General features: G+C 69.4%; 60 protein-coding genes (1 of these 60 cut by a window edge). 34 read left to right on the forward strand and 26 right to left on the reverse strand.

Annotated features, from left to right (window positions below; translation table 11 throughout):
- The first annotated feature begins 63 nt into the window (after window positions 1–63).
- Window positions 64–447: a class I SAM-dependent methyltransferase gene (locus tag PV646_RS32970; RefSeq protein WP_500346206.1), complete on the forward strand. Its 384-nt coding sequence runs from the start codon at window positions 64–66 to the stop codon at window positions 445–447.
- 25 nt (window positions 448–472) lie between these two features.
- Here PV646_RS32970 and PV646_RS32975 read toward each other — a convergent pair whose 3' ends face one another.
- The 3 genes from PV646_RS32975 to PV646_RS32985 are packed head-to-tail and all read right to left on the reverse strand — an operon-like array spanning window position 473 to window position 4,025.
- Window positions 473–955, reverse strand: coding sequence for a hypothetical protein (locus PV646_RS32975; RefSeq protein WP_500346207.1), 483 nt, complete (start codon window positions 953–955; stop codon window positions 473–475).
- A gap of 53 nt (window positions 956–1,008) precedes the next feature.
- Window positions 1,009–1,938, reverse strand: coding sequence for a glycoside hydrolase family 6 protein (locus PV646_RS32980; RefSeq protein WP_500346208.1), 930 nt, complete (start codon window positions 1,936–1,938; stop codon window positions 1,009–1,011).
- Between the two features lie 17 nt (window positions 1,939–1,955).
- Window positions 1,956–4,025 (reverse strand): glycoside hydrolase family 9 protein, encoded by a 2,070-nt coding sequence (locus PV646_RS32985; RefSeq protein WP_500346209.1) that lies wholly within the window; start codon window positions 4,023–4,025, stop codon window positions 1,956–1,958.
- 140 nt (window positions 4,026–4,165) lie between these two features.
- Here PV646_RS32985 and PV646_RS32990 point away from each other — a divergent pair, with 140 nt between their 5' ends.
- The 4 genes from PV646_RS32990 to PV646_RS33005 are packed head-to-tail and all read left to right on the forward strand — an operon-like array spanning window position 4,166 to window position 8,101.
- Window positions 4,166–5,404, forward strand: coding sequence for an ABC transporter substrate-binding protein (locus tag PV646_RS32990; RefSeq protein WP_500346210.1), 1,239 nt, complete (start codon window positions 4,166–4,168; stop codon window positions 5,402–5,404).
- Window positions 5,362–6,282, forward strand: a complete 921-nt coding sequence (locus PV646_RS32995; protein WP_500346211.1) for a carbohydrate ABC transporter permease — start codon at window positions 5,362–5,364, stop codon at window positions 6,280–6,282. The genes PV646_RS32990 and PV646_RS32995 overlap by 43 nt, the downstream gene beginning before the upstream one ends.
- A complete protein-coding gene (locus tag PV646_RS33000; protein WP_500346212.1) occupies window positions 6,279–7,085 on the forward strand; it encodes a carbohydrate ABC transporter permease in 807 nt (268 codons plus the stop codon). Before PV646_RS32995 ends, PV646_RS33000 begins: the two co-directional genes overlap by 4 nt.
- A gap of 14 nt (window positions 7,086–7,099) precedes the next feature.
- Window positions 7,100–8,101, forward strand: a complete 1,002-nt coding sequence (locus PV646_RS33005; protein WP_500346213.1) for a LacI family DNA-binding transcriptional regulator — start codon at window positions 7,100–7,102, stop codon at window positions 8,099–8,101.
- Window positions 8,102–8,236: 135 nt separating this feature from the next.
- Here PV646_RS33005 and PV646_RS33010 read toward each other — a convergent pair whose 3' ends face one another.
- The 6 genes from PV646_RS33010 to PV646_RS33035 are packed head-to-tail and all read right to left on the reverse strand — an operon-like array spanning window position 8,237 to window position 15,005.
- Window positions 8,237–9,964, reverse strand: a complete 1,728-nt coding sequence (locus PV646_RS33010) for a DUF2264 domain-containing protein (RefSeq protein ID WP_500346214.1) — start codon at window positions 9,962–9,964, stop codon at window positions 8,237–8,239.
- A gap of 34 nt (window positions 9,965–9,998) precedes the next feature.
- Window positions 9,999–10,931, reverse strand: a complete 933-nt coding sequence (locus tag PV646_RS33015; RefSeq protein ID WP_500346512.1) for a hydroxyacid dehydrogenase — start codon at window positions 10,929–10,931, stop codon at window positions 9,999–10,001.
- Between the two features lie 14 nt (window positions 10,932–10,945).
- A complete protein-coding gene (locus tag PV646_RS33020; protein ID WP_500346215.1) occupies window positions 10,946–11,773 on the reverse strand; it encodes a carbohydrate ABC transporter permease in 828 nt (275 codons plus the stop codon).
- Window positions 11,773–12,618, reverse strand: a complete 846-nt coding sequence (locus PV646_RS33025) for a carbohydrate ABC transporter permease (RefSeq protein WP_500346513.1) — start codon at window positions 12,616–12,618, stop codon at window positions 11,773–11,775. The genes PV646_RS33020 and PV646_RS33025 overlap by 1 nt, the downstream gene beginning before the upstream one ends.
- A 26-nt stretch (window positions 12,619–12,644) precedes the next feature.
- Window positions 12,645–13,943, reverse strand: coding sequence for an ABC transporter substrate-binding protein (locus PV646_RS33030; RefSeq protein ID WP_500346216.1), 1,299 nt, complete (start codon window positions 13,941–13,943; stop codon window positions 12,645–12,647).
- A 33-nt stretch (window positions 13,944–13,976) separates the two neighbouring features.
- The gene (locus tag PV646_RS33035; protein WP_500346217.1) at window positions 13,977–15,005 is read right to left on the reverse strand and encodes a substrate-binding domain-containing protein; all 1,029 of its coding nucleotides are present in this window, start codon (window positions 15,003–15,005) and stop codon (window positions 13,977–13,979) included.
- A 97-nt stretch (window positions 15,006–15,102) separates the two neighbouring features.
- Here PV646_RS33035 and PV646_RS33040 point away from each other — a divergent pair, with 97 nt between their 5' ends.
- Genes PV646_RS33040 through PV646_RS33055 form a run of 4 tightly spaced genes read left to right on the forward strand, consistent with a single transcriptional unit; the run spans window position 15,103 to window position 17,118 of the window.
- Complete coding sequence (locus PV646_RS33040) at window positions 15,103–16,023, forward strand: TIGR01777 family oxidoreductase (protein WP_500346218.1); 921 nt, start codon at window positions 15,103–15,105, stop codon at window positions 16,021–16,023.
- A 1-nt stretch (window position 16,024) separates the two neighbouring features.
- Window positions 16,025–16,276, forward strand: a complete 252-nt coding sequence (locus tag PV646_RS33045) for a hypothetical protein (RefSeq protein WP_500346219.1) — start codon at window positions 16,025–16,027, stop codon at window positions 16,274–16,276.
- The gene (locus PV646_RS33050) at window positions 16,269–16,535 is read left to right on the forward strand and encodes an SH3-like domain-containing protein (RefSeq protein WP_500346220.1); all 267 of its coding nucleotides are present in this window, start codon (window positions 16,269–16,271) and stop codon (window positions 16,533–16,535) included. Before PV646_RS33045 ends, PV646_RS33050 begins: the two co-directional genes overlap by 8 nt.
- Window positions 16,528–17,118, forward strand: coding sequence for a nitrile hydratase subunit alpha (locus PV646_RS33055; protein ID WP_500346221.1), 591 nt, complete (start codon window positions 16,528–16,530; stop codon window positions 17,116–17,118). Before PV646_RS33050 ends, PV646_RS33055 begins: the two co-directional genes overlap by 8 nt.
- Window position 17,119: 1 nt before the next feature.
- On the opposite strand, the gene PV646_RS33060 is transcribed toward PV646_RS33055, so the two are convergent.
- From PV646_RS33060 to PV646_RS33075, 4 genes are all read right to left on the reverse strand, one after another.
- Window positions 17,120–18,349: an MFS transporter gene (locus PV646_RS33060; RefSeq protein ID WP_500346222.1), complete on the reverse strand. Its 1,230-nt coding sequence runs from the start codon at window positions 18,347–18,349 to the stop codon at window positions 17,120–17,122.
- Window positions 18,350–18,408: 59 nt separating this feature from the next.
- A complete protein-coding gene (locus tag PV646_RS33065) occupies window positions 18,409–18,768 on the reverse strand; it encodes a hypothetical protein (protein ID WP_500346223.1) in 360 nt (119 codons plus the stop codon).
- 160 nt (window positions 18,769–18,928) lie between these two features.
- Window positions 18,929–20,587 (reverse strand): peroxidase family protein, encoded by a 1,659-nt coding sequence (locus PV646_RS33070; protein WP_500346224.1) that lies wholly within the window; start codon window positions 20,585–20,587, stop codon window positions 18,929–18,931.
- Between the two features lie 132 nt (window positions 20,588–20,719).
- Window positions 20,720–21,772 (reverse strand): glycosyltransferase, encoded by a 1,053-nt coding sequence (locus PV646_RS33075; protein WP_500346225.1) that lies wholly within the window; start codon window positions 21,770–21,772, stop codon window positions 20,720–20,722.
- 43 nt (window positions 21,773–21,815) lie between these two features.
- Between PV646_RS33075 and PV646_RS33080 the strand changes: the two genes are divergently transcribed.
- The gene (locus PV646_RS33080) at window positions 21,816–22,139 is read left to right on the forward strand and encodes an STAS domain-containing protein (RefSeq protein ID WP_500346226.1); all 324 of its coding nucleotides are present in this window, start codon (window positions 21,816–21,818) and stop codon (window positions 22,137–22,139) included.
- A gap of 41 nt (window positions 22,140–22,180) precedes the next feature.
- Window positions 22,181–22,537 (forward strand): RNA-binding S4 domain-containing protein, encoded by a 357-nt coding sequence (locus PV646_RS33085; RefSeq protein WP_500346227.1) that lies wholly within the window; start codon window positions 22,181–22,183, stop codon window positions 22,535–22,537.
- Here the strand turns inward: PV646_RS33085 and PV646_RS33090 are convergent.
- From PV646_RS33090 to PV646_RS33105, 4 genes are all read right to left on the reverse strand, one after another.
- Window positions 22,526–23,392: an NAD-dependent protein deacetylase gene (locus tag PV646_RS33090; RefSeq protein ID WP_500346228.1), complete on the reverse strand. Its 867-nt coding sequence runs from the start codon at window positions 23,390–23,392 to the stop codon at window positions 22,526–22,528. The genes PV646_RS33085 and PV646_RS33090 overlap by 12 nt on opposite strands.
- A gap of 1 nt (window position 23,393) precedes the next feature.
- Window positions 23,394–25,088 carry a cellulase family glycosylhydrolase gene (locus PV646_RS33095; protein ID WP_500346229.1) on the reverse strand — a complete coding sequence of 565 codons (1,695 nt, stop codon included), beginning with the start codon at window positions 25,086–25,088 and terminating at the stop codon, window positions 23,394–23,396.
- A 149-nt stretch (window positions 25,089–25,237) separates the two neighbouring features.
- Window positions 25,238–26,119 (reverse strand): class A beta-lactamase, encoded by an 882-nt coding sequence (bla, locus tag PV646_RS33100; RefSeq protein ID WP_500346230.1) that lies wholly within the window; start codon window positions 26,117–26,119, stop codon window positions 25,238–25,240.
- Window positions 26,120–26,182: 63 nt separating this feature from the next.
- Window positions 26,183–27,013 carry a phosphatase PAP2 family protein gene (locus tag PV646_RS33105; protein WP_500346231.1) on the reverse strand — a complete coding sequence of 277 codons (831 nt, stop codon included), beginning with the start codon at window positions 27,011–27,013 and terminating at the stop codon, window positions 26,183–26,185.
- Window positions 27,014–27,079: 66 nt separating this feature from the next.
- On the opposite strand from PV646_RS33105, the gene PV646_RS33110 reads away from it, so the two are divergent.
- On the forward strand, window positions 27,080–27,415 hold the full coding sequence (locus PV646_RS33110; RefSeq protein ID WP_500346232.1) for a hypothetical protein: 336 nt from the start codon (window positions 27,080–27,082) through the stop codon (window positions 27,413–27,415).
- Here the strand turns inward: PV646_RS33110 and PV646_RS33115 are convergent.
- The gene (locus tag PV646_RS33115) at window positions 27,388–28,059 is read right to left on the reverse strand and encodes a TetR/AcrR family transcriptional regulator (protein WP_500346233.1); all 672 of its coding nucleotides are present in this window, start codon (window positions 28,057–28,059) and stop codon (window positions 27,388–27,390) included. The two genes, PV646_RS33110 and PV646_RS33115, sit on opposite strands and share 28 nt — an antisense overlap.
- A gap of 79 nt (window positions 28,060–28,138) precedes the next feature.
- Between PV646_RS33115 and PV646_RS33120 the strand changes: the two genes are divergently transcribed.
- The 4 genes from PV646_RS33120 to PV646_RS33135 all read left to right on the forward strand — a co-directional run bounded on the left by PV646_RS33120 (window position 28,139) and on the right by PV646_RS33135 (window position 30,937).
- The gene (locus PV646_RS33120) at window positions 28,139–29,155 is read left to right on the forward strand and encodes an MBL fold metallo-hydrolase (RefSeq protein ID WP_500346234.1); all 1,017 of its coding nucleotides are present in this window, start codon (window positions 28,139–28,141) and stop codon (window positions 29,153–29,155) included.
- Between the two features lie 11 nt (window positions 29,156–29,166).
- Window positions 29,167–29,730, forward strand: coding sequence for an ester cyclase (locus PV646_RS33125; protein WP_500346235.1), 564 nt, complete (start codon window positions 29,167–29,169; stop codon window positions 29,728–29,730).
- A gap of 182 nt (window positions 29,731–29,912) precedes the next feature.
- Complete coding sequence (locus PV646_RS33130) at window positions 29,913–30,212, forward strand: hypothetical protein (protein ID WP_500346236.1); 300 nt, start codon at window positions 29,913–29,915, stop codon at window positions 30,210–30,212.
- Window positions 30,209–30,937, forward strand: coding sequence for a hypothetical protein (locus PV646_RS33135; RefSeq protein ID WP_500346237.1), 729 nt, complete (start codon window positions 30,209–30,211; stop codon window positions 30,935–30,937). The genes PV646_RS33130 and PV646_RS33135 overlap by 4 nt, the downstream gene beginning before the upstream one ends.
- A 123-nt stretch (window positions 30,938–31,060) precedes the next feature.
- On the opposite strand, the gene PV646_RS33140 is transcribed toward PV646_RS33135, so the two are convergent.
- Both PV646_RS33140 and PV646_RS33145 read right to left on the reverse strand, forming a co-directional pair.
- On the reverse strand, window positions 31,061–31,666 hold the full coding sequence (locus tag PV646_RS33140) for a response regulator (protein ID WP_500346238.1): 606 nt from the start codon (window positions 31,664–31,666) through the stop codon (window positions 31,061–31,063).
- Window positions 31,663–32,625, reverse strand: coding sequence for a sensor histidine kinase (locus PV646_RS33145; RefSeq protein ID WP_500346239.1), 963 nt, complete (start codon window positions 32,623–32,625; stop codon window positions 31,663–31,665). Before PV646_RS33145 ends, PV646_RS33140 begins: the two co-directional genes overlap by 4 nt.
- 111 nt (window positions 32,626–32,736) lie before the next feature.
- Here PV646_RS33145 and PV646_RS33150 point away from each other — a divergent pair, with 111 nt between their 5' ends.
- Window positions 32,737–33,225, forward strand: a complete 489-nt coding sequence (locus PV646_RS33150; protein ID WP_500346240.1) for a GlcG/HbpS family heme-binding protein — start codon at window positions 32,737–32,739, stop codon at window positions 33,223–33,225.
- Window positions 33,226–34,178: 953 nt separating this feature from the next.
- On the opposite strand, the gene PV646_RS33155 is transcribed toward PV646_RS33150, so the two are convergent.
- Entirely contained in the window at window positions 34,179–34,577 is a 399-nt protein-coding gene (locus tag PV646_RS33155) for a hypothetical protein (RefSeq protein WP_500346241.1), read from the reverse strand.
- 95 nt (window positions 34,578–34,672) lie between these two features.
- Here PV646_RS33155 and PV646_RS33160 point away from each other — a divergent pair, with 95 nt between their 5' ends.
- Together PV646_RS33160 and PV646_RS33165 are read left to right on the forward strand one after the other, a co-directional pair.
- On the forward strand, window positions 34,673–35,497 hold the full coding sequence (locus tag PV646_RS33160; protein WP_500346242.1) for a class II glutamine amidotransferase: 825 nt from the start codon (window positions 34,673–34,675) through the stop codon (window positions 35,495–35,497).
- Window positions 35,498–35,616: 119 nt separating this feature from the next.
- Window positions 35,617–36,195 carry a DUF4360 domain-containing protein gene (locus PV646_RS33165; protein ID WP_500346243.1) on the forward strand — a complete coding sequence of 193 codons (579 nt, stop codon included), beginning with the start codon at window positions 35,617–35,619 and terminating at the stop codon, window positions 36,193–36,195.
- Here the strand turns inward: PV646_RS33165 and PV646_RS33170 are convergent.
- On the reverse strand, window positions 36,140–37,420 hold the full coding sequence (locus PV646_RS33170; RefSeq protein WP_500346514.1) for a glycosyltransferase 87 family protein: 1,281 nt from the start codon (window positions 37,418–37,420) through the stop codon (window positions 36,140–36,142). The genes PV646_RS33165 and PV646_RS33170 overlap by 56 nt on opposite strands.
- Window positions 37,421–37,524: 104 nt before the next feature.
- Here PV646_RS33170 and PV646_RS33175 point away from each other — a divergent pair, with 104 nt between their 5' ends.
- The 3 genes from PV646_RS33175 to PV646_RS33185 are packed head-to-tail and all read left to right on the forward strand — an operon-like array spanning window position 37,525 to window position 40,173.
- Window positions 37,525–38,565: an acyltransferase family protein gene (locus tag PV646_RS33175; RefSeq protein ID WP_500346244.1), complete on the forward strand. Its 1,041-nt coding sequence runs from the start codon at window positions 37,525–37,527 to the stop codon at window positions 38,563–38,565.
- A 50-nt stretch (window positions 38,566–38,615) separates the two neighbouring features.
- Window positions 38,616–39,152, forward strand: a complete 537-nt coding sequence (locus PV646_RS33180) for an RNA polymerase sigma factor (RefSeq protein WP_500346245.1) — start codon at window positions 38,616–38,618, stop codon at window positions 39,150–39,152.
- Complete coding sequence (locus tag PV646_RS33185) at window positions 39,145–40,173, forward strand: hypothetical protein (RefSeq protein WP_500346246.1); 1,029 nt, start codon at window positions 39,145–39,147, stop codon at window positions 40,171–40,173. Before PV646_RS33180 ends, PV646_RS33185 begins: the two co-directional genes overlap by 8 nt.
- Before the next feature lie 4 nt (window positions 40,174–40,177).
- On the opposite strand, the gene PV646_RS33190 is transcribed toward PV646_RS33185, so the two are convergent.
- Window positions 40,178–40,942 (reverse strand): hypothetical protein, encoded by a 765-nt coding sequence (locus PV646_RS33190; protein ID WP_500346247.1) that lies wholly within the window; start codon window positions 40,940–40,942, stop codon window positions 40,178–40,180.
- Window positions 40,943–41,008: 66 nt separating this feature from the next.
- Here PV646_RS33190 and PV646_RS33195 point away from each other — a divergent pair, with 66 nt between their 5' ends.
- Window positions 41,009–41,443, forward strand: a complete 435-nt coding sequence (locus PV646_RS33195) for a cupin domain-containing protein (RefSeq protein WP_500346248.1) — start codon at window positions 41,009–41,011, stop codon at window positions 41,441–41,443.
- The gene (locus tag PV646_RS33200; RefSeq protein ID WP_500346249.1) at window positions 41,440–41,772 is read left to right on the forward strand and encodes a cupin domain-containing protein; all 333 of its coding nucleotides are present in this window, start codon (window positions 41,440–41,442) and stop codon (window positions 41,770–41,772) included. The genes PV646_RS33195 and PV646_RS33200 overlap by 4 nt, the downstream gene beginning before the upstream one ends.
- A gap of 39 nt (window positions 41,773–41,811) precedes the next feature.
- Here the strand turns inward: PV646_RS33200 and PV646_RS33205 are convergent, their stop codons facing one another.
- The gene (locus tag PV646_RS33205) at window positions 41,812–43,536 is read right to left on the reverse strand and encodes an L-aspartate oxidase (protein ID WP_500346250.1); all 1,725 of its coding nucleotides are present in this window, start codon (window positions 43,534–43,536) and stop codon (window positions 41,812–41,814) included.
- Between the two features lie 109 nt (window positions 43,537–43,645).
- Between PV646_RS33205 and PV646_RS33210 the strand changes: the two genes are divergently transcribed.
- A complete protein-coding gene (locus tag PV646_RS33210; protein ID WP_500346251.1) occupies window positions 43,646–44,242 on the forward strand; it encodes a phosphoribosylanthranilate isomerase in 597 nt (198 codons plus the stop codon).
- Here the strand turns inward: PV646_RS33210 and PV646_RS33215 are convergent.
- Complete coding sequence (locus PV646_RS33215; RefSeq protein WP_500346252.1) at window positions 44,239–44,601, reverse strand: DUF4406 domain-containing protein; 363 nt, start codon at window positions 44,599–44,601, stop codon at window positions 44,239–44,241. The two genes, PV646_RS33210 and PV646_RS33215, sit on opposite strands and share 4 nt — an antisense overlap.
- A 49-nt stretch (window positions 44,602–44,650) precedes the next feature.
- Between PV646_RS33215 and PV646_RS33220 the strand changes: the two genes are divergently transcribed.
- Window positions 44,651–45,400 (forward strand): DeoR/GlpR family DNA-binding transcription regulator, encoded by a 750-nt coding sequence (locus tag PV646_RS33220; protein ID WP_500346253.1) that lies wholly within the window; start codon window positions 44,651–44,653, stop codon window positions 45,398–45,400.
- Here PV646_RS33220 and PV646_RS33225 read toward each other — a convergent pair.
- Window positions 45,390–46,532, reverse strand: a complete 1,143-nt coding sequence (locus tag PV646_RS33225) for a HEAT repeat domain-containing protein (protein ID WP_500346254.1) — start codon at window positions 46,530–46,532, stop codon at window positions 45,390–45,392. The genes PV646_RS33220 and PV646_RS33225 overlap by 11 nt on opposite strands.
- A 97-nt stretch (window positions 46,533–46,629) precedes the next feature.
- Between PV646_RS33225 and PV646_RS33230 the strand changes: the two genes are divergently transcribed.
- From PV646_RS33230 to PV646_RS33265, 8 genes are all read left to right on the forward strand, one after another.
- The gene (locus PV646_RS33230) at window positions 46,630–47,943 is read left to right on the forward strand and encodes a cytochrome P450 (protein WP_500346255.1); all 1,314 of its coding nucleotides are present in this window, start codon (window positions 46,630–46,632) and stop codon (window positions 47,941–47,943) included.
- 2 nt (window positions 47,944–47,945) lie between these two features.
- Window positions 47,946–48,494: a TetR/AcrR family transcriptional regulator gene (locus tag PV646_RS33235; RefSeq protein WP_500346515.1), complete on the forward strand. Its 549-nt coding sequence runs from the start codon at window positions 47,946–47,948 to the stop codon at window positions 48,492–48,494.
- 32 nt (window positions 48,495–48,526) lie between these two features.
- On the forward strand, window positions 48,527–49,657 hold the full coding sequence (locus PV646_RS33240; protein WP_500346256.1) for an aromatic ring-hydroxylating oxygenase subunit alpha: 1,131 nt from the start codon (window positions 48,527–48,529) through the stop codon (window positions 49,655–49,657).
- A gap of 68 nt (window positions 49,658–49,725) precedes the next feature.
- The gene (locus PV646_RS33245) at window positions 49,726–50,772 is read left to right on the forward strand and encodes an alpha/beta hydrolase (RefSeq protein WP_500346257.1); all 1,047 of its coding nucleotides are present in this window, start codon (window positions 49,726–49,728) and stop codon (window positions 50,770–50,772) included.
- 167 nt (window positions 50,773–50,939) lie between these two features.
- Complete coding sequence (locus tag PV646_RS33250) at window positions 50,940–52,634, forward strand: S8 family peptidase (RefSeq protein WP_500346516.1); 1,695 nt, start codon at window positions 50,940–50,942, stop codon at window positions 52,632–52,634.
- A 68-nt stretch (window positions 52,635–52,702) separates the two neighbouring features.
- Complete coding sequence (locus PV646_RS33255; protein ID WP_500346258.1) at window positions 52,703–53,344, forward strand: hypothetical protein; 642 nt, start codon at window positions 52,703–52,705, stop codon at window positions 53,342–53,344.
- A gap of 16 nt (window positions 53,345–53,360) precedes the next feature.
- On the forward strand, window positions 53,361–54,263 hold the full coding sequence (locus tag PV646_RS33260; protein ID WP_500346259.1) for a LysR family transcriptional regulator: 903 nt from the start codon (window positions 53,361–53,363) through the stop codon (window positions 54,261–54,263).
- A 69-nt stretch (window positions 54,264–54,332) separates the two neighbouring features.
- Window positions 54,333–54,958 carry the 5' portion of a YeiH family protein gene (locus PV646_RS33265; protein ID WP_500346260.1) on the forward strand. Its footprint extends 370 nt past the window's final position, so 626 of the gene's 996 nt are visible here — the first part of the coding sequence; its start codon is at window positions 54,333–54,335; its stop codon lies beyond the right edge, outside the window.

Genomic DNA, 54,958 nt, shown 5'->3' on the forward strand with positions numbered 1-54,958 from the left:
GATCCCCGCTGGGCGGGGCTGCGGGAGTGGCCCCGCCCGCCGTGCTGACGCATGATGTGGACCATGAGCGAGCGTCTGCGGGGTGTGGTCGGCCAACTCGCCGTCCGGCCTTCCGACCGCGTGCTGGAGATCGGCTGCGGTCAGGGCGTGGCCGCCACGATGGTGTGCCAGCTGCTGTCCACCGGCACGCTCACCGCGGTCGACCGCTCGGTGAAGATGGTCGAGACCGCGACCCGCCGCAACGCCGTGTACGTGGCGTCGGGCAAGGCGGAGTTCCTCATCGCGTCGCTGGAGGACATGAACCTCGGCGACCGGCGGTTCGACCTGGTGTTCGCGGTGCGGGTCGGGCTGTTCCACCGGGATCCGGACCGGGCCCGGGCACTGGTGGAGCCGTGGCTCGCGCCGGGAGGCCGCGTGCTGTCGTTCTTCGACGTGCCCGTCCGGTGACCCCGGCCGGTGCGCCGCCGGCCCGCTAGATCCGGGCGAGCAGGTCGGTGATCAGCTTCTTCGACGGCTCGACGCCCGCGGGCGACATCACCTCGATCTGCGTCTTGCCCTTGCGCGCGGCCACCGTGTGCTGACCGGTCTCGGCGCCCCCGGACGTGGCCTCGTAGGCCTCGTCGAGGAAGCCCTCGATGGCCTTGGCCTTCTCCGGGCGGCTCTTGGCGAACGTCGCCGCGGTCGCGTTCGTCGTGAACCGCACCTCGACCGGCATGCCCGCGCCCACGTAGTTGCAGGTCGTGACGGCCTTGTCGACGGTCTCCCGCTGGCCCTGCAACCTCAGGTTGAGCGCCTTGCCCACGACGGACGAGTTCGCGTTCGCGCAGTTCGGGCCGTTCCCGGCGGGCTGCTCGACGGTCGTCTGGGTCGCCGGGGCCTGCGTCGGGGCGGCTTCCGGCTCGGAGGTGCAGGCTGCGAGCAGGAACGCGGCGGCGGCGAGAAGGGTGATGCGCACATCCCTTCATCGAGCCTGCCGCCGCCGCGTTACCCCGGGTGGAACTCCTCCGGTCAGGTGCCGTCGATGAGCCGGATGGCGATGGCCGGGCTGAACTGACCGGCGGGCACGGTCGGCGCGATGCCGCACTGGCCGTCGGAGTTGCCCGGCGTCTTCACCCACAGCAGCATCTCCGCGCCGCCGCCGACCTGCGCCGTGACGCCGAGCCTGCGGCCTGCCGGGTTGCACCACTCGCCGCTGCTGCCGTTGGCGTTGCGGCTCGTGTCGATGACGAACCTCGGCCCGCCGCCCAGCGCCGACACGACCGCGTTGCCGTAGCTCGCCGACGCGCTGGTCGTGTAGTAGTTCGACACGTTCACCGAGAAACCGCGCACGTTGCGCACACCCGCCGCGTTCAGGCGCGAGGCCATCGTGGCCGCCGGGACCCAGCCCGCGTTGCCGCCGTCCAGGTACGCGTACGTGTTGGGCGCCTTCTGCTGGAACATCTGCGTGGCGTAGACGAGCATCGCGTTGCGTTCGTTGATCTGCGTCTGCGTCATGCACTCGAAGTCGCCCAGCGCGTCGGGCTCGATCACGACCACCGCCGGTTTCGTGCCGATGCCCGCCGCGAAGCCGGAGATCCACGTCCGGTAGGCCGCCGGGGATCCCGCCCCGCCACCGGAATGCCCGCCGCACGCGTCCCGGCCGGGCAGGTTGTAGGCGACGAGCACCGGCAGCTTGTCGTTGCCGTCCGCGGCACCGGTGTAGTTGGCGACGAGGCTGCCGATGTTCGGGTCGTTGCCGAACCAGCGCGCGATCGGCTTGGACCCGATCGACGCCTGGATCCGCGACGCTCGCGCGTCACCGGGGTTGGCCCGCGCCCACACCGCGGGCGACGAGTTCGGGTTGACGTAGAAACCGCTCGTCAGCTCGATCGGACTCGCCGCGTGTGCGGGCGCGGGTAAGAGGAACAGCAGTGTTGCCACAGCCAGGACCCACCTCATTGTGGATCTCCTTCCTGCTAACGGGAATCTGCGTACGCGGCCACCCATGCCAGTGCGGAGTTCCAGTTGATCGCGACCTCGTTCGTCGACCACGAACCGATGTCGTCGATGTAGCACTTGGCGGGCGAGCAACCGCGCAGGTTCTGCTGCGCCACCGGGTCCTGCAACCCGGTGTTCGGGCCACCGGCGAGCGCGCCGGCGGGCGGGTTCGGCAGCTTGGGGTCGAGCTGGTTGGCCCAGTGGCGGTGGTGCTGGTTGCGCGCGGCCTGCTCGCCGTAGCCGCTGACGAACGACCGGTTCACCGCGTTGCGGCCCAGGAGGTAGTCGAACGACTCCAGAACGGCGTCGCGATACTTCGGGAGCCTCGTCAGGTCATGTGCGCGAGCCATGATCATCGCGGCGTTGGCGGTGGAACTCGTGGAGCCCCAGAGGTAGCCGGGCACCGGATCGGGATAACCCTGTTCCCGCACCGACTTCACGTAGCCGTTCGCGACGGTGATCAGCCGGAGCTTCGCGAGGACGACCTTGTCCAGCGGGAACCGCCAGGGCGTGCGCAGGATCGCGAGGTCCGCGAGCGCGCCGGTGTCCTTCCACGAGAAGCCGTCCTTGGTCAGCTTCGTGGTGATCCGCTTCAGATACTCGCGGTCACCCGTCAGCGCGTACAACTCCGTTGCGGCCCAGGAGAACTCGTCGCTGACGTTCGTGTCGTCGTACGCGCCACCGCCGACGTTGTCCTCGCGCGGTGCGTAGACCGCCGGGTTCTCGTTGGCGGCCTTCCACGCGCGTTCGGCGGCGGTCCGGCACCGGGCCGCGAGGCCGGGGATCACCCGCGCGCACCGGGCACCCGCGGCGGCGAGGTTCAGCGTGGCCGCGGTGGAGACGGCGTGCAGGTAGCGAGGCTGCGGATCGAGGTGCGGCAGCGTCGGCAGCGCGGTCCAGGCCAGGTCGTGGATCTTGTGGTGGACCATGCCGTCCGGCGCCTGCATGCGCATCAGGAACTCGACCTCCCAGCGCGCCTCGTCGAGGACGTCCGGGCGCGGGGACTGTTCGTAGGAGTCCATCAGCTGCCACGCGGCGAGCGCGCCGTTCACCACGTACTTGCCGTGGTCGCCCGCGTCGTACCAGCCGCCGCGCACGTCCAGCGAGTAGTCGCACACGCCCGGCAGACAGGGAACCGACGCGTCACTGAGGTGTCCGGCAGGCCGCGCGTACTTCTCCCCCACGCGTGCGGCGTCGATCTCGATGCCACTCCTGTTGTGGTGGAAGTACTGCAGCGCGTCCTCGCTGAGCTGCGCGTACGGGTTCTTCGCGAGGTCGAACGGCTGCGAGACGTCCTGTCCCACGACGAGCGTGAAACCACTGCCCGCCTTGCGGTAGGTCGTGAAGTCCGCGATGTGCACGCTGTCTCCGGACGACGCGTCCGCGCCGCGCACCTCCGTCCGTCCACTCCGGACCGTGCTGCCGCCGGCGTCCTTCAGTTGCCACGACAGGGGTGTGGCCGACGTGCTGACGACGGTGGACCGCTTCGGCCCGTCGACGTCGTAGGCGTGCTGGTTGACGCGCACCGGTGAGCCGTAGGTCCAGCCGCCGCCGGGCGGGATCGCGCCACCGGTCAGCGACACGTCGTCCAGGCACAGCGTGTACGGCTCGGTCGCGCCGCCCATCTGCAGCGACACCTGCTGGTGGATGTCCGAGACCGTCGAGTTCCCGGTGAACTCGAACGTCTGCGGAGCCGGCGTGAGCGCCGCGGCCTTGTTCAGCGTCGACCCGACGACCGCGCGGACCGTGACGGTCCTGGTGGCGGACGCGGTGAACCGCAGCGTGTAGGGCTGACCGGCCTCCAGCGGGATGTCGTTCTGGCCGATCATCGAGCTCCACGGGTTCACCGTCCCCGCCGGAACGTCGGCGCAGAGCCGTCCGTCCACGACCTTCGACGGCGTGTTCCCGCTGCTCCACCACGGGGTCTTGCCCGCGTCGAAGCCGCCGTTCAGCACGCGTTCGTGACCGGCGGCGAGGGCCGGGGTGGCGAGCGCCAGCGCCAGCACGACCGGCAGGGCGGCGGCGGTGGATCTGAGTCCAACAGACATTGGTGGCCTCTTCACAGATGCGTCATCTCGTGGTTACAGTTTTGGAAGCGCTTCCAATTTCGGCGAACTGTACGCCACATCACAGCACTTCAAAAGACCGTAATCGCTTCCGGAACAACCGCCGGACCTGGAGGTCCCCCTTGTCCAGACTCATCGCACTGGCCGCTGTCTGCGTGCTCGCGGGCTGCGGTGCCCCGGCCGCCACCGACGGCGCCACGACCCTGGTCGTGAAGACCTTCAGCCAGTTCGGCTACAAGGACCTCTACCGCGAGTACGAGGCCGCGCACCCCGGTGTGAAGATCAAGGAGGAGAACATCGGCAAGCTCGGCGACTACTCGCCGAAGCTGCAGCAGTGGATGCAGACCGGCAAGGGCGCGGGCGACGTGGTGGCGCTGGAGGAGGGCATTCTCGTCCAGTTCATGGCGAAGCCCGACCAGTTCGCGGACCTGCGCGAGCACGGCGCGGCCGAACTGGAGCCGAACTTCCTGCCGTGGAAGTGGAAGCAGGCCGTCACGGGCGACGGCAAGATCGTCGGGCTCGGCACGGACGTCGGCGCGCAGGGCATGTGCTACCGCAAGGACCTCTTCGAGGCCGCGGGACTGCCGAGCGACCGCGAGCAGGTCGGCGCGCTGTGGCCCACGTGGGACAAGTACGTCGAGGTCGGGAAGTCTTTCAAGGGCGCCAAGTTCTTCGACTCGGCCGGTGGCGTCTACCAGAACGTGCTGATGCAGCAGGGTGATCACACCTACTACGACACGGCGAACAAGCTGGTGATCGACAGCAACCCGGCCGTGCGCACCGCGTGGGACACGACGATCAAGATGATCGAGGCCGGCCTCTCCGCGAACGTCGACCAGTGGAGTCCGCAGTGGAACGCGGGCTTCAAGAACGGCGCGTTCGCCACGATCCCGTGCCCGTCCTGGATGCTCGGCACGATCGAGAAGCAGTCCGGGCCGGAGCTCGAGGGCAAGTGGGACGTCACCCGCGTGCCCGGTGACGGCGCGGTGCGCGGCGGTTCGTTCCTCGCGGTGCCCAAGCAGAGCAAGCACCAGAAGGAGGCCGCCGAGCTGGCGAAGTTCCTGACCAGCGCGAAGGGGCAGACTGCGGCGTTCAAGTCGAAGAACAACTTCCCGTCGTCGCCGCAGGCCATCGACGACCCGGCGGTGCGCGACTTCACCAACCCGTACTTCAGCGACGCACCGGTGGGCAAGATCTTCGGCGAGAGCGTGAAGGCGCTCAAGCCCGTCTACCTCGGGCCGGACAACATCGCGATCAACGACCGGGTGGCCAACGCGCTGACCGCCGTCGAGCAGGGCAAGCTGACGCCCGCCGACGCGTGGACCAAGGCCGTCGACGACGCCAAGCGGCTGGTCAAGTGAAGTCTCTCGACTCGAAGTGGGCGCCGTACCTGTACGTCGCGCCCTTCTTCGTGATCTTCGCGGCGTTCGGGCTGTTCCCGCTCGTGTACACGGCCTGGGTGTCGTTGCACGAGTGGGACATCGCCGGGCAGGGCGGGTTCGTCGGCCTCGACAACTACACGACGTTGTTCGGCGACCCGGACTTCTGGAACGCCACGTTCAACACGATCGGCATGCTCGTGCTGGCCACGGTGCCGCAGCTGTTCGGCGCGCTGGTGCTGGCGTCGTTGCTCAACCAGAAGCTGCGCGGGCTCACGTTCCTGCGGATGGGCGTGCTGCTCCCGATCGTGACGTCGGTGGCGGCCGTCGGCATCGTGTTCAGCCAGATCTTCGACCGCGACGCGGGCATGGCGAACGGGCTGCTGGGCCTGGTCGGCGTCTCCCCGGTCGACTGGCACGCCGACAAGTGGTCGTCGTGGACGGCGATCGCGACGATGGTGAACTGGCGCTGGACCGGCTACAACGCGCTGATCTACCTCGCCGCGATGCAGGCGGTGCCGAAGGACCTCTACGAGGCGGCCACTGTGGACGGTGCGTCGAAGGTGCGGCAGTTCTTCAGCATCACCGTGCCGAACATCAGGCCGGCGATCCTGTTCACCGTGATCATGTCGACGATCGCGGGCATGCAGCTGTTCACCGAGCCGCTGATCTTCGCGCAGGGCGGGTTCGCGATCTCCGGCGGCAGCCTGCGGCAGTTCCAGACCGTGTCGATGTTCATGTTCGAGAAGGCCTTCCGCGACTTCGACTACGGCTACGGCTCCGCCGTGGCGTGGGTGATCTTCCTGCTGATCACGCTGCTGGCCGTGGTGAACTTCCTGATCACGAGGAGGAGCCGATGATGCTCCGGCTGACGCTGGCCGCGGCGATCGCGCTGTCCGCGTTCCCCCTGTACTGGCTGTTCGTGGTGGCGACACGCGCGAACGACGTCGTCGGCGACTGGCCACCGCCGTTGCTGCCCGGCCCGAACCTGGCGGAGAACGTCGGCAGGCTCTTCGACGCCGACCAGGCGAACTTCCTGCTGGGCATGGGGAACTCCGCGCTGTCGTCCGCCGTGGTGACCGTGTCGGTGGTCTTCTTCAGCACCCTGGCGGGTTTCGCGTTCGCCAAGCTGCGGTTCCGCGGCCGCAACGCGCTGCTGCTGGTCATCCTCGGCACCATGATGATCCCGGTGCAGATGGGCATCATCCCGCTGTACCTGATCATGGTGGAGCTGGGCTGGCAGAACCGCCTCGAGGCGATCGTCGTGCCGTCGCTGGTGTCCGCGTTCGGCGTGTTCATGATGCGCCAGTACGCGGAGAAGGCCGTGCCGGACGAGCTGATCGAGGCGGCGCGGGTGGACGGCTGTTCGACGTTCCGGATCTACTGGACGGTCGTGCTGCCCGCGTTGCGGCCGGGTGCGGCGGTGCTCGGGCTGTTCACGTTCATGGGGACGTGGAACGAGTTCCTGTGGCCGCTCGCGGTGCTCGAAGCGGACAACCCGACCGTGCAGTTCTCGCTGTCGCAGCTGTCGACCACCTACTACACCGACTACACGCTGATGTTCGCCGGCGCGCTGGTGTCGACGGTGCCGCTCCTGGTGGTGTTCGTGCTGTTCGGCAAGCAGATCATCGGCGGCATCATGGACGGCGCGATCAAGGCGTGAGGCAGACTATGGGCATGAACAGCCGGCCGGTGACCGTGGACGACGTGGCGAAACACGCCGGAGTGTCCACCGGCACCGTCTCGCGGGTGATCAACAACGCACCGCACGTGAGCGGCAAGGCCCGTGCCGCGGTCGAGCGCGCGATCGACCAGCTCGGGTACGTCCCGAACAAGACCGCGCAGTCGCTGGCCGGGCAACGCCGCGGGTCCGTCGTGCTGGCCATCTCGAGCGACGACCCCGGCCTGTTCGCGAACCTGTTCTTCGCCCAGGTCGTCACCGGCGTCAACGCGGTGGTCGAGGAGACCGACCTGGAGCTGCACCTGGTGCTCGCCGCGTCCGACCGCGGCCGGGCCCGGCTCTCCCGGATCTTCAAGGCGCGCGCGGCCGACGGCGTGATGCTGCTGGCGTTGAAGGAGAACGACCCGTTGTCCGCGCTGGCCGAGTCGAGCGGCGTGCCCGTGGTGCACGGCGGCCGCTCGCTCGACTCGGAGCCCCGGTACTACGTCGACGCGGACAACCGGGGCGGCGCGCGCGAGGCCGTCGAGTACCTGATCTCGTCGGGACGGCGCCGGATCGCGACGATCACCGGCGGCCAGGACCAGCACGTCGGTGTCGCGCGGTACCTGGGCTACCGCGAGGCCGTCGTGCTGGCCGGGCTAGACGACTCACGGGTCGCGCACGCCGACTTCAGCGAGGCGGGCGGTGCCGCGGCGATGACCTCGCTGCTGGACCGCTTCCCCGACCTGGACGCCGTGTTCGTGGCGTCGGACGCGATGGCGGCCGGGGCGTTGTCCGTGCTGGCCGCGCGGGGGATCCCGGTGCCGTCGGACGTCGCGGTGGTGGGGTTCAACGACATCGTGACGGCGCAGCACACCACCCCGGCGCTGACGACCGTGCGGCAGCCGATCGACGCGCTGGGGCGGGAGATGACGCGGATGCTGCTGCGGCTGATCGACGGGGACACGCCGACGTCGCTGATCCTGCCGACGTCGCTCGTGGTCCGCGAGTCAGCCTGACCGTTCCGGTCGTGCCGGAAGGTCAGGCCGGTCCGCGGTCGGCTGGCGTTCCGGGGTGTCCGGTCCGCGATCAGGCCGGTCCGCGATCAGCCTGGCGTTCCAGGGCGTCCGGTCCGCGATCAGGCCGGTCCGCGGTCAGCCTGACCGTTCCGGAGCGTCCAGCGTCGCCTTCAGGACCTCGTCCACGCGGGCGTCCCAGTCCACCTCGGCGATCGTGCCGCCCAGGACCGCCACCGCCGCGAGCGTGACCGTTCCCTCGACGTCCGCCGTCAGCGTCGGAACGGTCGCGGTCGTGGTGAAGGCGGTGCCCTGCGGCGCCGTCTGCCACGCCACCCCGGTCCAGCCCCGCACGCCCCGCAGCGGCGAGGGCAGGTCCGTGGCCCACCCCGTCAGCTCCGCCACCGTGCCCGGCGGCGCGCCGATCACGCGGTGGATCCGCAGTTCCTGGTCGTCCCACACGGCCGTGACGCTCTCGACCCGCAGCCCCGGCACGGTCGGCTGGTTCGCGTCGAACACCGGCCGGTGCCACGACGCGGCCCAGTTGTCCCGCGCGCCCAGCGGGTGGATCCGCCGGCGCACACTGCGGTCTCCCCGGATCGTGAGGCTGAGGTGGTTGTCGGCGACGTTGTGCTGCGAGGTCGGGCCGCTGGCGGTCGAGTAGGCGAACCGGCTGTAGAGCGGGTCGTCCTCGGTGGCGTACTCGCCCTCGAACGGCCGGACGTGGTCGCTGCCGTGGTTGTGCAGCCTCGTGACGCCGTTGTGCCGCTGGATCAGGAAGCCGGGGCCCGGCAGCGCGAGCGCGCGGTCCTCGTCCGGGGCCTCCTCCGTCTCGGTCCACAGTGGATGATCCGCACGGGCGAGCAGGCAGACGAACGCCTTGGAGGCCCAGTACGGCGAGGCAGGTCCCGAGTACGGCTGGAGGCCGGCCTCGTGCGGACCGTGCCAGCCGAGGCTGAGCAGGCCGTCGGTGAGCGAACCCCGGTCGAGGAAGTACTTGAGCGAGTTGCTGATGAGGTGCCGGGAGTGGCCGAAGCTCAGCGGCGTGTCCCGGGTGACCGCGCCGAGCGCCACGGCGGACGCGGCGGCGAAGCGGTAGGTGAGCGACCGTCCGAAGTAGAGCGGGGCACCGTCCGCGCCGAAGAGCAGGTGGAAGCTCTCCAGGTGCTCGCGCAGGTACGTGCTGGCCGGATGGCCGTCGAGGTACGCGTCCAACGCGGGGTAGAGGTGCAGCGCCCAGCCGTTGTAGTGGTCGAACGCGCGGCCGTCGCCGTCGGAGTACCAGCCGTCGCCGACGTACCAGCCGCGCAGCAGTTCCATGGCGCGCTGCTTCGCCTGGCGCGTCTCGTCGTCGCCGCGGCCGACCGACTCCAGGAAGGACGCCACGGTGTACGGGAAGAAGTACCAGTTGTTGGCCGCCGGAACGTGCCGCAGCGCCCCCCGCAGCCAGGCCTCGGCGCGGTCCTGGACCGGCTCGGACAGCCTGTCCCAGAGCGACGACCTGGTGAGGCGCAGACCCAGCGCCACCGAGGCGGACTCGACCATGGGCTGGCCGACGTCGAAGATCTCGGGCCACTGCCCCGCCGTGCCCGCGGTCAGTCCCGCGGCGTAGCGCTCCAGCAGGTTGTGCGGGTCCCCGTCGTGCGCGGTGCGGAAGGCCGCCGCGAGGAACGTGCGGGCGTACCCCTCCAGGCCGTCCGACCGGACGCCGCTGCGGGAGGGACGGCCGGGCAGGTCCAGGAACGCCTGGTCCGGGGAGGCGTGCCGCCAGGCGGCGTCGAGCAGGCCGTCCGCGACGGCCACCCAGTGGTCGCGGGTGAAACCGGTGTGCGGGCTCAGGACGTGGTCGGGGGGTGGGAGTTTCACGTGCTGCGTTCCCTTCGCTCTACCTGCAACCTGGTCACGCGATCCTCTCCCGGCGATCCGCGGGCACCGGGGTCGCGAACCCCTCCCCCGCCGCCCACCGCCGGACCTCGTCGACGGCGTGCCGCCCGAGCCGCCCCCACTCGTTGCCCTGCGACCCTGCCAGGTGCGGGGTGATCAGCACGGAGTCCGACCGCCACAACGGGTGGTCCGCCGGCAGCACCTCCGGATCGGTCACGTCGAGCACGGCGCGGATCCGCCCCACCTCGGACACCAGCGCGTCCTGGTCCACCACCGCACCACGCGCGGTGTTGATCAGCACGGCGTCGTCACGCATCAAACCCAGCAACTCACCGCTGACCAGCCCCGTGGTCTCCGGCAGCAGCGGCGTGTGGACGCTGACGACGTCACTGCGCTCGAACAGCTCGGCCAGGCCCACGGACTCGGCACCGTCCACTTCGGTCACGAACGGGTCGTGCACCAGCACGTGGAAATCGTAGGGCGCCAGCAGCTCGATCACCCGGCGGCCGATCAGCGACGCCGACAGGACGCCGACGGTGGCACCGAAGTTGCCCACCGACGCGGGCACTCCGTAGACCGACATCTGCTTGGTGTCGCGGTACTCGCGGGCGCGTTCGAGCACCCGTTTGCCGCTGAGCAGGATCATCGCGACCGTGTACTCGGCGACCGGCAGCGCGTTGGCCTGCGCGGCCGACGAGACCACGACGCCGCGGTCCCAGCAGGCGTCGGTGACGAAGCCCTTGACCGAACCGGCGGTGTGCACGATCGCCTTCAACCGGGGCAGACGGGCGAGCACCTCGGCGGTGATCGGCGGGCAGCCCCAGCCCGTGACCAGCAGGTCGACGTCCGGCACGCCCTCGAAACCGGAGTGCACGCCGGTGAAGTCGCAGACCGCCCGCAGGTCGTGGAGCACGGGCGCGAGGACGGCGGAGGCGGCCTCCTCCGACATCACGCCCGCGGCCCTCACTTGACGGCTCCCGCGGTCATGCCGGCCTTCCAGAACCGTTGCAGCAACATGAACGCGAGGATCAGCGGCAGCACCGCGAAGAGAGATCCCATGATCACCACCGGGTAGTACTCGGGCGACACCGTGGCCGAACTGTTCCACTGGTAGAGGCCCAGGCTGACGGGGTAGAGCTTCTGGTCGGACAGCATGACCATCGGCAGGAAGAAGTTGTTCCAGATCGTCGTGAGCTGGAACAGGAACAGCGTGACCATGCCCGGCCCGAGCATCCTGAACGCGACCTTGAAGTACGTCGCGAGGTCGCCCGCGCCGTCGATCCGGGCGGCCTCCAGCACCTCGTCGGGCACGTAGCCCTGCGCGAAGATCCGGCCGAGGTAGACGCCGAACGGGTTGAACAGCGCCGGGATGAACACCGCCCAGAACGTGTTCACCAGGCCCGCCTCGGACGCCATCAGGTACAGCGGCAGGGCGAGCACGGTCTGCGGCACCATGACCGCCGCGAGGACGAGCCCGAAGAGCTTCTCCTTGTGGCGGAAGGCGTACTTGTCGAACGCGTACCCGGCGGCGATCGAGATGAACGCGCTGACGCCCGCGCCGATCACCGCGTACAGCAGGCTGTTGACGTACCAGCGCCCGTACAGGCCCTTGTCCATCGCGAACAGGTTCTTGACGTTCTCCACCAGCGAGAACCCGCCGAACAGCTCGCTGTTGAAGAGGGCGTCGACGTTCTTGGTGGCGGCGAGCAGCAGCCACATCACCGGCAGCAGCGTGTAGAGCACCGAGACGCCGATGACCACGTTCACCGTGGTACGACCGAGGAGGGTCATCAGTCGGCCTTCCTGTTCGTCCAGCGGGTGACGCCGTAGGACAGCGCGACCGTGAAGGCCAGCAGGATCACGGACGCGGCCGCGGCGAGGCCGTAGTTGTTGCGGGTGAAGGCGGCGTCGAAGATGTACATGCTCGGCGAGAACCGGGCGCTGATCATCGGTGTGGACTGGCTGAGCAGCATGGGCTCGGTGAACAGCTGCAGCGCCCAGATCAGCGTGAAGATGCCGACCGTGACGATGGCGCCGCGCACCAGCGGTGCCTTGATGCGCAGGGCCTGCTTGACCGGCCCCGCACCGTCCACGACGGACGCCTCCAGCACCTCGCGGGGCACGGCCTGCAACGCGGCGTAGAAGATCACCATGTTGTAGCCGAGGTTGCTCCACAGGGCGATGTTCACGATCGACGGCAGGACGGTGTTGATGCCGAGGAAGCTGATCTGGACGTCGGCCTCCGCGAACAGGTCGATGATCGGGCTCAGGCCGGGCGTGTAGAGGTAGAGCCAGATCAGGGCCGCGATGATGCCCGGCACGGCGTGCGGCAGGTAGAGACCCATCTGCATCCAGCTGCGCAACTTCGCCACGCCGGAGTCGAGCAGTAGAGCGAGGGTGAGCGCGCCGGCGACCATCAACGGGATGTAGAGCAGGCAGTACAGCACGACGGTGAGCAGGCTGTTGAGGAACGTCGGGTCGCTGAGCACGGCGACGTAACTGCGCAGGCCGACGAACACCGTGCTTTCCGGCCCGAACCCCAGGCCCGGCTGGTCGGCCGCGAAGAAGCTGAGCCACATCGCCGTGCCGGTCGGGATGAGGAAGACCGTGACGAGCAACAGGAAGAAGGGCGCCATCAGGACGGCGCACGCGAGCTTGCTCTTCACCTCGCACCCTCCTCAGTGGACAGACCGAGCGCCTTGAGGTCCGGCATCGTGCCGCTCTGGGCCTCGCGCACCGCGTCGATCACCGTGCCGACACCGGCACCCGCCTTCGCGAACCCGTCCTGCATGACCTTCAGGGTGGCGGTCATCCGCGGGCCCCACACCCAGCCGTCGCGGATCTTGTCCGCCTCCTGCTGGAAGAGCCGGTAGATGTCCTGGCCGCCGTAGTACTCGCCGGGGAACGCCTTCGCGCCCGCCTCGACCAGGCCGGGCGCGACCGGGTACTGGCTGCTGGTGCCGCTCTTCAGCCGGGCCGTCAGCGCGTCCGGGTGGGTGCACTGCCATTCGATGAACTCCATCGCGGCCTCGGGCTCCTGCGAGTCCTTGGTGACCGCGAACGTCGAACCGCCGTGGGTGCCGACCACCGGTTCGTCCCAGATCGGCACGGGGGCGATGCGCCACTTGCCCTTCTGCGCGGGCCTCGCCCTCATCTGCGCGCCCGCGTCCCACGCGCCGCTGAGCCTGGTGATCACCCGGTCCTGGCCGACCTGCGCGTCGTGCTGCTTGCTGTCGCCCGCGTTGCGGAACACCAGGTCCTCGTCGATCAGACCCTGCCAGTAGGCCGCGACCTTCCTGGTCGGCTCGTCGGCCAGGGACACGCGCCACTTGCCGCCGCTGGTGTCGAACCACTGCGCGCCGGCCTGCCAGGCGTGGCAGGCGAACTGCGTGCCGCCGTCCGTGGGGAACAGCGCGAGCCTCTTGTCGGGGAACCTGGACTTCACCGTCCGGGCGAGGCCGGCGAACTCGTCCCAGGTCGTCGGGATCTCGAAACCGTTGGCCTGGAACAGGTCCGCGCGGTAGTGCAGGACCATCGGCTCGACGTCGAGCGGGACGCTGAACACCCGGTCGTCGAACGTCGTGAGCTTGAGGGCCTGCGGCAGCAGCTTCTGCTTCAGGCGGTCCGTCACCAGGTCGGTGATGTCCCGGGCCACGCCGTCGATCGCGTACCCCGGGACCTGCGGGTACTCGATCGTGGCGACGTCCGGTGCGTTGCCCGCACGAGCCGCGTTGCTGAGCTTGGCGTAGCCGCCCTGCCCACCGGAGGGGATCTGCTGGAAGACCACCCTGATGCGGTTCTGCGAGGAGTTGAACGCGTCGACGACCTGCTGGCTACCTCGCAGGGCCGACCAGAACGTGATCTCTACCGGACCTCCGGCACCGCGGCGTTGCGGAGTGGAGCAGGCCGCCAACGGTGCCGTGAGACCCGCCGCGAGAAGTGTGCGACGACTCAGGCGCATGGATCGCATCCTGATCGCCTGATCGGTTTGCCGTCAAGAAACGGTCAAACGCTCAGTCGATGAGCGGATCTTCAGCGTGGGCAGCAGTTCGACCCGCGCGGTGGCCTCGACCTCGCCTTTCAGCTTCCGGAGCAGCAGCTCGGCGGCGACTTTGCCCACCTCTGTCTTCGGCGGCGCGACGGCCGTGAGCGGGATGCTGCCGAGCGACGCGACCACGTCGTCGTACGACACGACCGAGCACATCCCCGGCACGTCGATCCCGGCGTGGATCATCTGCTGGACCAGCATCAACGCGTCCTCGTCGCCGTGCAGCACCGCCGCCGTGGCCCCGCGCCCGCGCAGCACGTCCACCAGGCCGCCGTCCGGTGAGCTGCTGATGACGACCGCGTCCTCCAGGCCTGCCGAGACCTCCAGGAACGCCCTGCGCAGCACGCGTGCCGTCGGGCTGTCGTCGCGTGCGGCGAGCACGATCCGACGGTGTCCGAGGTCGGTCAGGTGCTTCACGGCCAGATGCATGCCGTACCAGTGGTCCGAGCACACCGAGTTCATCGCCCGCAGGCCCCCGCTCGGGCGGCGTTCCATGAGAACGGTCGGCACGCCGGTGTCGGCGAGCCAGTCGTCCTCGGCCTCCTCCTCGAACGTGCGCCAGCGCGGCGCCATCAGCATCCCCTGCACCGACTCGGTGAGCGCCTTCTCGACGATGGGCCGCTCCGCACCCCTGACCTGCGGCGCGATGTGCAGGACCACCCGCATGCCGGCCTCTTCGAGGGTCTTGCGGGCGCCGTTCATCGTCTCGTAGAGGTACGTGTGGCGCTCCGGCACGACGAGCGCGATCGCACCGTTCGTGGCCTGTTTCGGCGCCGGCTGCTCGACGGGCGTGAACGACCGGACGACCCCGTGCCCGCGCCGCAGCTTGCCGAGCCGTGCGAGCTCTTCGACGTCACGTCTGATCGTGACGATCGAAACGTCGAGTTCCTCGGCCAGATCGCTCACCTTGACCGTGCCCCGCGACGCTGTGACGGCCAGAATCCGCTGCCGTCGCGCCTCGCTGGACTCCCGCATGACCGACCGCCTGTTCGTTTGAGCGTTTTGCGCGAGCATAACTGAAACAGCTCTCAGCAACCGCGCGATAGCGTCGGCCACGAGGGGGACGGACGACATGAAGATCGTGATTCCAGGCGGAACCGGGCAGGTCGGCGGCGTGCTGACCCGTGCGCTGAAGGCGGCGGGCCACGAGGTGGTGATCATCAGCCGCGGCTCCGGCGTGCGCTGGGACGGCCACACGCTCGGCAGGTGGGCCGACGAGATCGACGGCGCCGACGTCGTGGTCAACCTGGCCGGGCGGAGCGTGAGCTGCCGCTACACCGCCGAGAACCTGCGGCAGATGATGCGCTCACGGGTGGACTCGGCCCGCGTCGTCGGCGAGGCCATCGCGAAGGCGGACAACCCGCCCGCGGTGTGGCTGCAGATGAGCACGGCGACGATCTACGCGCACCGGTTCGACGCGGCCAACGACGAGGAGACCGGGACCCTCGGCGGCCGTGAGCGGGACGTGCCGGGCTACTGGACGTACAGCGTCGAGATCGCCAAGCGCTGGGAGGCCGAACTGGACGAGGCCGACACGCCGGGCACCCGCAAGGTCGCGCTGCGCTCCGCGATGGTGATGAGCCCCGACCGGGGCGGCGTCTTCGACTACCTGTCGTGGATGGCGCGGCTGGGACTGGGCGGGCCGGTGGCGGGCGGGCGCCAGTACGTCTCGTGGATCCACGACGACGACTTCGTGCGGGCGGTCGCGCTGCTGATCAGGGAACCGATCACCGGCGCGGTCAACCTGGCGGCACCGAACCCGTTGCCGCAACGGGAGTTCATGCGCGAGCTCCGCGGCGCGTGGAAGGTGCCGGTGGGACTGCCCGCGACCGGCTGGATGGCCGAGCTCGGGGCGTTCGCGCTGCGCACCGACACCGAGCTGCTGCTCAAGAGCCGCCGGGTCGTGCCAGGCAGGCTCCAGCGGGCCGGATTCGAGTTCCACTTCCCGAACTGGCGGGAGGCGGCGCAGAATCTGGCTGAGCGCAGGAGGTGAGATGCCGAGACTCAACGACGTAGGCGGCCAGGACGGCTTCGGCCCGGTTCTCGAGGAACTGGACGAACCGCCCTTCCACGCCGACTGGGAAGCGCACGTCATGGCCATGAACCGGGCGTTGATCGGGCGCGGGATCTACAACCTCGACGAGTTCCGGGACGCCGTCGAACGCACGATGTCACACGAGTCGTCGTACTACGAGAACTGGTTCCGCGCGATCCAGACGCTGTTGAGGGAGCGCGGCGTTGTCTGAGAGCTACCGGACGGGCGACCGGGTCCGGACGTCCGCTGTGGACCCCGACCACCACACGAGGCTGCCGCACTACGCGCGCGGCCGCGTCGGCACGGTGATCGGCAGCGACGGCGTTCATCCGCTCGCGGACCTGAGCGCGCAGGGAATCCAGCAACCGCAACAGGTGTACCTGGTGCGGTTCTCCGCACGCGAACTGTTCGGCCACGGCGATCACGACGTGACGCTGTCCCTCTGGGAGGACTACCTCAGCGATGAGTGACGACCACGACGACTCCCCGATCGCCGCCCGCGTCCGGGAACTGGAAGCGGTGCTCGAGGAGAAGGGCCTGCTCGACCCGCGGGAACTGGACCAGGTGCTGGAGGCGTTCGCGACGAAGGCCTCCCCCGCCAACGGTTTCCGGGTCGTGGCACGGGCCTGGACCGACGACGGCTTCCGGGCACGCCTGCTCGGCAACGCGAACGACGCGCTGCCCGAGCTGGGCCTGTCGATGGGCGGCGGCCTGCAGGTGCAACAGCTGCACGTCGTCGAGAACACCGAGGACGTGCACAACGTCGTCGTGTGCACGCTCTGCAGCTGCTACCCGCTCTCCCTGCTCGGACCGTCCCCCACCTGGTACAAGAGCACGGCGTACCGCGCGAAGGTGGTCAGCCACCCGCGCGAGGTGCTGGAGCAGTTCGGGCTCACCCTGCCCGAGAGCACCAAGATCGAGGTGTGGGACGCGAACGCCGAGTCGCGGTACATGGTGCTGCCCCGCCGCCCTGACGGCACGGACGGTCTCACCGAGGCCGAGCTCGCCGCACGGGTGACGCGCAACGGGCTGATCGGCACCGCCGCCGTGTGAGTCATCGAACGGGCTGCGCGGCGGGTTCGTTCACGACGGTCCGCACCGACCGGGACGCGAGCATGCCCGCCGTCGCGAGCACGTAGATCGCCGCGCACCCGAGCAGCGCCGCCGACGTGCCGACCGCGTGCGACACCGGCCCGATCGCGAGCTGTGCCAGCGGGATCGCCACGAACGACCCGAGCATGTCGTAGGAGTAGACCCGCGCGAGCTTGTCCTCGGGCACGTGGTGCTGCAACGAGGTCTCCCACGCCACGCCGAACTGCTCCAGGCCGAGCCCGCACACGAACGCGGCGAGCACGAGCGCCCACGGTGCCGGGTGCAGGACCATCGTGAGCGGCAGCACCATGAACGTGCCCACGGAGGCCACCCCGACGAGCAGCAGCCGGCGGGCCTTCAGCCGCATCGCGACGAACGCGCCCGCGACCATGCCCGCGGTCTGCGAGGCCAGCACCAGGCCCCACACCTCGCGGCCGAACGTGGAGTCGGCCAGCACCGGCCCGAGGATCAACACCCCGCCGACGTACGCCGCGTTGACGAACGTGAAGGCCACGACGACGACCCAGACCCATTGCCGTGCCACGAACTCCGTCCAGCCCACCTTCAGCTCGGAGAACACCGAGGGCTTGTGCTCGGCCACGGCACGGGCGGCGGGCACGCGCACGAACGCGAAGAACACGCCGGCCAGCGCGAACGACAGCGCGTCCACCGCGAGGCCCCAGCCGGGACTGGTGAACGCGATCAGCAGCCCGCCGAGCGACGCGCCGCCGATGTTGCCGGTGTTCAGCCCGAGGCGCAGCAGCGCGTTGGCGCGCTGACGCAGGCCGGCCGGCACCGTCTGCGGCACCAGCGCCGCGGAGGCCGGGAAGGCGAACGCGCTCGACATGCCGTTGACGGCCGACAGCACGACGAACCACGGCAGCGACACGGTTCCGGTGAGCACGAGCGCCGCGATCAGGGCCTGGCTGACGAAGCTGACCGCACACGACCCGGCGAGCACGAGCTGGCGCGGCAGCCGGTCCGCGACCACCCCGCCCCACAACAGGAACACCACGTTCGTCACGGATCGCGCGGCGACGACGAGGCCGAGCGAGGTGACCGACGAGGTCAGGTCGAGCACGGCGAAAGCCAGTGCGATCGGGGCCATCGAGTTGCCGATGACGGTCGTGAAACGGCCTGCGAAGAGCCAGCGAAAAGCCGGATGCGCCAACGGCGCGAACATTTCCCCCATTCCCAGCACCGTACAACGGCGGGAGCCGCCCGATCCCCCGAGGATCGAGCGGCTCCCGGTCATCGCACCCTCGGGTGTGATGAGGCGATGACCACCGCGGCGGCGACGGTCACCAGGTTCTTCAAGATGTACTGGGCTTCGAACGACGCCTGCAGCGGACCGGACCACATCTCACCGGGGAACAACACCAGCGGTGTCGACACCAGCACGACGTGACCGACCAGCAGGACCGCGGTCAGCCGCGGTGCGCGGAAGCTCAGCAGGACCGCGGCGATCCCGATTTCCGAGATCGCGGCACTGAGCCTGGCCAGATCCCCGTGGATGATCCCGAACGTCAGCGCGGAGACCGTGCGTTCGACGAGATCCTGGGCAGGGCTGCCACCGGGAAAGAGCTTCAGGACGCCGAACCAGAGGTACACGACCCCCAGTCCGATGCGCAGCAGGGGAATTCCGGACTCTCGCGCAAATCGAGTCGAGCGTTCCGCTGCGCTTTCGCGGCGTGTGGTTTCTGGACGCGACATGATCTCCCTCTCCTGTCTGACTGCCACCACCCGGCCAGACAGGAGGTACGAGAAGAGATCAGTTCGCCGGGTCGCCCAGCGGGTTCAGCAGGTCGGCCTTGCCCTCGAAGGCGAACAGCAGCAGGTCGACCATGCGGAACGTGCTGGAGTCCGGTCCGAGCGTCGGCCGCCAGTACGGCGAGCGCACGATCGAGATCCGGCTGCCCTCCATCGCGCGGTGGAACACCTCCGCGGTGATCCGGCCGCCGACCGGGCCCATCAGCCCGTTGCCGACCTCGGCCTCGCGCAGGATGTAGAACCACAACGGCGTGGCCGCGACCAGCTGGGCCTTCTGCTCTTCGGAGAGTCCTTCGACGACCGCGCCGCCGTTGCCGACGAGGATCTGCTCGGCGGTGAGCGGCTCGGCGCCGAACAGCTCGGCGAGCTGCTGGCCGGTGGCGAGCTCCATCATCGAGGCCCTGGTCAGGTTCCGGAACGCGAGGTTGCGCTCGATCTCCCGGAACTGCGTGCCACGCCCGCCGAACGTGCCGGCCGGCAGTTCCTTCAACGGGTCGACCAGCAGCGTGTCGATCCGCTTGGTGATGTTGCCGCCACCGAACTCCGCAGGCGGCACCAGGTCGTCCCGCTCGGCCTCGGTGAAGTCGTAGAGCCGCCGGAAGTCCGCGATCCAGTTGCTGGGCAACGTGAAGATCGGGCCCCGGTTCACGTCGTCGAGGTCGGCGGGCGTGCCCGAACTCGGGTCGAAGTTCCCACTGACGCCGGTGAAGGTGAACAGCTGGAACAGCGACGCGAGACCGCCGGGACCGGTCGAGTTGAACACCCGGTTCCACTGGTACCGGGCCCGGACCTGGCTGTGCCCGAAGCGGTACGAGGCGACCGAGAACTCGATCGGCATCGTCGGCGAGTGGTCCCGGCAGTGACCGGGCACCTCGAAGAACCTGCGGCCGTGGGTGAAGACGTCGTCCACGATCGCCGGGTCGATGATCCTCGGCAGGTGGTCGGTCCGCAGCATCCACTGGTAGTGCCGCACCACGAGTTCCTTGGCGGCGCGGAACAGCCGCTCGCCCGTGAGGCCGGTGAGCGCGAGCTCGTCGACCACGCGGTTGTGGAAGCGGATGAACGCGAGGTGCGTCTGCGCCACCACGAGGTTCTCGTCGTTGCGGGCGTCCGGGATCAGCGGCAGCCGCCGATCCGCCGCCGTGCCGGCCGTCCCACCGCGGCGCGGCAGGTCGAAACCCTCGAACGGGACGTTGGTGCCCTCGTCCGGGAACGGCACCGGCGTCGTGGTGCCCACCTTGAACTTGACGCCGTCCTGGGCGTAGAAGACCTGGTCGTCCTTGTCGCGCGGGCCGCGGCCGTAGACCGAGTCGAGGTCCAGCGCGGGCGAACGGCCCTGCGTCAGCTCGTCGAGGTTGACGTCCTGCCCGAGCTGCGACTCGGTGCGGTCCATGGTCAGGTCGTGGTCGACGAACTGACCGAGGTAGGTGAACCCCGCCGGCACGACCGGATCGGCCGAGTCGGGTTGCGGGACGTTCGCGGTGATCGCGGAGGCGAGGGCGATCCGCGTCTCCTCGTCCGTCCGCGGCCCCTTCGGCCCCAGTCGCGAGAACCGGAACCGGCGCAGTTCCTCCGCGGTGGAGGGCTGACGCGTGGTGGCCTCACCCCTGCCGTCGAATTCCAGCACTCCTTCGCCCACGACGAAGAAACTGTCGCGCACGTGCCTCTTCATATATCCCCCTGTTTTCCCCTCTTACAGGCGACCTGTTCTCCCCAACAAGCACCTGCCCCACCGCCAGTCTCCAGACGGACCAAATTACCGTCGAAGCTTTTGGTCAAAACCAAAATGTCGTCACACAGCGGATACGAGGTGGTCAGGAATATTCGCGAAAACCTCCAGATCGATCATCTGGGAAGCATGGTTCTCAGCAACGTCGTGATAAGTCTTCGTGTTCAGCACGTGCCGGATCCGTTCCGCGAGAACGTCGGCGGAAAGCCCTTTCACGTCCACCCGCACGCCCAAGCCGAGATCTTGAATTCGATCGGCGTTGCGCGGCTGGTCGGCGAACAACGGCACCGCGACCATCGGCACTCCCGCCGTCAACGCCTCTCGCACGCCGCTGTAGCCCGCGTGCGTCACGAACACCTTCGCGGTGCCGAGAAGCCGTTGCTGCGGGATCTCCGGTTCGAGGCGGACGTTCGACGGGCGCGGGCCGGTCCACTCGCCGTGGCCTATCGCGACGACGGACCGCGCGCCGACCCGGCCGAGCGCCTCCACGACGATGTGCGGCAGCTTCGAGTCCGGCATCAGCCACCGGGTGTTGGTGCCGAAGGACGCGACGATCTCCGGCCCGTGCTCGATCGGCGCTCGATCGATCGGCACGCGGAAGTGGTGCTGGGCCGGGTGCCACGACGCGGGGGTCAGGCCGGCGGTGAGGACCGGGTCCACCCCGCCGACGCCGAACCTGGCGCGGACCTTGTCCATCAGCTCGTCGAGCAGCGGGATCTCCAGCGGCGCGAACGGGGCGATGTCGACCAGGGCGTGCGGGATGCCGAGCACCTCCGCAGCGATCTGGCCGCCGTATTCGCTGGTCTCGCGCACGAGGACGTCGGGACGCCAGGTGCGGGCGAAGTCGAGGACGTTGGCGGCGGACGTGACCACGAGCGGGGAGGACCAGAGCGGCACCTTCAGCACGCCGTCGCGTTCCGGGAGCCACGGTGGCGGCGGCCCCAGGTCGGACGGCGCCGGGACGTCGGGCATCACGACGGTGTGCTCGAGGTGTGCCATCGCGGGCCCGGTCGCGATCACCGCCTCGTGCCCGCGCTGCCGGAACGCCCGCGCGAGCGGCACCATCGCCGGCAGCAGGTGGGAGCCGATGGGCAAGGAAGTCAGGAGAACACGCACGTGAACCAGTTTCGCGACAGGCACCAGTGGGTACAGCTGCGAAATGCTCGAAGTCACGGTGACCGAGTCGTCGCCTGCCTCCACCCTCGTCACGGTGTCCGGCGAGCTCGCCGGCTCCGGCTCGGAACGGCTGCTCACGCGGCTCGACCGCCTCCTCGACAACGGCCACCGCTACGTCGTGCTCGACCTGACAGGGGTCACGTTCTGCGACTCCAGTGGGGTGAGCGCTCTCGTGCGCGGGCACGCCCGCGCGTCGGCCGCCGCGGGTGGGCTGAAGCTCTCCGCCGCATCGGAGCAGGTGACACGGGTGCTGGAACTGACGGGCCTCGCGAGGATGCTCGGCCTGCAGTCCACAGTGGAGGCTTAGGAGCGGACCGGGCGCGTTCTCCCGCGTGCCATGATGGCGGGGTGGAGTCCACGCGCATCGACCGCTGGCTGTGGGCGGTCCGGTTGACCAAGACCCGCCCCGACGCCTCCCAGGCGTGCAAGGGCGGTCACGTGCGCATCAACGACAAACCCGCGAAGGCGTCGGCGACGGTCGTGCCCGGCGACCGGGTCCGCGTTCGCGTGAACGACAAGACCTGGACCGTCGAGGTGGTGCGGGTGATCCAGAAGCGCGTCGGCGCCACGATCGCCGTGACCTGCTTCATCGACCGCACTCCCCCGCCGCCCGTGGAGCTCCCGATCGCCCGGCGCGACCGGGGCGCGGGGCGTCCGACGAAGCGGGAACGGCGCGTGCTGGACCAGTTCCGGTCACAGAACTGAGTCGGCGAGCTCCGTCAGCGATTCTCCGAGCGGCAGGTCGACCCGCAACGACGCGTGCGCGTCACCGCGCGTCTCACCCCGGTTGATGATCACCACCGGTATTCCGGCGGTGGCCGCGCGGCGCACGAACCTGAGCCCCGACATGACTGTCAGCGACGAACCGAGGACGAGCATGGACCGTGCGTTGTCCACGAGCTCGTAGCACTGCTCGACGCGAGAACGCGGCACGTTCTCGCCGAAGAACACGACGTCCGGCTTGAGCACGCCGCCGCACTCCGCGCACGGGACGACCTCGAAGCCTCGGACGGCCTCGTCGGGCAGGAAGACGTCGCCGTCCGGGTTGACCTCGTCCGTCGTCACGTGGAAGTCCGGGTTCGCCTCGCGCAGGCGGCGGTCGAGGTCGATGCGCGGCGAGAGCAGCCGGCAGTCCAGGCAGATCACGCGGTCGAGTCCGCCGTGCAGTTCCACGACGCCCTGCGAGCCCGCGGCCTGGTGCAGGCCGTCGACGTTCTGGGTGATGACACCGGACAGCTTGCCCGACAGCCTGGTGACGGCGTGGTGGCCCGCGTTCGGGTGCGCGCGGGCGATGGTGCGCCAGCCGACGTGACTGCGCGCCCAGTAACGCTGCCGGCCGGCCTGGCTGGTGGTGAACTCGTCGTAGGTCATCGGGGTGTGCTTGCGCAGGGACCCGCCCTCGCCGCGGTAGTCGGGGATGCCGGACTCGGTGGAGAGGCCCGCGCCGCTGAGCACCAGCACCCCACCCTCGGCGACGATCGGCACGACGTCGGTGAGGGTGGTGGCGCGCGGCAGCGACGGGCCCCGATTCGACCAGCTCAGAGTGGGCCTAGTTCGCACTTCACCAGCTTACGTACCACTGGCGGAGCTCGGCCTCCGCCGCCGCGACGTTGCCGCCTGACGGGGCCGTGACCAGCGCGAACTGTCGTCCTGCGCCCGACCGCAGCAGCAGCTTGTCGCCCACGACCGTCGAGGACGCCGAGCTGACGACGAGCGGCGAGCGCAGCGACTCCGGCAGGTGCAGTTCGGTCGGCGCGGTGCCGCCGTTCGAGTCCCAGACGATCACGGCGAACGGCGCGGAGCCGACCAGCGTGCGGACGTTCGCCAGCGGGATCTGCTGCCAGGTCTGGTACGCGCGGTCCTCGTAGGTGAACGCGAGCGTGGTGCCCGCGACGGCCTGCGGGTAGATCCGGTCGACGATCGCGCGGTCGACGGTGAGCACCGGGTTCCCGGCCGCGTCGAGCTTGACCGCCGAGAAGTGCTCGTCGTTCATGGCGTCGCCGTCGGTCTTGACCTTGTTCGGGTTGTCGTTCATCAGCTCGCGGTGGCGGCCGTAGTTGGTGTCCCAGTGCCACTGGCTGCCCGAGATCACGCTGCCGCGCGGCGCCGACCACCAGCGCGCACCCGATGCCGTCGAGTCGAGGCCCTGGTAGATCGCCTTCAGCACGGACGGCGTCTTGTCGGAGGTGAAACCCGAGACCGGATGGCCGAACTCGGAGACGATCGAGGTGGTGCCGAGTGCCCTGGCGCGGTCGCGGATCGTGCCGAACGCCTGGGTGTACTGGCCGTCCCCCGCCTTGCCCGGCATGAGGACACCGGACTGCGCCTTGCCGTCGTAGAAGTGCGAGTTGAACACGAATCGCTCGCCGAGGTTCGGCACGAGCGCGAGGCCGCCGGGTTCGGCGAAGAAGTCGACGTTCTGGTTCCAGAACACCAGCGGTTCCACGAAAGCGGGCTTGGTCGTCCAGCCCGCCTCGTCCATCTCCGCGCGGAAGCGGTGGTAGAACGGCATCAGGAGATCGCGCTCCCACATTTGTGACGTCTGACCGGCGTCGTACTTGCCCGCATAGGGCTCGTTGAGCGGGTCGGCACCGACGACGAGCTTGAACTCGTTGGCGGGCAACGCTTCCTTGACGTGCTTGAGAGCCTCGCCGGCCGCGTTGACGAACGAGTCCTGCACACCGTTGCGGTTGTGCCAGAAATCGTAGGTGGCGGCGGTGACCGCGTTGTTGTTCTTCATGTTCTGGCCCCAGTGGGCGCAGAGCCCGCACGATTCCTTGGGATACCCGCTCGCTGCCCAGGCCGGCGCGCCGTCGCCGGTGTACCAGCTGTCCTTGTTGAACAGGTGGCGCGAGTAGAGGTCCTGGTGGAAGTCGAGGTAGACGCGGATGCCCTCGTCGGTGAAGGTCCGGAGCTGCGCCGTCACGCCGTCGAGGTAGGTGTGGTCGATCTGGCCGCGTTGCGGTTCGATCCACGCCCAGGTCAGCAGGAACCGCACGGCGTTCGCACCGGTCAGCTGTTTCATGGCCCGCGCGGACTTGCGCGCGTCCGCCGTACTCGCGAACGGGAGTCCGCGGTACTCGGCGAGTTTCGCCGTGCCGGAGACGTTGAACCCGCGCAACACCACCTCACGGCCGTGTTCGTCGCGGAAGACCCCGCCGGACACCCGCAGCTCGGAGCCGTCGAACTCCGCGCGTGCCGGTGTGACCGTGAGGGAGAGGAGGAACAGGACCACCAGGAGAACCGCTCGCCGCATCGCCGCCGCCTTTGGGAACGTGAACGAGATTCGCATTGCACCGTAACCGGTGAAGGCGCATTCGACTAGCGTTCGATTGCAAGGCGGCGGCTGATGGGCCGGTTGGCGGAGCGGCCTGGACTCCTCCAGACCGCTCGCCGGGATTCCGGTCAGCTGAAGGTCGCCGCCACCAGTTCCGCGGTCTTGGCGAGCAGCGGTTCGTCGGCGCCGCCGGTCGGTTCGTCCTTGCGGGTCGACAGGACCGCGATCACGATCGGCGCGCGGCCGGGCGGGAACGCGATGCCGGCGTCGTTGGTCGTGCCGTAGCTGCCCGTGCCGGTCTTGTCGCCCCAGCCCCACGCGGCGGGCAGTCCGGCGCGAATGCGGTTGCCACCGGTCGTGTTGGCCAGCAACCACTTCGTGAGCTGGTCGGCGTCGTTGCTGTTGAGGGCGTGACCGAGCGTCAGGCGCGCGTAGCTCTGGCCGATGGCGCGCGGGGAGGTCGTGTCGGTGACGCGGCCGGGTTCCGCGGAGTTCAGCTCCGGTTCGTAGCGGTCGAGGCGCGTGACCGGGTCGCCGATCGACCGGCTGAAGCGGCTGATCGCCGTGGGACCGCCGAGCTCCCTGAGCAGCAGGTTGGCCGCGCAGTTGTCGCTGTAGGTGATGGTCGCCTCGCACAGGGCCGAGACGGTCATGCCGTTCGCGAGGTTCTCGGGCTTGCCGGTGATCGGCCCGTACCCGGACTTGTCCACTTCGGACTTCGTGTAGGTGATCACCTTGCCCAGCAACGTCCCGTCGCGGTCCTTGCGCAGGATCGCGGCGGCCGCGATGGTCTTGAAGGTCGAGCACAGCGGGAAGAGTTCGTCCGCGCGGTGCAGCACCGTGCGGCCGGTGCCGGTGTCCGTGGCGAACACGCCGAGGCGTGCGTGGTGCTGCTTCTCCAGTTCGCGCAGCCTGCCGGTGATCGTCGAAGCGTGCGCCTGGGCGGGAACCGCCACCGCCAGCGCCGCTCCGGCACCCAAAGTCAGCACCGCACGTCGGTTAAAGCTCAACGTCCTGTCCCCTTCTCCGGAAACCTCTCCACCAGACAGGACGCGCGAGAGATCAACTGGTTGTCACCCGATCCGGCGCCAGCACGCGAGATAGGTCAGCGCGGCGATCAGCGACCCCGCCGAGGCGAACGTGCCGGCACCGAGGTAGATCACCCACTCGTCGGCGTTCAGACCCTCCTCGCCCAGCGAGAATCCCCACAGGATCGCGCCCAGCGCGAGAGTCGCCACCGCGGCGACGGACCAGAAGACGACCAGCACAACGCGTCCCACCCGGCGCGGTGCGGTGTAGGGCTGCAGGGATCCCTTGCGCTGCAACCACCACGCGGCCAGCGCGGCGACGGCGAGCGCGATGCCGTCCGCGGCCAGGGTGTCACTGAGGCGGTGCCACTTCGCGGTGAGCGTGTACTGGCCGATCGCCGTCGCCCACGGCAGCACGAAGAACAGCATGACGCCGCGCCACTTCCACGGCACCACGATGATCGCGGCGAACAACACGGTCATCGCGATGGTCGTGTGTCCACTCGGGAGGCTGTTGTGCGCGTAGTCGCCGGTGACCTCGACGAGTGCCGGGCGCGGCAGGACGAACCGCTTGAGCACCTGCACCACGAGCTGACCGGCGACGATCACGCCGACCGCCGCGATCGTGAGGTCCCAGCGCTTCCTGAACACGCCGACGAGCGCGACCACCACCACCGCGGCGGCCAGCGAGTACACGGTGATCTGACCGAGCGCGTTCCAGGCGGCGTCGGACTCGGTGACGTTGTCCTGGTCCGCGCCGCGCAGGGCCGCGTTCTCGATGGTCTGACCCGCCCTCGTGAGCACCGCGAGGACGTACACGACCGCCGCGAAGACGAAGCCGGACGCCGCGACCACGGGCCACCGTCGAAGGTTCACGGTTGCCCACTCTGCCGCCGTTCGGCCCAGCGCGCTGGGTGAAGATCAACGGGCATGCTGTCCGGCATGGATCTCCACGACGACGAGAACATCCCGCAGCTAGCGCGGATGCGGTTCCTGCGCGGCATGTGGGAGATCGTCGACCGGCACGGCCCCGGCCCGACCTTCGAACGCGGTGAGGCCGCCCGCTCCCGGCTCGCGGCTCTCGGCGCGTCCCCGGACGATCTGGGAGCGTTCGCGCGCATGGTCGCGTTCGAGGCGCTGCACTCGGCCCTGTACTTCCTGGACGATCCCGACGACGACGCCGGCACTCCAGGCTGGGCGTTGATCGAGACCTCCGGCGACGAGCTGACCGGGCGGCTGGTGCAGGGGCTCTACGAGGACCTGGATCCCGACCGCTGACGGTCGATCCGGTCGAGCACGGCCGTGATCGCGAGGTCCACCGTGTACTCGAACTCGGCCGCGCGGTCGAACTCGGCGAGGTGCGGTGCGGTCCTGGCCACCGCCGTCAGCCCCGACGCCTCCAGCGCGCCACGGCGTCGTCCGTCGTCACCGCCGAACGTCGGTGCCGCCGACACCTCCCGCAACAACGTGCCGATCAGCGTGGCGAGCAGCATCCGCAGCAGGTGCACGGACTCCTCGGGCCCGGCGCCCGCGGCGAGCAGCACGGCCAGCACCGCGTCGACCGGCGCGAGCCCCTCCAGCGACGACAGCTGCCGGGTGAGCACGAGCGGCGCGGCGCCGGGGTGGGCCAGGGCCCGCTCGCGGAAGGCCTCGGCGACGGCGTGCAGGTCACGGCGCGCGTCGCCCGTGGGTTCGGGGATGACCAGGCCACCCAGCAAGTGCTCGGCGACGGCGTCGAGCAACCCGTCCTTGCCGTCGACGTGGTTGTAGAGGCTCTTCGCGTCGACGCCGAGTGCCCGCGCGACCGAGCGCATGCCCACCGCCGCCACGCCTTCGGAGTCGATGACCTGCAGCGTCGCCGCCACGATCGACTCGCGGGACAGCAGCGGCGTGCGCGGACGACCTCGGCGCGTTTCAGTCACCCGGCCATTGTGCCTTGCGGATATCCACAGCGTGGGTTTAACCTCCAAATAACCCACAGTGTGGGTATTGGAGGGGATGATGAGCTTCACCAGCATCGACACGCTCGACCACCTGGACGTCGAGGGCGGACCCGGCGCCCGGCTGCGCGTCGTTCGTGACAGGGGCGGGGCGTTCCGGCGGGAGTTCGCCACGACCGGCACACCGGACAGCATCGTGACGCGCGACCTGGTGACGCTGCCGTACCCGACGCGGTTCGGCCTGTTCCGGGCCTCGCGGGCGATCGCGCCGTTCCTGTCGATCACCAACCGCATGCTGGTGATCCGCTGGACGGACGGCGACCGGGAGCGGATCCTGCTGTTCGAGCCGAGCGACCACGAATACGGCCGCTACACGCCGTACTTCGAGGACCTGTCGGCGAAGACGCCGGACGTGGTCGAACGGCGCGTGGTCAAGGTCCACGGCACCGTGCCCGGCCACCTCGACCGGCTCGGCATCGCGCCCGAGGACGTCGACTACCTGATGTTCGACCACCTGCACACCCAGGACCTGCGGCGCTGGATCGGCCCCACGCCGTACTTCCCGAACGCCAAGGTGATCGTGCAGCGCGACGAGTTGGCGGCCCTGACCGACCTGCACCCGTTGCAGAAGCCCTGGTACCAGCCGTCGACCTACCGCGACCTGCCACCGGAGGCGTTCCTGCCGATCGACGGCTCCGTCGTGCTGGGCCCCGGCGTCGCGGTGATCAAGACCCCCGGCCACGTCTTCGGCAACCAGAGCCTCGTCGTCAACACGTCCACGGGCATCTGGGTGAGCAGCGAGAACGTGATCGCCGCCGAAGCCCTGACCCCGGAACATTCGAAGTTGCCCGGCCTCGCCTCCTGGTCGCGCCGGTGGCAGCAGGAGGTCGTGCTCAACGCGAACAGCATCGAGAGCACCGCCGACCAGTACAACTCGATCATCCTCGAGAAGACCCTCGCCGACCGCAGCCAGGCCGACCCGAGGTTCCTGCAGTTCTTCCCCTCCAGCGAACTCACCGGTGCCTGGACGAACCCCGGCACCAGGCCCACGTTCAGCCACGGCCAGATCGTCCACTGAGGAGCTTCGTGATGTCCGACCGCTTCACCCTGCCGTCCAGGGAAGTACTGCAGGCCCGCGAAAAGCTGGTGCTGGACCACTTCCACGACGAGGTGGCGCACGACTGGGACGCCACGCTCTCGACGTTCCCCCACCCCCACTACGAGATCATCGCCCAGATGGTCGTCCACGACGGCGACCAGGCGGTGCGGCAGTACTACACCGACACGCGTGTGGCGTTCCCCGACCAGAACCACGAGCTGATCTCGTTCCGGCACAGCGTCGACGCCGTCATCGTGGAGTTCTGGCTGATCGGCACGCACCTCGGTCCGTTGGGCAAGATCCCGGCGACCGGCGGCAAGCACCGCACGCGGATGAACGCGTACTTCATCTTCGACGCCGACGAGAACCTGGTGACCGAGCGGATCTACTTCGACCAGCTGTCGGTGCTCAAGCAGGTGATCGGCGGGATCGACCGGCGCAAGCCGAGCGGGCTGGCGAAGTTGCTGCGGGTGTTGCGGGGGATGCTCGCGATGTCGGGTGGTCAGCCGGATCCGCGGTTGACGCGCACGACGCCGCCGTCGCTGGACGACTAGACCTGGTCACCGCTCCCAGGCCGTGCAGCGTTCGGGCGTGACGGGGTTCGGCTCACCGCAGACCGGGATCACAGATCGTCGCCAGGCTCCGTTTTCCCTTACGGGACACCTACAACAGCTCTGCGCAAACTGCCTGTCGAATCCATGGTCCGCGGATCATCCCCCCAGGCATACTCCGCACCATGGAGGAAACACACTTATCCAAACGAAACCCGAAGATCGCGGAGGCCGGCAGCACGACCCCGCAGAAACCGGCGGTGGCGGGCGGCAAGGCGACCACGGACGTCCAGCCGCCGTCCACGAGCGGGATGGCTGAGCGGATCGCCGCGGGCATCGCAGCCGACCTCGCCAAGGCCGCGAAGGCGAACCCCGAGCAGTGGGCGCAGGTCAGCGAGCAGGAGTTGCTGGTCTGGATCGCCGAGGACACCAAGGCGGCGCTCGCCGAGTTCGCCGCAGGCGGTTTGACGGAGGACGGCCGATGACCTCGATGATGGTGGCCCTGCGCGTGCAGGTCCGGCGCACTGTGCGCCAGTCGGTCCGGCGGTCCCTCTCGACCGCGGTACCCGCCATTCCCCGTGGGCAGGACTGGTTCCAGTGGGCGCATCGCGGACAGTGGGTGGACTCCCTGACCCTTCACGTGATCCCGCAGTTCTTGGCCCAGATCGTGGCGCCGGCATGGCTGCCCTCGTGGCTGCAGCAGCCTTCCCAGACCGGCAACAGCACCCCGGTCGGCAACAGCACCCAGACCGGAGGGCCGGCGGGAGGTTCGGACAAGCCCGCCGCCGACGAGTCGCGGCACCTGTCGGTCGAGACCCTGGTGAAGATGATGATCCGCGAGCGGGGGATGTACCTGGTGCATCGCACGTTCAACCAGGCCGTCGGCGAGCTGTGGAAGGGCACCGTGATCGATGCCAGCTATCCCGCGGGCACGCTCGACCCCAACGCTCCGCCCGGCATCTACGTCATCCCCGGCGTCGTCGGTGTCGAGTACGGCGACTGGTGCGTGATCTTCAAGACCGGCGCAACAGCCCACTACTTCGGCTCGGTCGCGGTGACCGCGGGCACCAAGAACGTGAACAAGGAGGAAAAGGTCTGCATCCACGACATCCCGACCTCCGACGCGCACGGCTGGTGCACGGTCAAGGAGGTGAAGGAGGCGAAGAGGCAGTACGACGCGTACAAGAAGTCGACGGACGCATCGCAGTGACCCGCCCCAGCGTGCGTTCCTGAACCACGAATGCCCCCGGCTCTGGTGTGATCACACCAGAGCCTCGAGCGGGTCCGCCCAAACCTGATCCGCACACCTGATCAACGGCGTGCAGGACGCGTCTCAGATGCGGATCAGTTTGCGTTCGACGGCGGTCGTGACGGCCGCCGTCCTGGTCTCCACGCCGAGCTTCACGAAGATCCGCACCAGATGGGTCTTCACGGTGGCCTGGCTGATGAACAGCTCCTTCGCTATGTCCCGGTTGGCGAGGCCCTTGGCGAGGCACTCGAGGATCTGGATCTCGCGCTTGCTGACCTTCGGCGCGGGGTCGCGGACCTGGCCCAGCAGCCGTTGCGCGATGTCCGGCGAGAGCACGGTCTGGCCCATCGACGCCGTGCGCACGGCTTTGGCCAGGTCTTCGGGCTCGCAACCCTTGAGCAGGTAGCCGATGGCGCCCGCTTCGACGGCCCGCACGATGTCCGAGTCCGCGTCGTAGGTAGTCAGGATCACGACCTGCGGGCCGTTCTCCATGGCGCGGATCTGCCTGGTGGCCTCCACCCCGTCGATTCCCTTGCCCAGCTGGAGATCCATCAGCACGACGTCCACCGTGGACGCCTTGCCCAGGGACTCCTCGCCGGTCGCGGCCTCGATCACCTCGAAGTCGCGCGACAGCAACCCGACCAGCCCGAAGCGGACCACCGGGTGGTCGTCGACCACCAACACCCTCATGGCGTCGGCACCGTCACGGCCACCGCGGTTCCCTCCCCCGGCGCGCTCTCCACGGACACGGTGCCGCCGAGTTCGGTGATGCGGCCGCGAATGGACGCCAGGCCGTAGCCGCGGCCGTGCGCGGTCTTCACCTCCGCCGGGTCGAAGCCGACGCCGTCGTCCACCACGTCCATCGTCACCGCGTCGCCCAGGTACGACAGCGTGATCGCCACCCGGCCCGCTCCGGAGTGCTCGAAGACGTTGGCCACCGCACCCTGTGCGACCCGCAGCAACGCCACCTCCGTCTGCACGCTCAGCGCGTACGGATGGCCGTCGATCTCCACGTGCGGAACCAGCCGGTGCAGTGCCTCGACCAGCGTGCCGTGGATCGGCGTCAGGTCGCGCACGAACCGGCGGGCCTCGCCCAGGTTCTCCCGCGCGACCTCGGCGGCCTTCGCGGTCTCGCCCAGGGAGAGCAGCAGGTTGATGCTGGAGAAACCCTGCGCGAGCGTGTCGTGGATCTCCCGCGCCAGCCGCTGCCGCTCTTCCAGGGCACCGGCCTCGTGCAACAGCCGGGCGCGGTCGAAGAACACCGCCGCCGTCAGCACCGCGACACCGACCGGGCCGAGCACCAGCGACCAGTCGAACGTGGTGGCCAGCCTGATCTGGGCCAGCACCACGGCCGCCGTCAGCACGCCCGCGATCGGCAGCGCCACCCGAGGTTTGAGCTGGCGCAGGCACTGGAAGAACAACGGGATCGCGCACCAGCCGAAGCTCGGCGCCAGCCACACCAGCACCAGCCACACGACGAGCACGACCGGCAGCGCCCGCGTCCACCGCACGCTCGCGGGATAGACGAGCCCCAGCGCGAGAGCCAGCCCGAGCACGACGAGATCGGCGCCGTGGTACGCGACGTACCGCGCCGCCGACGCCGTCAGCAGCACGTAGAAACCGGCGTGCATCGCCCTGTTCAGCCACACTCCGGCGACATTAGGCGACCCAGCGGGACCAGCGGGTCAACCGATGGGTTGAACCCATCTTCAACCATCACCACCACGATTCCCCACCCCGACCAGAGCACCGTTACCCCCATGAACCTCAAGAAGATCGCAATCGCCACCCTCGTAGTGCTGAGCATCGGCGGCGGCTACGCGGCAGCCGACCAGCGCACCACCACCCGCACGGAGAAGGTGCTGACCATCGACGCGGCGATCAGGGCCGCCCAGGCCACCCTCGACGCCGCGGAGAAGGAGAACCAGCGCGTCACCGTGGCCGTCGTAGACCGCAGCGGCGACCTGGTGGTGCTGCTGGCAGGCGACGGAGCGGGCCCGCAGACCGAGGAGTCCGCAAAGCGCAAGGCCTTCACCGCGGTGTCGTTCAACGCCCCGACCTCCGAACTGGCCGGCCGCGTCACAGGCCAGGGCGCGACACTCCGCGACATCCCGGGCACGTTGTTCCTGGGCGGCGGCGTGCCGGTGGCGGTGGACGGCACCCCCGTGGCAGGCATCGGCGTCGGCGGCGCACCGAGCGGCGACCTGGACGAGAAGTTCGCGAAGGCGGGCCTCGCGACCCTGCGGTAAGGCGGGCGGGGCCGTTCCCACGAGGTACAGACGGTCCAGGGCCGGTCCGGGTCCGGGTCCGGGCTCAGGTCAGGCCAGCAGGGTGGTCACGACGCCGCCGACACCTTGCCCATGAGCACTCGCAGGCCCGCCGGAACCGCGGACCGCTGGCTCCGGACCTGGACGGGACGTGCCGGAAGGCACCGCGTTGCCACGCCAGAAGCCGCTGCTGCGGCGCGCCGGAAAGGCGCCGCGTGCCAAGCCGGAACGCGCTGCCCCAGCGCGCCGGAAAGGCGGCACGTTGCCACGCTGGAAGGCACTGCTGCGGCGTGCGGGAAGCGCTGCGGTGCCACGCCGGAAGGCGCTGCCTCAGCGCGCCCGAAGACGCTCCGATGGCACGCCAGAAGGTCGTCTTGCCGCACGCCCCGAAGGCACTGCGGTGTGCCATACCGCGAGGTCCAGCCGTTGCACGCCGGAAGGTCCAGCCGTGGTGGCGTGCCAGAAGGTCCTGCCGCGACGTGCAGGAAGCGCTCCGGTGCCACGCCGGATTGCACTGCCCAGCGTGTCCGAAGACCCGGCGAATCCACGCCAGAATCCTGCTGCCGCACACCCCGAGAACACTGCGGCGCACGCCGGAAGGCACCGCCCCAACGTGCCCGAAGACGCGGCAAGTCCACGCCAGAAAGTCCTGCTGCCGCACACCCCGAATGCACTGCGGCGCACGCCGGAAAGCACCGCCCCAACGTGCCCGAAGACGCGGCGATGTCACGCCAGAAAGTCCTACTGCCGCGCACCCCGAGAACACTGCGGCGCACGCCGGAAAGCACCGCCCCAACGTGCCCGAAGACGCGGCAAGTCCACGCCAGAAAGTCCTGCTACCGCACACCCAGAAAGCACTGCGGTGCCTACCGCAAGGTCCAGCCGTGCCGCCCCACAAGGCCCGGCCGCAGCGAACCCCGAAGTGGCCGGCCCGGTCACCGACGCCGGTCGGTCGTCCCCCACCCAGGCGGCGCGATCCGGTCCGTCGCCTCGGGATCGATGGCGTGCCGGGCCACGTGCCGGCCTGGCTGCGGCTTCTTGCCCATCAGCATGAGCGTCACGGCGACGATCAGGCCGAGGGTGGCGAGGCCCGCGGCCACAGCGCGGGCGGCCGGGTGGTCGAGGATCAGGGTGCAGATCGTCAGGGCGAGCACGAGCGCCGCGATCGGGCCGATGACGGCGAGGTCCGAGCGGTCCTCGGGCTCCTGGACGGGCGCAGGCTCGGGTTGAGGCTGGGGCGGCACCTGCACGACCGGTGCGTAGACCTCGATCGTCTCGAAGTTCCCGCGCGGCTGTTCGTAGGGCGGCTGCCGTAAGCCGGGAGGGACCGTCACCCTCGCCATGCTGCCCGAGAAAGGCGCGTCGCCGCAAACCTCCCATCGCGGTCTGCTACGTGTTCCCATGTAACGCTGGGTTCGAGGAGGTCGTCATGTGCCGGTGGCTCGCGTATTCCGGTTCGCCGGTGTTGCTGGAGGAGTTGCTCTACGCGCCGGAGAACTCGCTCGTCATGCAGTCGAAGCACGCTCGGCTGGGTGCGACGGCGGTGAACGGCGACGGGTTCGGCATCGGCTGGTATGGCAGCACGAGCACTCCTGGTCTCTTCCTGAGCACCGAGCCCGCCTGGAACGACCGCAACCTGCGGGAACTGTCCGCGCAGATCACCGTCGACCGGGTGTTCGCGCACGTGCGGGCGTCCACGGGCGGGGCGGTGCAGCGGTCGAACTGCCATCCGTTCCGGCATCAGAACTGGCTGTGGATGCACAACGGGCTGATCGCGAAGTTCCCGCTGGTGCGGCGGGAGCTGATGCTGGCGATCGACCCCGTGCTGTTCCCGCTGATCGAGGGGTCGACGGACTCGGAGGTGATGTTCTACCTGGCCGTCAGCTTCGGGCTGGAGCAGGATCCGCCGGCCGGGGTGGCGCGCATGGTCGAGTTCGTCGAGGACGTCGGGCGGCGGGCCGGGGTGGAGTACCCGATCCAGATGACCGTTGCGGTCACGGACGGGTCGACTACCTGGGCTTTCCGGTATTCGAGTCGCGGGAAGTCGCGCAGTCTCTACCACAGCACCGACGTGTCGACGTTGCGCCGCCAGTACCCGGACAACCCGGCGCTGCACCACCTCACCGACGACTCGCGGCTCATCGTGTCCGAGCCGCTGGCCGACCTGGTCGGGGCGTGGCAGGAGGTGCCGGAGTCGACGTGCGTGGTGGTCAGGACCGGCGTCGAGGAGGAACTGCTCCCGTTCAAGCCCTGAAGACGGGAAGCCGCGAAGACGGAAGGGCGGGAATCGTCAGGTGACCGTCAGTTGACGAACCGCGATCCGTCATAGCGTCTGGTGCTGCCGCCGCCACGGACCCCTCGGAGAGGTTCCTCATGCTCACCACGGCAGCGGCAGCACTCATCGCCCTATCCGCCCTCGCACCGGCGCAGGAAGAAGCACCGGTCCTGGAGGTCGTGACCGTCAACGGCTCGGGCTGCGCGGCGGGCGCCGCCGACGTCCAGACCGACGGCCGGACGTTCACGATCGGCTACCACACGTTCCTGGCCAGGGCGGGCAACGGCTCGTCACCGGTCGACGCGCGCAAGAACTGCCAGATCAGCCTGCGGGTCAACGTGCCGCAGGGCTTCACCTACGGGCTCGCGAGAACCACCTACGAGGGCTACACGCACCTGCAGAGCGGCGCCACCGGACTCAGCCGGGTGAGCACCTACCTGCAGGGCACCTCGCCCACCGCGAGCGTGAACCAGCCGTTCACCGGGCCGTTCAGCGGCAGCTGGCAGACCCGCTACCGCCCGGACTCGGACGAGATCCAGTGGGCTGCGTGCGGGGAGAAGCGAAACGTCAACATCAACGCCGAGGTCCGCGTCGCGCTCGGCGGCGCGGACCCCGACCGGCTCAGCTTCGCGAACGTGGAATCCAGCCGCGGCGCGGTGCGCGTGCGGCGCTGCTGAGCTCCGGCCTGGTGGCGGCGAACGCCGCCGCCAGGCCGATGATCGCGACCCACGTGTACGCGTCGCCGTAGACGTGTTGCTGCCAGGACCACAGCATCTCCTTGTCACCGGTGCTCGGCAGCCAGGTGAAGGGGTGCACGAGGAAGATCACCAGCAACGCGCCGAGTGCCGGCCACGTCCAGCGTCCGCGCGCGAAACCCAGTGCCAGGAACGCCGGCACGCACCAGACCCAGTGGTGCGACCAGGACACCGGCGAGACGAGCAGGCCCGCGGTGGCGATCGCGGTCAGCGCCGCGACCTCGGTGCGCGCCCGGTACGCCGCCACGACCGCGAGCGTCACGACGACCAGCGACAATCCCATCCACAGCAACGACTCCGCGTGCTCGCCGGGGTTGATCCGGTGCAGCACGCCGCGCAACGACTGGTTCGTCATGTACGCGAGACCACCGGCGCGGCCCGGGTCGAGCAGCGCGTGGAACCAGAACTCCGCGGAGTCCTTCAAGGCGAACAGAAAACCCAGCAAGGCCATCCCCGCGAAGGCCACCAGCGACATCGCCGCCGCGCGCCATTCCTTGCGCACCAGGAAGTACAGCAGGAAGACCAGCGGCGTCAGCTTGATCGAGGCGGCCACCCCGACCAGCAGGCCGCGGAACCGGGGATCACGCACCGCCAGGCAGTCCACCACCACGAGCGCCATCAGCACGAGGTTGACCTGGCCGAACAGGAACGTCGAGATCACCGGTTCCAGCGCCACCCCGAGGACCGCGACGGCGGGCCCGACGGTCCACACGACGTTCGCGCGCTGGGTGAGCCGCGCGGTGACAAGGACGCTGACCACCGACAGGCACAGGAAGTTCACCGCCACCACGAGCGAGTTCGCCGCCCACACCGGCAGGAACGTCAGCCCGCTGAAGAGCACCGCGGCGATCGGCGGATAGGTGAACGGCAGGCGCGGTCCCTCCAGGGAGCCCGGGAAGTCGACGTAGAGCGCTTGCCCCTGCAGCCACGCCTCCCCTCCCGTGCGGTACACCTGCAGGTCGAGGAAGTAGAAACCCAAACCTGTCAAGGAGATCGGCACCGCGGCCAGCGCCACGAACCACAGCACGCGCACGATCTTGCGTGCGGCCACCCAGCGATGCCGGGCCAGCAGACGTTTGCGGCCCGACTCGAACGCCTCGACGGACATCGGCGGGATCTCGTCGGCGAGCCGGCTGATCAACAGCATCTCGTTCACGCTGACTTCTTGGCCGGAGCGCGCATCGCCGTTCCCGCAAAGGGATGTGACAGTCCTCATGGGAACGCGAACGCGGTCATCGGTCAAGAAGGGGCATGACCCACGAGCAGTTCCTTGCGCTGAAGCGCTTTCCCGCGCTGGACGGTGTGCGTGCCATCGCCGCGCTGATGGTCGTGTTCTTCCACTACGGCGGGCCGGGCTTCCTGCAGGGGTGGCTCGGGGTGCAGATCTTCTTCGTGCTGTCCGGGTTTCTGATCACCACGTTGCTGCTGCGCGAACAGGCGCGGAACGGACGCATCAGCCTCAAGGACTTCTACCGCCGCAGGGCGTTCCGCATCCTGCCGGTCTACTTCGTGGTCCTGTTCGTCACGGCCACGGGCCTGTTGATCGCCGGGCAGTTCCGGCAGAACCCGCTGGGCCAGGACTTCCCGCTGTACCTGACGTTCCTCAACGAGTTCGGGCACGGCGGCGCGTACGGGCAGTCGTGGTCGCTGGGCGTGGAACAGAAGTTCTACCTGGTGTGGCCGTTGCTGGCGTTCGCGCTGCTCCCCCGCCTGCGCCCGGCCGTCACCGCCGGGCTGATGGCGCTCGCGCTGGCCGTCGTGCCGTTCACCGTGTCCTCGGACCCCAAGGGCTGGTCGGTCCACTACTTCACGGTTCTCGTCGGGTGCGCGCTGGCGTTGCTCATGAATGACAAGCGGGGGTTCGCGTTGATCAGGCCGTTCACGACGCCGTGGGTGATCCTGCTGTTTCTCGGCGTGCACCTGTCGGTCCCGCTCCTCTCCGACGCACTGGACGGCAGGATTCCCGGTTTCGTGTCGGTGGTGCCGATCTACGCCGTCGCGGTCGGGCTGATGCTGCCGGCGCTCCTAACTCCCGGCCGGCTCCAGCGAGCGCTCTCCACTCGCCCGATGGTGTGGCTCGGCGAGCGGTCGTACTCGATCTACCTGGTGCAGGCGATCGCACACTCCGTCGTCCTGCTCACGGGCGCATCAGGCCTGGTCATGGCGCTGTTGACGACAGTGGTGGCGATCGGGATCGCGGATCTCACGTACCGCTTCGTCGAGTTGCCGATGATCCGGCGAGGCAGGTCACACCGTCCAGCCGGGAATGCACTGGCGCCCATCGGCCAATAAGTTCCGTGAGCACCGAGACTGCGCCACCGGCGCGAACAGGAGGGCCGGGGGTGACGAAGCCTCTGGACCGGGACGCCTGGGTCGATCTCTACGACCGGCACGCCCGTGATCTGCACCGCTACCTGGCGCTGCGGGCGGACGCCGCGATCGCGGACGACCTGGTGTCCGAGACGTTCCTCATCGCCTGGGAACGCCGTAAGAGCTTCGACCCGGCGCGTGCGAGCGTCAAGGCGTGGCTCTTCGGGATCGGCACGAACCTGCTGCGCCAGCACGCGCGCTCCGAGGGCCGGCGCCTGCGGGCCTGGGCGCGTGATCACGGCAGACGCGCGGTGGCCGACCACGTCGACGAGCGCACGGCGTCCGTGGTGGACGCCAAGTCGCTGATGAGCGACCTGAGCGAGGCGCTCGCGGACCTGCGGCCCGAGGAACGGGACGTGCTGCTGATGGTGGCGTGGGCCGACCTGAGCGCGGCCGAGGTCGCCGAGGTGACGCGGACGCCGGTGGCCACGGTGCGGACCCGGTTGTTCCGGGCACGGGCCAGGCTGCGAGCGAAGATCAACGGACAGGAGGGTGACGACGATGCGTGACGAGACCCGTCAGGTCGAGGACGAGACGGTCAAGTGGGCGATGTCGGACGTCGCCCCGATGAGCGACGAGGCGTTCGAGCGGGGACGCGCGGCGCTGCTGGCGCGGATCGACGCCGACGAGCCGGGCAAGGTCGTTCCGCTCGCGTCCCGGCGCCGCCGCCGGATCCCGGTGGTGGCCGCGGCCGCCGCGATGGTCGTGATCGCGGGCGCCGCCCTGGTCGCGCCGTCGATGATGTCGCGAGACAAGGGCCCGAGCGTGGGCAGCGCCGCCGCGGCCGAACTGCTCCACCAGGCCGCGACGCACACGGGTGACGCGAAGCTGGCGCCGGGCCAGGCCCTGTACGTGCTGCAGTACGCCCGCTGGTCGGTGTCCGAGGCCGGGCACCGCTGGATGTACCTGCAGGACCAGACGTTGCAGACGTGGATCCCGGCCGACCGCGCGGGCACGTGGCTCTACCGGCACAACAAGACCGGCGAGAGGCAGTGGCTGATCGGGTCGGAGGCGGACAACGCGCGGGACGTGCCCGAGAGCCTGCACACCGACGGCGAGTTCACCTCCACCGGTGGGCCCGCGTTGCACGACAAGATCAAGTCGAGCTTCCGCGACCCGTCGCCCGAGTACCTCGCCTCCCTTCCCCTCGACCCGCGCGAGCTGTACTCGAAGCTCCGCGACGAGGTGGCGGGCAACGAGGGCCTGACCTTCCTGCAGATGATCAACGACGGCCTGGACACCGGTGTGTACCCGGCACAGGTGCGGTCCTCGGTCTACAAGGCCCTGAGCTACCTGCCGAGGCTGGAGATCGTCGAGAAGGCCGCCGTGATCGACAGTCGCAGCGGCACCGCGTTCGGCGTCACCGAGAACGAGACGACCGAGCAGATCGTGATCGACCAGACGACCGGTGAGTACCTCGGGTCGAGGACCGTCCTCGCGAAGGACGCGTGGGGCCTGAAGCAGGGCCAGGTCATCGGCACGACCTCGGTGACCACGCGGGTCGTGTCCGCCGTGGGACAGCCGTACTGACCCGTCAGCACGTGACGTCGCGGTACAGCACGACCCAGACCTCGCCAGGCCGCTCCGTCGCGCCGGGGAACCACCTCGGCGCGACGGCCTCGGCGAGTTCGTCCGCGCGGTCGAGCAACGTGCTGACCGCCGGTTCGCCGACGACGACCAAGGCGGACCAGTCGACGTGGGCCAGCACGAAGTCCCGTGTGACGCCGAACTTCTCCTCCAGCACGGTCATCAGCTCGTGCGGGGTGTCCGGTCCGGCGTCGACCTCGCTGACGTCCGGCACCTCCGCCTCGACCATCGGCGCGAGTTCTTCTTCCTCGTGCTGCTCGGACCAGACGTGCTTGCTCAGCGAGTAGATGCTCGACGTGAGGTCGTTCGCCTGGTCCTCGGTGAGGATCAGCGTGATCGACCGGCCGTCGGTGAGCGTAAAGGCCAGTTCGGCCTCCGGTAGCCCGCCCGACCCCGGCATGGCGCCGACGGATCCGGCCACCTCGCCGGTCAGCACGTGGTCCGCGTGCGTCTCGGCACCCATCCGGAACGACGGCAGGTTCGCGACCGTGTCCACGACGAGCCGGGCGGCGATGAAGAACGCTTCCTTGTCGCGGAACTCCTTGCGGCTGCGGGTGAGCGTGCGGCCGATGCCGGCGGGCTCGACGTACGCCTCGACGGTGCCGGTGCCGTCCCATCGCGCGTGGACGGTGACACCGTTGGCCAAACGCTTGCGGTAGCTCTCCCGGCTACCGTTGCGGGACAACTCCCAGCCCGCGATCTCCTCGGACAACGGTCTTCCTCTCAGCCGGAATCTCGACGCTGTCACAAATCGGTGGGCTGCGTGGTCTTTTCCTACATGAGCCACGAACACAGCCATCACCTGGACAACCCGGACAAGAGCGGTCCGCCGCCGAACATCGAGGTCATCGGCACCGTGCCGGGCGCGCCCCAGATCCCGGACGGCGCCGAGGCCATGACGATCCTCGTCACGCTGCCGCCGTCGAGCCCCGGAGCGCCGCCCCACCGCCACTCCGGCCCCGCCTACGGCTACGTCGTCAAGGGCGCCATCACGTTCGAACTGGAAGGCGAGCCGGAGCGGGTCGTCCACGCGGGCGGGACGTTCTGGGAGCCGGGCGGCGACGTCATCCACTACCAGGACGGCAACCACCTGAAGGACGAGGAATCCGCTTTCGTCGTCACGATGTTCTGCGCTCCCGGCCAGCCGATGCTGACCATCGTGGAGCCGGACGAGTTGGAGGCGCGCAAGCACCTGCGGGCGCCTCGCCCGTGAAGACGTCACTGAACGCGTTGGCGCGCAACCACCTCGACCTCGCCCGGGACGCTTCGAGCGGGCGCAGCGCGGCGACCGTCCACGGCGGACACGCGGCGGCGTTGCGGCAGACGGTGATGGCGTTGCGCGCGGGTGAGCACCTGCACGAGCACGAACACCCCGGTGAGGTGACCGTGCAGGTCCTGCTCGGCCACGTGCGGCTGGTGGCAGGGGCGGACTCCTGGGAGGCACTGCCCGGCGACCTGCTGACGATGCCGGAGAAGCGGCACCGCGTCGAGGCGCTGGAGGACAGCGCCTTCCTGTTCACCACGGCACTGCGGCTGCCATGACGAGCGTGAGGGGCGGGGGTTCCCCGCCCCTCACGTGGATCACTCGACCAGCTTGCCGGCGGTGTCGACGTCCCGCATCAGCGACGCGATCTCCTCGGGCACCGCGGGGATCTCCTCCCGCTCGACCCGTCCCGGTCCCGACCAGACGAGGTTCACCTGCTGCGCGGGATCCATGTCGGGGTGGTCCGAGCGGTTGTGGCAGCCGCGCGTCTCGCGGCGTTCGAGGGCGCACTCCAGGGTCGCGCGGGCGGAGAGCGCCGACGACAACAGGTCGAAGGCGTGCGCGAGGTCCTGGAACCCGGCGAGGTCGGGGTGCACACCGACGTTGCGGATGCGTTCCTCGAGCTCGTCCAGTTCGGCGAGTCCCTTGCGCAGCCCGGCTTCGTCGCGGACGACGCCCGCGTGCTCGGTCATCGTGTTGCGCAGCGCGCGTTGCAGGGCGCGGACGTTCTCCGGGCCGTCGGCGGCGAGCAGGTCGTCCACCTCGGACCTGGCCTCGCCGAGCGCGCTGTGCGAACGTTGTTGCGCGCTCAGGGAAGCCGAGTACTCGGCCGCCGCCTCGCCGACGATCCGGCCGTACACCAGCAGTTCGATGAGCGAGTTGCCGCCGAGCCGGTTCGCGCCGTGCAGGCCGCTGGACGCCTCGCCGATCGCGAACAGGCCGTCCACACCCGTCGAGTGGTCCGCGGGTGACACCCACACACCGCCCATCGAGTAGTGCGCGGTCGGGGCGATCTCGACGGCTTCCTTCGTGATGTCCTTCATCTGCAGTTCCAGCAACGTCTGGTACACCCTGGGCAGCCGCCGCATGATCTGCTCGCGCGGCAGGTGCGACACGTCGAGCCACACGCCGCCGTTCGGTGTGCCGCGGCCTTCCTTGATCTCGGTGTACGCGGCCAGCGCGACTCTGTCGCGAGTGGACAGTTCCATGCGCTGCGGGTCGTAACGGGCCATGAACCGCTCGCCCGCGGCGTTCGTCAGGATGCCGCCCTCACCCCGTGCGGCCTCCGAGACCAGCGTGCCGGCGGCGTTCTCCGGTTCGATCAGGCCGGACGGGTGGAACTGCACGAGCTCGGGGTCGCGGATCCTGCCGCCCGCGAGCACGGCCAGGCGGAACGAGTCGCCGGTGTTCTCGTCGCGGCGGCTCGACGTGCGGCGCCAGATCCGGGTGTGCCCGCCCGCCGCGAGGATCACGACGTCCGCGTGGAACACGTACCGCTTGCCGGTGTCGAGGTCGAACCCGTACGCGCCGAACACCACGTTGTCGCGCACCAGGATCCGCGTGATGTAGCAGGTGTCGTGGATCGGGATGTTCAGCTGTGCGGCCCGGTTCACGAGCGTGCGCTGGATCTCCAGACCCGTGTAGTCGCCGGCGAACGACGTGCGGCGGAACGTGTGCGCGCCGAAGAACCGTTGCGAGATGCGGCCGTCTTCCTCACGTGCGAACGGCATTCCATAGCGTTCGAGGTCTTCGATGCCTCGCGCGGCCTGCTCGGCCACGACCCGCACGATCTCCGGGTTGGCGAGCAGGTAGCTCTCCTTGATGGTGTCCGCGGCGTGCTGCTGCCACGTGTCGGCAGGGTCCATCGTGGCCAGCGCCGCGTTGATGCCACCGGCGGCGAGCGCGGTGTGCGCGTCGGTCTTGGCACGCTTGCCGACGACCAGCACGTCGACGCCGCGTTCGGCGAGTTCGATGGCGGCGCGCAGTCCGGCGCCACCGCTTCCGATCACCAGAACCGATGTGGCAATTCGCTGTTCAGTCATCACGGCCTCCGTTGCCCGTCTCTTCCATTAAGTAGGACCAGGCAGCGCGTTCGCTTGTGACTGTTAGCTGCGTGACAGTGCGTTCGTGGCCACAATTAGAGTGGGCGGTGTGTTCGTGAAGCTTTGTGGTCTGCGCACCGAGTCCGATGTCGCCGTGGCGGTCGAGACCGGCGCCGACGCCGTCGGTTTCGTGCTGACGACCAGCCCGCGCCAGATCGACGTCGACCTGGCGCGGCGGCTCGTGGCAGAGGTGCCCGAGCACGTGCTGACCGTCGCCGTGGTGCGGGGCATCACGGCCACCGAAGCCGGAGAGCTGGCGCTGAAGACGGGCGTGCGCGCGTTGCAGCTGCACGGCGACTACCCGCGTGAGGCCTTCGACGAGCTGGCGGACTTGCCGTTCGAGTTGGTCCGGGCCACCGCGCTCGGGCCCGAGACCGACGTGCGCACCGGCGCGTTCGGCGAGGAGCTGCTGCTGATCGACTCCCCCGTCGCGGGGTCGGGCGAGCAGTGGGACATCACGCGGCTCGCCGAGAACCCGCCCACCGGCCGCTGGCTGCTGGCGGGCGGGCTGTCGCCGGAGACGGTCGCCGAGGCGATCGAGGTCGCGAAGCCGTGGGGCGTGGACGTGTCCAGCGGCATCGAGTCGAGCCGTGGTGTGAAGGACCACGGCCGGATGCGCGAGTTCGTCTCCGCCGCACGCCGCTAGGCCGCGCGGTAGCCGGGGACCTCTTCCACCCGGTGGTAGACCGGCAATCCGCGCTCGCGGGCGATCCGCACGTCCTCGTCCGCGCCGGTCGACTCGCCGGGCAGCCGCAGCACCGCCTCGCAGTGCTGGAGCAGGCGCTCCGCGGTCGGGTACATGATCTCGGACGCGATCGGGTCGGTCGGCGCGCTGCCGCCTGCGCCGCGCAGCACCGGCAACGCCACCCACTCGCCGATCATCGGCACGTGGCCGCTGCGGAAGAGCGGCCACGCGGCCTCCTCCAGTCGTTCGAGGTTGCGCGCCATCAGTTCGGGGTCGTCCCCGGTGCCGGAGCGGTAGGGCCCTGCGATCAGAATCAGCATGCGACCGACCATAATGTGCAACACTCGGCAAAAACAAGGAGAAACGTGCATGTTGGCTGCCCAGCGTCGTGACCTGCTGCTCGAACGGCTGCGCATCGACGGCCGGATCGTCGCCAAGGACCTCGCCGCCGAAGTCGGCATCTCCGAGGACACGATCCGTCGTGACCTGCGCGATCTCGCGGCGGCGGGGCTCTGCCAACGTGTGTACGGCGGCGCACTGCCCGTATCCCCCGCTATCGCCGACTACGCCACGCGTCAGGGCGTGCAGGTCGATGGCAAGCAACGGGTCGCACGAGCGGCAGCCGCGTTGATCGAACCGGGCAGCACGGTGATCCTCGACGGCGGCACGACCACCCTCGCCGTCGTGCGCGCGCTACCGCTCGACCTGCACGCCACGGTCGTCACGCACAGTCCGACGATCGCGAGCGCGTTGGAAGAGCATCAGGACGTGGACGTCTACGTGATCGGCGGGCGGCTCTTCAAGCACTCGATGGTCGCGTGCGGCGCCGCTGCCGTGGAGGCCGCACGGGGCGTGCACGCGGATCTCTTCTTCCTTGGCGTCACGGGCGTGCATCCCGAAGCGGGCCTGACGACCGGTGACGCGGACGAGGCCGCGATGAAACGCGCGCTCGCCCATCAGGCGGCGGACACCTACGTGCTGGCGAGCTCGGAGAAGATCGGCACGGCGTCACGGTTCTCCGTGCTGCCGTTCGCCGAGGTCGCCGGCGTGATCACGGACGCGGACAACGAGACCGTGCAAGCGTTGGAGGTGCCCGTCATCCACGCCCTCACAGGATGACTTGCAGATAGCCCTTGGGAGAACCGTAGGTGCGGCCGCACTGGGTCAGCGCGAGCACGCCGTGGCCCTCGACATCACCCTCGAAGTAGCGGGGGTTGACCGACAACTCCTCGGCGACGTCGGTGGCGTAGATGTCTTCGAGATCGTCGTTCTCCTCGCTGAGGTCGTGCGGCAGGCACCAGCCGTCCTCGACGTCGAGCGCGCCGATCTGCTCCTCCTCCTTGAACGCGTCGTAGTAGCGGACGATCTCGCCCTGCTTCGCGACGCACCACGCCGTCCAGCCGTCGCCGCAGCTCTCGCCGTAGTAGTGCGCCTCGCCGAAGACGGCGCTCAGCACCGCGCAGATCTCGGTCACCGGACGGGTTCCGTGCTCGAACGGCTCGCCGAACACGAGCGTCCAGCCGTCCCACGCACCCGTCACGTACACCCTCGCGCACCGGACGTGCTCGCCGTCCTTCGACCACGCGTGGTGGTCGTTGTTCCAGGCCTGGGCACCGAGAACCTTGGTCACCGGCACCGGGTCCTGCAGGCCGCAGACGCCGAGGACGGCCGTCTGGTCGTCGGTCCTGATCGCGTACCAGCCGCCGCAGAGGTGCATCTCGTCGACGCTGTACCTGTCGTCCTCGAGCTTGTGGCCGATGAACCGGCTGACCACCCTGCGGTCCTCGGGTGAGAACCCGTCGGGTCCGGCGACCTCGGCGATGCCGATCAACGCGCCCCTGCGCAGCGCGCCTTTGGCCGTGCGGCGGGTTTCGCGCAGCAACGGCAGCACGTCCGGACCCATGGTCCCGAACGCCCACAACGCTTCCCGTTGCGCGTAATGGTCCTCGTCGGCGAGAAGTGGCAGGAGTTCGTGCGCGTACCTCAGCGCGTCCTCTCCCCGGAACATGCTCGCCGCCGCCTGGCGAACCAGGTGGTGCGGGTGCCCCAGCAGACCGAGGTAGACCTCGTCGTCCGCCTTCACCAGGGAGAACACCCGGTAGCCCTGCCGCACGACCCCGCCGTCCTCCGACGTGGTGATCAGCTCCACCAGTTCGCCGAACGTCGTGATCGCCTGCTCGCGCGCGAAGTCCTCGACCTCCTGCCGGAAGCGGTCGTCGTCCCTGCGGTCGAGCAGCGCCCGGATCTCCATGGCGCGGCACCCTAGCGGGTCGTCCCAAGTGGACTCCCGGTTCCTCCGGATGGCCGAGACCTTGACTCGCGGCGGAGTACTGGGCACGCTGCGAACCGTGACGAGCCTGGCTGAGCAGCACGTCAAACCGGCGGTGCGCTGGAGCATCGGCCACGCGTTGCCGCGTGCCGTCCTGCGCCTCGCCGCCCGCCGCGGCGACCTGCAGGGCCGCATCACCGTCGAGGCGTCCACCGGCGCCGACCTGACGGGCCTGTTCGACGAGATCCGGGCCCGAGGCCCGCTCGCGGCGACGAAGATCGGCCACACGACGACGCGGCACGAGGTCGTGAAGGCGGTCCTGTCCGACGACGCGTTCGTGACGGCCCGCCCGCGTTTCGGCGCCGGCATCCTCGGCAAGCTCGCCGCGTGGTCCGCCACCGAGGTCATGCACCCGGTGCAGCCTCCGTCGCTGCTGGCCGTCGAACCTCCCGCGCACACCCGGTACCGCAAGCTCGTGACCCGCGTCTTCACCGCCCGCGCCGTCGAACAACTGCGCGTGCGCACCCAGGAGATCGCCGACGAACTGCTCGACGGCCTCGACCCGGCCAACCCCGTCGACCTGATCGAGACGTACTGCGGCCTCCTGCCGGTCACCGTGATCAGCGAGATCCTCGGTGTGCCACCGCGGGAGCGCTCCACCGTGCTGGCACTGGGCGCGGCCGCCGCGCCCAGCCTCGACCTCGGCCTGTCCTGGCGGGTGTTCCGCGACGTCGAGACGGGCCTGAACTCGTTCGACACCTGGCTCTCCCGCCACCTCGACGCCCTGCGCGCCAACCCGGGCGACAACCTGCTGAGCCGCCTGATCACCGCCCGCGAGGACGGCGAGGGTCTGTCCGAACGCGAGCTGAAGGCCACCGCGGGCCTGGTGCTCGCCGCCGGTTTCGAGACCACCGTCAACCTCCTGGGCAACGGGATCTCGTTGCTCACCCGGCATCCCGAGCAACTCGAAGCCCTTCGCGCACAACCGTCGTTGTGGGGCAACGCCGTCGACGAGGTGCTCCGGTACGACCCGCCGGTTCTGCTGACAGGCCGCATGTGCGCCCGCGACACGACGGTCGCCGGCATCCCCGTGCGCCGCGGCCAGCTCGTCACGACCGTGCTCGCCGGCGCGAACCGCGACCCGGACGTGTTCGAGAACCCGTCGGTGTTCGACGTGAGCCGCCCGAACGCCCGCGACCACGTGTCGTTCGGCGCCGGACGTCACTACTGCCTCGGCGCCCAGCTCGCCCGCATGGAGGGCGAGATCGGCCTGCGCACGATCTTCGACCGCTTCCCGGACCTGGCCCCGCTGCCCGGCGCGCGCCGCCGCCCGACCCGCATCCTGCGCGGCTTCGAACGCCTGCCGACGAGTCTCACTACGATCGGCGGGTGAGCATGGACTCTGCCGCACGCATCCTCGACGCCGTCCTCGTCCTGCTGTCCCGGCACGGCATCGGCGGCGTCAGCATGCGTGCCGTGGCAAGGGAGGCCGGTGTCGCGCTGGGTCTCGTCAACTACCACTACGACGACAAGACGAGCCTGATCTGCGCGGCGCTGCGACGCATCGAGGAGCAGGACATCACCCTGGTGGAGCCCGATCCCTCGCTGCCGCCGGAGGAACGGCTGCGGGTGGCGTTGCGACGGGTGGCGGCGCCGGAGTTCCTGACGACCGAGTACCTGTCGTTGCGGCTGCAGCTCTGGTCGCTGGCGCAGGCCGGTGAGGAGTTCGAGCGCATCAACACCGCGGCGCAGAGCCGTTATCGCGCCGGTCTCGCGCGGCTGATCCGGGCAGCGCGACCGGAACTGTCGCGGCACGAGTGCGCGAAGCGGGCAGCGGACGTCGACGTGGTCCAGAACGGCATGTGGCTCACCGCCCTGCTCGGCCTGGACCGCGCGTCACTGCGCCGGGCCGTCGCCCTGTGCGAGGACATCGCGCTCTCTTGAACGATCGTTCAATCCGCTCTAGCTTGGGACGCATGAGGGTCACGGCGGAGGACGTTCATCGCATCGCCACCGGCTACCACCCCGATCCCGCGCGTTCGATGTCGTTGCGCGCCGAGGCGTACGTCGAACCCCGTTGGGCCGCCTTCGAGGACCGAGCCGTCTTCTCCCGCACGTGGCAGTGGCTCTGTCACGTCGAGCAGCTCGCGGCACCGGGCAGCTACCTCGCGTCGACGGTGGCCGGCATGCCGATCGCGGTCGTGCGAGAACGGACCGGAGTGCTCCGCGCGTTCTACAACGTGTGCAAGCACCGCGCGCACGAACTGCTGAGCGGCTCCGGCACCACACGCAACATCGTCTGCCCGTACCACGCGTGGACCTACGACCTGAACGGCAGCTTGAAGGCCGCCAGACGCGCGGACCGCATGGAGACCTTCGACAAGTCCACCGTGTGCCTGGACCAGGTGCGGGTCGAGGAGTTCGGCGGGTTCGTCTACGTCAACCTCGACCCCACGGCCGAGAAGCTCGCGACCCAGGCCCCGGACCTGGCCGCGGAGATCGACCTCTGGGCGCCGGACGTCGCCTCGCTCACGCACGCCCGGCGGCTGAGCTACACGATCGACTCCAACTGGAAGAACGTCGTCGACAACTTCCTGGAGTGCTACCACTGCCACATCGCGCACCCGGAGTTCGTCGACCTGGTCGACATGGGCACGTACGACGTGAAGACGCACGGCATCTGGTCGAGCCACTTCGCCGAAGCCGGCAAACAAGCCAACAGCGCGTACGACGTCTCCGGCGCCACGGTCAACCAGCACGCCGTGTGGTGGCTATGGCCAAACACGTGCCTGCTGCGTTATCCGGGCCGTGCCAACTTCATGGTGCTCCAGATCCTCCCGGACGGCCCGGAACGCACGCGCGAGACGTGGGACTTCTACTTCGAGACCACCTCACTGACGGAGGCGGAACTCGACGGCGTGCGGTACATCGACGAGGTGTTGCAGCAGCAGGACATCGGCATCGTGGAGAGCGTTCAACGCGGGATGCGCACACCGGCGTTCGACCAGGGGCGGATCGTGTACGACCCGGCGGGGACCGGGTTGTCGGAGCACGGCGTGCACCACTTCCACGGCCTGCTGCTGGAGGCCTACCGCGCGAGCCTGTGACCGACCGGCCAGTTATGGCCGGTCTCCTGGCCTGGTCCTCCCACCAGCCCGAACAGCATGATCAAGGCATGTCAGCCCGATTGCGCGTGATCGCCGCCCTCACCACCGTGATGGCTTTGTCCAGTCCCCCGGCCCAGGCCGGCGAGGCACCCCCGCACCTCACCGACGGTTTCGGCCTCACCGTGACCAGCCAGCCGAGGTGGGTCGACGAGAACCGCCGCACGTTCGTCTTCAGCGTGGCCACGGACCAGGTGCCGGCGCCGACGCTGCTGGCGGGCCAGGAGCCGGGCAGGCACGCCATCGTCGTCACCCTGCCCACCGGCTACAGCACGGCCCAGCGCTACCCGGTCCAGTACTACCTGCACGGCCACCCCGACCGGCCCGACGCGCAGTGGAACCAGCGCGTGGTCGAGAGGGCGACGGCGAACGCAGAACTGATCACCGTGCAGCCCAACGGGAGTGGGCGCGGCTGGTACTCGAACTGGGTCAACCCCGGTGCCGCCGGGCCGCAGAACTGGGAGACGTTCCACCTGGAGCAGGTGATCCCGTTCATCGACGCCAACCTGAGCACCAAGGCCTCCCGATCGGACCGGGCCATCGTCGGGCACTCCATGGGCGGCTTCGGGGCGTTGCACTACGCCGAGCACCGGCCCGACCTGTTCAGCTACGCCGGGAGCTTCTCCGGTGGGCTCGACCTGCGGAACTCCGAGATCCGCGCGGCCATCACCTCCACCATGGTCAGCCCGGGGTCGGGCACACCGACGGTGAACGCCGACGCGGTGTTCGGATCGCCGTTCTGGCCGTTCGACGGGGTCTGGAACGCGCAGAGTCCGGCGCACAACACGCACACGCTCCGTGGCATGGGCATCGCGCTGTACACCGGCAACGGGGGTGATCTGACGGTCAACCCCATTCAGGCCGTGCTGGAGAACCGGGCCCGGGAGACGACGCTGGTGACCGCGGCGAACCTCCGGGCCAACGGCATCCCCTTCCAGTTGCACGACTACGGCGACGGCAGCGGGTGGGCACCGGGCTGCAGCGGCAAGCACGCGGACGAGGCGTGCGTGCAGGCCGACATGAACCACTTCGTCGGTCTCCTCGCGCCCCACGCCTGACGTGCGACGTTCGTCGTGAGCCGAACGGGGCATTTCTGAAAGCGGGCGTCCCGAATCGCGCGCAGGCTCCTCTAATGACCTGACGGGCCCCTGCACCCGCGCGACATGCGCGGGCATCGCCCGCTGAGCAGTTGGAGGAATCCGTGTTCCTGGGTTCACGATCTCGCCTGCGCACCGCGGTCATCGCCGCGGCCGTGGGCGCCGGTGTGCTGACGGCGGCCACCCCCGCCGCGGCGGCGCCTGCCGCGGGTACGCGTTCTTATCTGGTCATCACGGCGCCGGGGGCCACCTCCGGCGCCGCGACGGCCGTGAGCAGCAACGGTGGCACTGTGTGGACGAGTTACGACGCCATTGGTGTCATCGTCGCGCACTCTGGTGCCGCTGACTTCGCCACCAAGATGCGCACGGTGTCCGGTGTGCAGAAGGTGGGTGCCACCCGCACCACCGACGTCCCCGCCGAGTCGGCCAACCCGCCGATTCCCGCCAATCCTTCTCAGACGACGCCTGCCACCGGCGAGCCGGTGCGCTCGGACATGACGCAGATCGGCGCCGACAAGGCGTGGGCCGTCACCACGGGATCGTCCAACGTCACGGTCGGTGTGCTCGACACGGGCGTCGACGACCAGCACGCCGACCTCGCACCGAACTTCGACGCGGCCAACTCCGCGTCGTGCGCCTACGGCAAGCTCGACACGCGTACGGGTTCGTGGCGTGACACCGACACGCACGGCACGCACGTGGCCGGCACGATCGCCGCCGCCAAGAACAACAAGGGCATGGTGGGTGTCGCTCCCGGCGTGAAGATCGCGTCGGTGCGCATCGCCGAGAAGCCGAGCGGGTTGTTCTTCGCGGAGAACACCATCTGCGCCATGGTCTTCTCCGGTGACCGCGGCTTCGAGGTGACCAACAACAGCTACTACACCGACCCGTGGCTGTTCAACTGCCCGGACAACGCCGACCAGGACGCGATCCTCGAAGGCGTGAAGCGCGCGGTGGCCTACGCCGAGGGCAAGGGCGTGCTCAACGTCGCGGCGGCGGGCAACGAGAACTACAACCTCGCGAACAAGTCCCGTGACGCGACCAGCCCGAACGACTCCACTCCCGTGACGCGCAACGTCACCAACGCCTGCCTGAGCGTCCCGACCGAGGTGGCCGGCGTGGTCAGCGTCGCGTCGATCTCCTCGACGAACACCAAGTCGTCGTTCTCCAACTTCGGCACCGACAAGATCCACATCGCGGCGCCCGGTGACAGCGTCTACTCCACCGTCCCCGGCGGCCGCTACGGCTCGAAGTCCGGCACGTCGATGGCCTCCCCGCACGTCGCGGGCGTCGCCGCGCTGCTCAAGTCCACCAACCCCACCGCCACCCCGGCGGAACTCCGCACGTTGCTGGCCACCCAGGCGGACGACCTGAGCTGCACCGACAGCCGTTGCGCCGGCACCACGGCGAAGAACAACTTCTTCGGTGAGGGCCGCGTCGACGCGCTGGCCGCGGTCGGCACCGGCACGCCTCCCGGCGGCGGCTCGTTCGAGAACACCGCCGACGTGAACATCCCGGACAACGGCGCGGCGGTGACCAGCCCGATCACGGTCTCGGGTGTCGCGGGCAACGCCCCGGCCACGCTCAAGGTCGACGTCAACATCGTGCACACCTACCGCGGCGACCTGGTCATCGACCTGATCGCCCCGGACGGCACCGCGTTCCGCCTCAAGAACTCCGGCAGTGATTCAGCCGACAACGTCGTGGCGACCTACACGGTCAACGCGTCGGGCGAGGTCGCGAACGGCACCTGGAAACTGCAGGTCAAGGACGTGGCGGCGCAGGACACCGGCTACATCAACTCCTGGAAGCTGACCTTCTAGAACGGCATTCGGAGGAACCTCGGCGCTCGCGGCTAACTCTGGTCCCCACCTGCAGCGATAGCAGTGACGTGGAACCCGATCTGTGGTCGTCGGCCGCCGAGGCCCTCGACGAGCACGAACACGCCCTCGTGATGGCACGGCTGGCAGGCACGATCGTCGGCCCCGGCCAGACCGAGCGGCTCGCCAGGGGCGAGCGCGACGTCGTGTTCCTGCTGCCCGACCGGCTGGTGCTCGTGCGGCCCGAACCGTTCTGGACGGGTTCGTACGAGCGCAGTCAGATAGTGCGCATCATGCTCGCCGCCGGGCACGTCCAGTTCGACGTGACCGGCGGCGACAGCCTCGAGTTCTGGATCGACGCCGACCTCTCCCCTGCCGAGCCGTTCGTCGAGCAGGCGCAGAACTGGCTGGCCCCGCGCAAGAGCTCCGCGAGCGGCGCGGTCATCGGGTTCGGCCTCGCGATCATCCTCGCTTTCCTGTTCGTGCTCGGGCCGGTGGACCTCATGCCGTCGGACGACCGGCTGACCGTCCGGTCGAGCTGCGGCGACTTCCTGCGGGCGGGCCTCGACGAGCAGGTCGAGCTGCTCAGACGGCTCTTCGGGCAGGTCGGCAGACCCGACGAGGCGGAGAAGCCGATGACGCTCGACGCCTCCCGCCGCCACTGCGGTGAGCACAACGGCGCGACGCTGGACTCGCTCGTCACCGGCAAGTGACCCCTACAGTGCGGGAATGTTCGACACCCGCCAGCTAGAGGTCTTCGCGACGGTGGCCAGGACCGGATCGTTCAGCGCCGCCGCCCGGCTGCTGCACTGCACCCAGCCCGCCGTCAGCCAGCAGATGCGGACGCTGGAACGGCAGGTCGGCGGGCCGCTGTTCGTGCGCACGGGCCGGGGCCTGCACCTCACCGAGGCCGGCCGGATCCTCGCGGAACGCGGGTCTGACCTGCTCGACCAGCTGGCCACGACCCACCAGCAGGTCAGCGCGATAGCCACGCACGACATCGGCACGATCCGGATCTGCGCGTTCCCGAGCGCCAACGTGTCGCTGGTGCCCGCGGCGGCGGCGATCCTCGCCGAGGAACGGCCTCAACTGCGGCTCGAGCTGGTCGAGGAGGAGCCGCCGGACTCGTTCGCGCTGCTCCGGCGGGGTGAGGTCGACCTGGTGCTGAGCTTCAGCTACCTGGACGAACCGCAGGACGAGGCCACGGTCAACGGCATGCTGAGCGTGCCGTTGCTGCGTGAGCCACTGGCGTTGCTCGTGCCCGCGGGGCATCGGCTCGCCGGACGGGAGCGCGTGTCACTGGCCGAGGCGGCTGAGGAACGCTGGATCGCCGGTTGTGTGCGGTGCCAGCGGGCGCTGCACCAGGCGTGCGACAAGGCCGGCTTCGTCCCGGACATCACCTGCTCGACCGACGACAACCTGGCCATCCAGAGTCTCGTCACCGCAGGTCTGGGCGTCGCACTGGTGCCCAGACTGCTGCTGTCGTTCCTCCAGCACCCCGGTCTGACCGCCGTCGAGGTGGAGTCCGCGGCGCAACGGCTCACCGCGCTGTACACCTGGCCGGACCTCATCAAGCTGCCCATCATGCGCGCGACCGTGGACGCGCTGATCTCCGCGTCGGCCAACGCATAAGTGCGCCTTATAGGCCCCCAAGAAACAGCCGTCTACTGCACATAGCCCGCGCTGGTCATCGTTGGTGACATGGGCATCGTCAGGACGACTCCGCGCACGGCCGACTCGGTGGTGCCCGGTCTCGCGCTGGTCGCGGGCGGTGTCGCGGTCGCGATGGTCGTGTCCTGGCTCTACCCCTCGGTCAGCGCGCTCACCGTCGCGGTGCTGCTCGGCGCCGTCGTGGCCAACGTCGTGACGCTGCCGCCGTCGGTCACTCCCGGTGTGAAGCTCGCCGCTCGCCGCCTGCTGCGCCTGGGTGTGGTGCTGCTCGGGCTGAAGCTGGTCTTCCAGGACGTGCTCAAGCTCGGGTACGAGATCCTGGTCCTCGCGGTCGTCGCCGTGGTCGTGACGTTCGTCGTGACGCGGTGGCTCGGGCGGGTGCTCGGGGTCAGCGAAGGTCTGTCGTTGCTGATCGCGACCGGGTTCTCGATCTGCGGCGCCTCCGCGGTGGCCGCGATGAACAGCGTGCGGCAGCAGGACGAGGAGGACGTGGCGAAGGCTCTCGGCCTGGTCACGCTGTTCGGCACCGTCGCGATGTTCAGCCTGCCCGCGCTCTTCCCGCTGACCGGCCTCACGCCCGCGCAGTACGGGGTGTGGGCGGGCGGCAGCGTGCACGAGGTCGCGCAGGTCGTGGCCGCCGCCGGACCCGTCGCCGG

Source organism: Streptomyces sp. ID05-26A (genome assembly GCF_033794685.1).
In the GTDB taxonomy this organism is placed as follows: domain Bacteria; phylum Actinomycetota; class Actinomycetes; order Mycobacteriales; family Pseudonocardiaceae; genus Lentzea.

Excerpts from the sequence above, each read along its gene's own strand:
- PV646_RS33055 (WP_500346221.1), top strand. The coding sequence starts at position 16,528 with ATGAGTGACGACCACGACGACTCCCCGATCGCCGCCCGCGTCCGGGAA.
- PV646_RS33135 (WP_500346237.1), top strand. The coding sequence starts at position 30,209 with ATGACCTCGATGATGGTGGCCCTGCGCGTGCAGGTCCGGCGCACTGTG.
- PV646_RS32980 (WP_500346208.1), bottom strand. The coding sequence starts at position 1,938 with ATGAGGTGGGTCCTGGCTGTGGCAACACTGCTGTTCCTCTTACCCGCG.
- PV646_RS33220 (WP_500346253.1), top strand. The coding sequence starts at position 44,651 with ATGTTGGCTGCCCAGCGTCGTGACCTGCTGCTCGAACGGCTGCGCATC.
- PV646_RS32970 (WP_500346206.1), top strand. The coding sequence starts at position 64 with ATGAGCGAGCGTCTGCGGGGTGTGGTCGGCCAACTCGCCGTCCGGCCT.
- PV646_RS33040 (WP_500346218.1), top strand. The coding sequence starts at position 15,103 with ATGAAGATCGTGATTCCAGGCGGAACCGGGCAGGTCGGCGGCGTGCTG.
- PV646_RS33120 (WP_500346234.1), top strand. The coding sequence starts at position 28,139 with ATGAGCTTCACCAGCATCGACACGCTCGACCACCTGGACGTCGAGGGC.
- PV646_RS33015 (WP_500346512.1), bottom strand. The coding sequence starts at position 10,931 with ATGTCGGAGGAGGCCGCCTCCGCCGTCCTCGCGCCCGTGCTCCACGAC.
- PV646_RS33205 (WP_500346250.1), bottom strand. The coding sequence starts at position 43,536 with ATGACTGAACAGCGAATTGCCACATCGGTTCTGGTGATCGGAAGCGGT.
- PV646_RS33005 (WP_500346213.1), top strand. The coding sequence starts at position 7,100 with ATGAACAGCCGGCCGGTGACCGTGGACGACGTGGCGAAACACGCCGGA.
- PV646_RS33095 (WP_500346229.1), bottom strand. The coding sequence starts at position 25,088 with ATGCGGCGAGCGGTTCTCCTGGTGGTCCTGTTCCTCCTCTCCCTCACG.
- PV646_RS33215 (WP_500346252.1), bottom strand. The coding sequence starts at position 44,601 with ATGCTGATTCTGATCGCAGGGCCCTACCGCTCCGGCACCGGGGACGAC.
- PV646_RS33140 (WP_500346238.1), bottom strand. The coding sequence starts at position 31,666 with ATGAGGGTGTTGGTGGTCGACGACCACCCGGTGGTCCGCTTCGGGCTG.
- PV646_RS33225 (WP_500346254.1), bottom strand. The coding sequence starts at position 46,532 with ATGGAGATCCGGGCGCTGCTCGACCGCAGGGACGACGACCGCTTCCGG.
- PV646_RS33245 (WP_500346257.1), top strand. The coding sequence starts at position 49,726 with ATGTCAGCCCGATTGCGCGTGATCGCCGCCCTCACCACCGTGATGGCT.
- PV646_RS33030 (WP_500346216.1), bottom strand. The coding sequence starts at position 13,943 with ATGCGCCTGAGTCGTCGCACACTTCTCGCGGCGGGTCTCACGGCACCG.
- PV646_RS33125 (WP_500346235.1), top strand. The coding sequence starts at position 29,167 with ATGTCCGACCGCTTCACCCTGCCGTCCAGGGAAGTACTGCAGGCCCGC.
- PV646_RS33160 (WP_500346242.1), top strand. The coding sequence starts at position 34,673 with ATGTGCCGGTGGCTCGCGTATTCCGGTTCGCCGGTGTTGCTGGAGGAG.
- PV646_RS33020 (WP_500346215.1), bottom strand. The coding sequence starts at position 11,773 with ATGACCCTCCTCGGTCGTACCACGGTGAACGTGGTCATCGGCGTCTCG.
- PV646_RS33185 (WP_500346246.1), top strand. The coding sequence starts at position 39,145 with ATGCGTGACGAGACCCGTCAGGTCGAGGACGAGACGGTCAAGTGGGCG.
- PV646_RS33130 (WP_500346236.1), top strand. The coding sequence starts at position 29,913 with ATGGAGGAAACACACTTATCCAAACGAAACCCGAAGATCGCGGAGGCC.
- PV646_RS33260 (WP_500346259.1), top strand. The coding sequence starts at position 53,361 with ATGTTCGACACCCGCCAGCTAGAGGTCTTCGCGACGGTGGCCAGGACC.
- PV646_RS33060 (WP_500346222.1), bottom strand. The coding sequence starts at position 18,349 with ATGGGGGAAATGTTCGCGCCGTTGGCGCATCCGGCTTTTCGCTGGCTC.
- PV646_RS32985 (WP_500346209.1), bottom strand. The coding sequence starts at position 4,025 with ATGTCTGTTGGACTCAGATCCACCGCCGCCGCCCTGCCGGTCGTGCTG.
- PV646_RS33025 (WP_500346513.1), bottom strand. The coding sequence starts at position 12,618 with ATGGCGCCCTTCTTCCTGTTGCTCGTCACGGTCTTCCTCATCCCGACC.
- PV646_RS33175 (WP_500346244.1), top strand. The coding sequence starts at position 37,525 with ATGACCCACGAGCAGTTCCTTGCGCTGAAGCGCTTTCCCGCGCTGGAC.
- PV646_RS33195 (WP_500346248.1), top strand. The coding sequence starts at position 41,009 with ATGAGCCACGAACACAGCCATCACCTGGACAACCCGGACAAGAGCGGT.
- PV646_RS33165 (WP_500346243.1), top strand. The coding sequence starts at position 35,617 with ATGCTCACCACGGCAGCGGCAGCACTCATCGCCCTATCCGCCCTCGCA.
- PV646_RS33000 (WP_500346212.1), top strand. The coding sequence starts at position 6,279 with ATGATGCTCCGGCTGACGCTGGCCGCGGCGATCGCGCTGTCCGCGTTC.
- PV646_RS33110 (WP_500346232.1), top strand. The coding sequence starts at position 27,080 with ATGGATCTCCACGACGACGAGAACATCCCGCAGCTAGCGCGGATGCGG.
- PV646_RS33080 (WP_500346226.1), top strand. The coding sequence starts at position 21,816 with ATGCTCGAAGTCACGGTGACCGAGTCGTCGCCTGCCTCCACCCTCGTC.
- PV646_RS33045 (WP_500346219.1), top strand. The coding sequence starts at position 16,025 with ATGCCGAGACTCAACGACGTAGGCGGCCAGGACGGCTTCGGCCCGGTT.
- PV646_RS33170 (WP_500346514.1), bottom strand. The coding sequence starts at position 37,420 with ATGCTGTTGATCAGCCGGCTCGCCGACGAGATCCCGCCGATGTCCGTC.
- PV646_RS33240 (WP_500346256.1), top strand. The coding sequence starts at position 48,527 with ATGAGGGTCACGGCGGAGGACGTTCATCGCATCGCCACCGGCTACCAC.
- PV646_RS33150 (WP_500346240.1), top strand. The coding sequence starts at position 32,737 with ATGAACCTCAAGAAGATCGCAATCGCCACCCTCGTAGTGCTGAGCATC.
- PV646_RS33235 (WP_500346515.1), top strand. The coding sequence starts at position 47,946 with ATGGACTCTGCCGCACGCATCCTCGACGCCGTCCTCGTCCTGCTGTCC.
- PV646_RS33035 (WP_500346217.1), bottom strand. The coding sequence starts at position 15,005 with ATGCGGGAGTCCAGCGAGGCGCGACGGCAGCGGATTCTGGCCGTCACA.